The sequence below is a fragment of the Coprobacter fastidiosus genome (assembly GCF_982245605.1).
In genome coordinates this window covers 1-57,671 of record NZ_CEVCIF010000008.1, presented here as the reverse complement: position 1 = coordinate 57,671, position 57,671 = coordinate 1, and the positions used below count along the sequence as shown (strand labels likewise).

Genomic DNA, 57,671 nt, shown 5'->3' with positions numbered 1-57,671 from the left:
CTTTTGCTACTCGTTTTATTTGCACTTCTGCACTTTGCGGTGTTATGTGAGGATCAAGTCCCGAACCGCTGGCTGTTACCATTTCTGCAGGTACTTCATTCCGTTTTAAATAAGGGTGATGCACCAAAAAGGTATCAATACGTACTTCTACTTCTTCGAGATATTCGGGATTTGTAGGACCTTTATTACTTCCGGCAGACGCATCTGCGGTATAATCGGCAGCAGAAGGACGTCCCCAAAAGTAAATATCCTTAGTAAATTTTTGTCCGACATTCGCCGCTCCAACGACTTTTCCATCCAACGTCACAACTTCGGCATTTCCGTTTCCCGGTCCTGCTACTTTGGCAAAAGCCCATAAAACGAAAATGTAGCATAAAGAAAAGAATACACAGAATACCAGCGTTATCTTTATCGATTTCCAAACTATTGATTTCATCTCTATCATTATTATTTAAAAGAATAAACTTACAAACATATCTATCAATTTAATTCCTATAAAAGGCACGATAATACCTCCAAGTCCGTATATCAACAGATTTCTGCGAAGAAGAGCGGATGCCCCTATCGGCTTATATGCCACACCCTTCAAAGCCAGAGGAATTAACGCCGGAATAATCAATGCATTGAATATCACTGCCGAGAGGATAGCCGTTTCAGGACTATGCAGATTCATTATATTTAACGCTGCAAGTTGCGGAATGGCAATCATGAACAGAGCAGGAACAATTGCAAAATACTTTGCCACATCATTCGCAATAGAGAAAGTTGTCAAAGTTCCACGTGTCATCAACAACTGTTTTCCTATCTCCACGATTTCTATCAATTTTGTAGGGTCGTTGTCCAAATCTACCATATTACCGGCTTCTTTAGCAGCTTGTGTCCCACTATTCATAGCAACACCGACATTAGCCTGTGCCAGAGCAGGAGCGTCATTTGTTCCGTCTCCCATCATTGCAACCAACTTGCCGCTGTTTTGCTCTTTCTTGATATATTCCATCTTATCTTCCGGTTTAGCTTCTGCAATATAATCATCAACTCCGGCTTTTGCTGCAATATATTTAGCAGTAAGAGGATTATCTCCGGTCACCATAACGGTCTTCACTCCCATTTTACGCAGACGTTCAAAACGTTCTTGTATTCCCGGCTTAATAATATCTTGCAACTCAATAACTCCTACTACTTTGCGATCTACACTGACAACCAAAGGAGTTCCCCCGTTACTTGAAATCACATTGACCAATTCTTCGGCATCTTTCGGGAATGTATATCCGGCTTGAGTAGTAATCGTACGGATTGCATCAAAAGAACCCTTTCTGATCTGCATACCGTCTTTCATATCCACTCCTGAACACTTTGTTTCGGCAGTAAACCGGATCATCCGTTCTACCATCATACCTTGTCTTGAAGCATTTACATCAAGCCCTTTACCTAACTCAACGATAGATTTACCTTCCGGTGTTTCATCAGAAAGTGAAGAGAGCACACACCATGAAACAAATGTTTTAAAATCTACCGAAGCATCTGTACAATACATTTTCGTCGCTTTCCGGTTACCGATCGTTATCGTACCCGTTTTATCCAAAAGTAATGTGTCTATATCACCGGCAGTCTCAACAGCTTTACCCGATTTCGTAATCACATTAGCCCGCAAAGCACGATCCATACCGGCTATACCAATTGCAGAAAGCAATCCTCCGATCGTCGTAGGGATAAGACAGACAAACAGTGCGATAAGTGATCCGACTGCAATTGTAGCACCGCTATAATCTGCAAATGGTTTTAAGGTTACACAAACGATCACAAAAACGAGAGTAAATCCTGCCAACAATATGGTCAATGCTATTTCGTTCGGTGTTTTTTTCCGAGATGCGCCCTCAACGAGAGCAATCATCTTATCCAAGAAACTTTCACCGGGACGACTTGTCACCAAAACTTTTATAACATCGGAAAGGACTTTAGTACCACCTGTTACAGAGCTCTTATCCCCCCCAGCTTCACGAATGACTGGGGCACTTTCTCCGGTTATCGCACTTTCATCGATAGAAGCCAAACCTTCGATAATTTCTCCGTCTGCCGGAATAACATCTCCGGCTTCGCACAAAAAGATATCTCCTTTTTTCAATTCAGAACTCGGTACGACTTTAATTTTATCTCCAGACAACCTCTTTGCCGGAGTTTCCTCTCTTGTCTTTCTCAAACTATCGGCTTGAGCTTTTCCTCTTGCTTCGGCTATCGCTTCTGCAAAATTGGCAAACAGTAAAGTCACAAACAAAATAATGAATAAAGTCATGTTATATCCGAATGAACCCTGAGTAGGATCAACTAACGAATAGAACGTTATAGGCAACATCAATAGTGTAACGACTTCGACAGTGAACATGATCGGATTTTTAATCATCATGCGCGGATCGAGCTTTACGAACGATTGTTTTATACTTGCTAAAACCTGCTCTTTCTGAAAGAGCGAAGTTGAAATATTCTTTTTCATCTCAGACTCTTAATTAAATATATAAACTTAAATGTTCGGCAATAGTACTTAATGCGTGAACCGGGAAGAAAGACAGTGCTGCAACGATAAAGATAACGGCAAATGTCATAGCGCCGAATGTTGCAGTATCAGTTTTTAACGTTCCGGCACTTTCCGGAATATATTTCTTTTCAGCAAGCAATCCGGCAATTGCAACCTGTCCGACTATCGGAATAAAACGAGAAAGAATCAATACGATACCACAGGTATAGTTCCAGAACATCGTGTTATCTCCTAATCCTTCGAATCCCGAACCGTTATTGGCTGCACAAGAAGTATATTCATACAACATTTCGCTCAACCCATGGAAAGACGGATTATTCAACCAACCTCCTTCCGATTCTACAAAAGCCGGATTATGAACATATAAATAAGATGCTAAAGCTGTTCCTACCAGAATAACGAACGGATGAAGCAAAGCCACGATCGTTGCGATTTTCATTTCTTTGGCTTCGACTTTCTTTCCTAAAAATTCAGGAGTACGCCCTACCATAAGACCACTGATGAAGACTGCAATGATAATAAATACATAATAGTTCATAAAACCGACGCCGACTCCACCGAACCAAGTGTTGATCTGCATATTCAACATCTCGATCAATCCGCTCAACGGCATCGTACTGTCATGCATACCGTTTACCGAACCATTCGATGTTACAGTTGTGGTAACGCTCCAGAATGCTGTTCCGGCAGCACCCAAACGAACTTCCTTACCTTCCATAGCCCCATTCTCCTGAGCTATTCCCATGTTATCGATTGCAGGATTCCCATTCATTTCGTAATAGGTATTAATACCTACCCCGACAATATAAGCAAAGAACATTACGGCAAAAATACTTGCTCCGAACTTTTTCCGTTTCAGATAAAATCCTAAAGCCCATATCATAGCCATCGGAATAATCAATATCGAACAACATTCGAAAATATTGGTCAAGAATGTCGGATTTTCCAACGGATGAGACGAGTTCACTCCGAAATATCCACCTCCGTTAGTACCCAATTGCTTAATAGGAACAATTGCTGCGGCAGGTCCTTGCGAAACCATTTGTGTCCCGCCTTCTAATGTATTTACCTCCATTTTTCCGTCAAATCCCATCGGTGTTCCTTCAAGAATCAAAACAAAACCGACAAGTAAGGAAAGAGGTAATAAAATACGTGTACAACTACGTACCAAGAAATACCAGAAATTCCCGATTGTTTTTGTCGTTTTTGCTGCCATCGCTTTCATTATTCCTGCCATTGCCGCCATACCGGTTGCCGCAGTTATAAATTGGAAAAGCATAATGACAAACAATTGTGTGAAATAAGTCAAACCGCTCTCTCCACTATAATGCTGAAGATTACAATTTACCATGAAACTGATACATGTATTGAATGCCTGATCAGCCGTCTGGTTAGCATTCCCGTCCGGATTTAACGGCAGCCACTGCTGGGTACATAGCAATACCATTCCCCAGAAAAACCAAACTAAATTTAAAACCAATAATGCTTTCAGGAATTGTTTCCAGTTCATTTCTTCTTTCGGATCAACCCCTACCAGCTTATAAATAAAATTTTCTACAGGAGTAAAGAAATCCCAACGACTTTTTTCTCCTTTATATACTTTTGCAATATGTTTCCCCAGCGGATAACTAAATACCAGCAAAATCACAATTTGCAAAACAGATCCTAATATTTCCGTATTCATTTCTATTAACTGTTACGAATTTTAAAACTTTTCGGGATTGACAAGCACATACATCAAATACCCGAACAAAACCAAACTAATAATAAATAAAATTGTGTACATAAAAACTCCTTTCTTTTCAGATTTTCTCAAACCAATCTATACACTTTAAAAAGAGCCAAAAACATGCAGCTCCACTTAAACACATAATAATAAATGATAGCACTTCATTCATATTGTCATTCTTTTTAATTAAACATGCCAGCTTTATAGCGAATGATGTGCCAAAATGGGAAGCAAAATACTACTATACTAAAAATGAACACTTTATATAATTAGGCTATTATAATAAACGGGGTGCAGCCTTTTCAAAATGAAAAGGCTGCACCCCGTTTTGAAAAATGTAATTTCACTCTATAACCCGTACTCTTCTATCTTGCGATAAAGGGTAGTCAACCCGATTTTAAGTAATCGAGCCGCTTCGGTTTTATTTCCTTTAGTATATTCGAGAACACGAATAATATGTAGCTTTTCTATTGACGCCAACTCAAAATCAGAACATGAACTACTTCCGATACTCTTGTTTTCACTTATCTGTTGGATATCAATAGGAAGGTCTGTCGATGTCAGAATCTCCCCATTACAAACAATCATACTACGTTCTATTACATTCCTTAATTCCCGTACATTTCCTTTCCATGTGTACCGACACAACACCTCATAAAAAGAAGAGTCGATCTTCGGAATCGACATACGTAGTTTCTCAGCGAATGATCGTATAAAACTATCTGCCAATAAAGGAATATCTTCGGGATGTTCTCTTAATGCAGGTAACTGTATCCGAAAAACCGACAGCCTGTAAAAGAGATCTTCCCTAAAACTTCCGTTTTCGATTTCTTGTACCAAATCCCTGTTGGTTGCAGCGATGACCCGGACGTTTACTTTCGTCGGCTTCGTTTCCCCAATCTTTATATATTCTCCTGATTCTAAAATACGAAGTAATTTTGCCTGAAGATCATATGCCATCTCTCCGATCTCATCTAAAAAGATAGTACCATTATCAGCCTCTTCAAATAAACCTTTTTTATCCTTTAATGCACCGGTAAAGGCTCCGGCTTTATACCCGAACATTTCACTTTCCAATAATTCTTTACTAAAAGCGGAACAATTGACTGCAACAAAAGATTTTTTATTTCTCAAGCTATTTTTATGTATTGCTTGAGCAAATACTTCTTTCCCTGTTCCGGTCTCTCCGGTCAACAATACCGGAACATCGGTCATGCTTACTCTCTTGGCCAAAGATATCGCATCTGAAAGCAAACGGGAACTTCCGATAATAGAGTCAAACGAATATTGTCTTTCATCCATTCGCTCTTCTTTATTTACCGACTTATTTTTAGCAGCTTTTTCCGAAGCTTGACTCAATAAAGGTATAATACGGTTATTATCATCCCCTTTGGTTATATAATCGAATGCACCGTTTTTAATCGCCTGTACACCATCAGAAATATTACCATGTGCCGTCAACAATATCACCTCCGACATAGGAAACTCTTTTTTCAGACGGACAACGAAGTCCACCCCATTCCCATCAGGCAGAAAGACATCACACAATACGACGTCCGGGACAGCTCTTTTCATTTCGGATAAAGCTGTTTTGCAGTCGGCAGCCTGATAAATTTCATAACCTTCTAATTCGAGCATTCTTGCTAACAGTTTCCGTATCTGGTCTTCATCATCAACAATCAATATCTTACCCATCTTTTTTATAAAATTATCTTATAGACTGTTTAAAATTTTCCGATAAAACAGATTTAATCAAGTTATTTTTACATTTTCACTTGTCAGATAAGCCATTATCATCCTTAAAAGAAACACACAAACCTGCCCTGAGTAAAATTTAGACGACAGGTTCTTACCCGGCAAATATATCATATATTTATCTTACTCCCAAATAAACTATTCTATCCGGGAATATTGACAATCTTCCAAATTCGCCAAACAAGACACAAAAAAAACGCTCCGTTTTCGGAGCGTTTTTCTGTATATGCTGCATATATTATTCAGCACTTTCTGCAGGAGCAGCTTCAGCAGCAGGAGTCTCTTCGACCGGAGCTTCTTCTGTCGCAGCCGCAGCAGCCTCTGCCTCAGCAGCAGCCTTTTCAGCTTTTTTCTTAGCGACAACCTCAGCAATAGCCTTATTAACCTCTTTTTCTGCTTCAAGGCGTTTCTTTGCATCAGCCTGTTTAGCATCGGCAAGCTTAGCCTTTATAGCTTCAACAGCATTTTGTTTGTTTTTCAACCAGGCTTGGAAACGGGTTTCAGCTTCTTCTAAAGAGAATGCACCTTTTTTGACACCGCCTAACAAGTGTTTTTTCATCAACACGCCTTGTGCAGACAAGATATTACGAGTTGTATCGGTGGGTTGAGCACCGGTTTGAAGCCAATACAAAGCTCTTTCGAAATCCAAATTTATTGTAGCAGGATTAGTGTTCGGATTATAAGAACCTATCCTTTCAATAAACTTACCATCACGTGGTGCCCTGCTATCGGCGATTACAATGTGATAGAACGGATAACCTTTACGACCGTGTCTCTGTAATCTAATTTTAGTTGCCATTTGAAATTTTTTAAATTGTTATTACTTGCATTAGCGGCGCAAAGGTACGTTAAATGTTTTAATATACAAAATATTTACTTTAAGAAACTTCTCTAATCTACCCAAATTTACCTATTCCGGAAAACGGTACACCTTATTATATATAGACCTCGCAATTTTTTATTAGACCTTTCCAAATCCTATCAAGAACAGTCTCTAAAATTCCAAACAAAATTTAAAGTTCATCATTATACAGGAATACAAAAATGACATAAAATTGCAATGAAATTGTAGTAAAAAAGATAAAAATATATGCTATCTTTGTAAAATAAATGAACAGACTACGGGAAATAGTCTCTTGTCCAAATAAACCTTCGTTTAATTGGACAGTCTAAATAAAAGTTGTATATGGTAAATACAGAACTTTATCTTATTCATGCATAGATAATTGTTCTGAACAATTGAAGAATGTGTTTTAGATTTTAAAGGGATGATAAAAACGAACGATTGTTTGGATAGGATGAAAAAAATCAAAATACCTGTTCCTTTTGTTTCTCTTCCCCTTTTTTATTTAAACCCCAATTAAAATTTAAAAGTATTTTTATTTACTAACCAAAATAAAACGATTATGAAAAAAACTACTCTTTTTAAATCATTATTAGCAATGACCATTGCTTTTGCCGGGAGTAAATCTTTTGCTGATAATTATGTACAAATTACTTCAATAGACGAACTTACCACAGGATCTTACGTTGTTGTCGGAGGAACATCCTCGAATGCCATGTCCACTACCCAAAACACTAAAGGTACATTTTACATGAAAATCGAAGCGGTGACTGTGGATGGAGACAAAATCGTCGATCCCAGCACATCTGTTATCTGGACCATCACCAAAGATGATAGCAACGGAACTTTTTCATTTTCTGCAAACGGGAAATATGTAAGTTCCAATGGGGATGCTAACTCTTCCAAACTGATTGACGCTATTGCCAATACCGCCCAATATAATGCGACTTTCGAAGACGGAAAATTTAAGTTCGCTTGTGTAAGTCCAACCGGAAGATATTTACAATACAACGCCAATAAAAATCAAGAACGTTTTGCTTGTTACAAAGGAACTCAACAAGACTTTCAATTATTTAAATTGGAGGAATTAGCAGAAGGTACGACGGCAACCCCAAGCATTACCCCTCTTAGCGGCACATATTACACCGAACAAGAAGTTTCTATGACATGTGAAACTACCGATGCAAAAATCTATTATACGACAAACGGTGATGTACCAACCTCAGGATCAACTCCTTACACCACTCCGTTCAAGGTTTCTACTACAACGACCATCAAAGCAATCGCAATAGCCGACGGCTTAAAAGCAAGTAGTGTAAAAGAAGTTGTTTTAACTTTCCCGATTGCCACTGAAGTAGCTAATATTGCAGAATTCATGTCCACAGCAACTGACGGGGATGCTGTTTACAAAATTACCGGTCCTGTAAGTGTCGTTTATCAAGATGATTTGAACCTTTATATACAAGATGCCAGCGGAAGTTTATTGATTTATGGAAATATTTCTGAGAACTATAATGAAGGCGATGTAATAACCGGATTTATCGGGAAATATGGTACTTATCAAAAAATGACCCAAATGATTCCTTTATATGCTCCCACAGCTGTGAGCGGCACTCCGGTAGAACCTGTTACAATGGCTATTACCGACATCACCACAGCAGATGTATATAAATACGTTAAATTGTCAGAAGCTGTGTTCAAAGAAGATGCAACTTTCGAAACAGGCGAGACGACAAATGGAATTGTCGTAAGTGGTGAAACTGAAATGAACATTCGGAATAACTTCAGAGTTATTGAAGGTACTTTCGAAGCCTCAAAGAAATGGGACATCATCGGATTAGTATCTGTATATAACGGAACACCTCAAATATATCCGATCAGTATCACTGAAGCTACACTTGACGGCGTAAAAGCTGCTGCAACAGATGACAATGTAGCTATTTACAGCTCGAACGGCAAGATCTATATCAATGCTCTTGGTGGAGAAAAAATCGAATTGTTCAGCATCACTGGACAAAAAATAGCCGAGAAAATTGCTGCTTCAGGCATGAATGTTTTCGATGCTGTTTACGAAATTACACTGGTAAAAGTAGGTTCTAAAGTTGTTAAAGTCATCAAATAATGACACAATTTATATTTTCGAAAAAAGCGTGGTTTTTCCACGCTTTTTTCATTTTCAGTATAAACATCATAGCTCAGTCTCCTGTATGGACCGAAGATTTTGAATATCCTATGGGAGACGAAATAGGGAATCACGGTTGGATATTTGAAAATTATAATCCATATCTAAAGGTTTGCCCCGGACTGACATTCAAAGGATATGCGGGATCGGGTATCGGAAACGGATTACAGATAGAAGAAGAAAATAAAAATGCTGCCCGGCACAGATTTCCGCAAATCTCAGAAGGTTGTGTTTATGTATCTTTTCTCGTCCAATTTAACAGTAACCTCAAAAGCCAATATTTTTTTACGCTATGGGACGGGAATATGCCAAGTTGGGCCGGTGGGACAGATACTAAATTTGCCTTTAACGGACGGATATATGCAGAAAACAATGCCAATTTCGATTCAAAATTAAATATCGGCCTGTCTTTTCATGATAACGCCAAAGCAGTCTATACAACCGATAAACCTGTTACTATCGGAGAGACTTATCTCCTCGTCATCAAATACGAAATAATACCGGGAGACAATAACGACAAGGTTTCATTGTTCCTCTTGGATCACGTGCTGAATAAAGAGCCGAACGAACCTTTGTTAGGTCCTCTATCCGATAATGCTTCTAATGGTGATATTTTTCCGGCAGGATTGATGTTTCGCCCCAGCCATACCGGGCAGGATATTGTCGTTGACGGTATTCGTGTAGGCACGACATGGGAAAGTGTAATTTCGACTGCTTCATCAGGTATGTCAGAGACAATAACAGAGAATAACACACTACAAATCAATAAAGATGCACAGCATATCATTATAACTCTGCCTAAAAAAGAAGAAATTAATGTATATGCCATCAACGGCAGTCTCGTTTTATCGGTCAAAGGAAATCAAGGAAAAAACCGTATCCCGGTCTTTAATAAAGGAGTATATATTGTCACAGCCGGGCAGAGAAAAGGCGTGATAATTTTCTAACCTGCCCAATATAAAGCAGACTTTACAGGATAATAGTTTATATCATAAAAAAAGGCGCATGACATTGCGCCTTTTTTTATGATATAAACTATTTATTCATCAATTATTATTATACCAATCGATCATTCGACGAACACCTTCCTCGATATCGATTTTGTGATGCCATCCCAATGCATGCAGTTTAGATACATCGGTCAATTTTTTCATAGTCCCATCCGGCTTTTCAGCATTAAAATAGAGCTCTCCAGCAAATCCTGCCGTTTTCTTTATCAATCGGGCAACATCTCCGATGCTGATCTCCTTACCGGTCCCGATATTGATATGGCAATTACGTATTTCTTTCGTATTTTTCGGCTTAAGGTCCTCAAAATCGACATGTTCCATTACAAAGACACAAGCATCAGCCATCTCCTCACTCCATAAAAATTCGCGCATCGGAGTACCGGTACCCCATATCTCGACCTGGGCAATGCCCTTTTCCGACATTCGAACGCCATATTTATCTAATACAGCAAGTATTTTTTCTTCAGAGGCTTTTCCATCGACCGATTCAACCGGACGTTTATCCAAATCGGAACGTATAGCAGTCCAATTCCCTGTTTCGAGATAATGTCCTAAACAAATTTTACGGATCAGAGCCGGCAGCACATGTGAACGTTCCAAATCAAAATTATCGTTAGGCCCATACAGATTGGTAGGCATAACGGCAATATAATTGGTACCGTATTGCAAATTAAAACTTTCACACATCTTCAATCCGGCAATCTTGGCTATGGCATAAGGCTCGTTTGTGTATTCCAGAGGTGAAGTCAGCAATACATCTTCATCCATAGGTTGTTTTGCATCCCGAGGATAAATACAAGTACTGCCTAAAAAAAGTAGTTTTTTCACTCCCGTACGGTACGAATTATAGATTACATTGTTTTGTATCTGTAAATTACGATAGATAAAATCGGCCCGATAGAGACTATTGGCCACAATACCGCCCACAAAAGCAGCCGAAAGAAAGACATATTCCGGTTTTTCTTCGTCAAAGAAACGAGTTACGGCAGGTTGGTTGCAAAGGTCCAATTCACTATGTGTACGAAGGACAAAATTCGTATATCCTTTTTCCTGCAAATTTTTCAATATGGCAGATCCCACCAGTCCATGATGACCGGCAACGAATATTTTAGCATTCTTTTCCATTAATGTTTGTTTTTAATCATTCGGGCAACCTTCTCCATATCATGTTTTACCATAATTTTTACCAATTCACGAAATGGTGTTTGAGTAGGATTCCATCCCAATAAAGTTTTAGCTTTGGTCGGATCGCCCAATAATTGTTCTACTTCGGCCGGGCGGAAATATTTAGGATCGACTTCGATCAACACCCGTCCGGTTTCTTCGTCTATTCCTTTTTCATCAACACCTTTTCCTTCCCAACGGATTTTAATACCCACTTCAGCAAAAGCGAGGGTACAAAATTCTCGTACAGTGTGCATCTCTCCCGTTGCTATAACAAAATCTTCGGGAGTCTCATGCTGGAGAATCAACCACATACATTGTACATAATCTTTGGCATATCCCCAATCTCGGCGGGCATCAAGATTTCCCATGTAGAGTTTATCCTGTACGCCTTGTTTGATGCGGGCAACCGCCAAAGAAATTTTACGGGTAACAAAAGTTTCGCCTCGGCGTTCACTTTCGTGATTAAACAAAATACCATTTACAGCAAACATTCCATAACTTTCCCGATAATTCTTCGTAATCCAGAAACCATATTGTTTAGCTACTCCATAAGGCGAACGAGGATAGAACGGAGTTGTCTCTTTTTGTGGCACTTCTTGTACCAATCCGAACAATTCGGATGTAGATGCCTGATATATTTTTGTTTTCTTTTCAAGATGAAGAATACGGACAGCTTCCAATATACGAAGTGTACCGATCGCATCGGCTTCGGCAGTATACTCCGGCACATCAAAACTGACTTTCACATGGCTTTGTGCTGCCAAGTTATAAATTTCATCGGGTTGTACCTCTTGTATGATGCGAATTAATGAACTCGAATCGGTCAAGTCTCCATAGTGCAGATTTATGGTTCGCTGCTGTTTCATATCACGAACCCATTCATCGAAATAAAGATGTTCGATGCGCCCAGTATTGAAAGATGAAGAACGTCGCAATATCCCGTGGACTTCATATCCTTTTTGCAATAAGAATTCGGCAAGAAACGATCCGTCTTGTCCCGTAATACCCGTAATCAAAGCTACTTTAGTACTCATTTTCAACTAAATATTAATTGTTAATCCCTTTTGTTTTTATATTGACGGTTTGGAGTACAAACATAAAAACAAAAACACATCAAAAAAAATTTCAATCTCTTTTTATCTGCGAATACGTATCTGGAAAGAATGTTTCACAGGCTTTTCACTAATGAAAATTAAATATCCACCCCCTCCTGCTCCACTCAATTTCCAACCGGATACCGAATCTTTGTATTCTTCGATCTGCTTTAAAATATCTTCATTCACCATGTGAGGGAACATGGCTATCTGTGCTTCGAAACTGGCTCTTACTTGTGCTCCGAAACGTGGTAGGTCTTTATCGAGAATTGCCTGCCAACAACAACGGGCAGCATCACTCAATGCCTTTACCGATAACGTATCGATACGAGTTTCGGCAAGGACATCATAGGATTCACCTCTCGGATATAGAGGAACCAACCATATATATTTTTCGAGCCATCCTAAAATATCCGGATCAAGATTGTTTTCTATCGATTCGGGCCAATAATTGTCTTTATATTCATATTTGTTCAATCCCGGCATAACAATTCCCAAAGCATCCTGAGATCCGCTAATATAGGGAGTTCCGGGTGGATTTTCATAACAAAATAACGTTTTTGCCAATTTTTCTTTATCACCTTCGGGAATATCGGTCTGCCATAACTCTATCGCCTTTTTACGCGAACTTGTGGACATCCCGCTACGATCATTAAATTCATAATCCGGTTCTATACAAATGGTCAATACCGGACCCGGATAATATTTACTGACATAAGGCTGATCGAGCCATCCTCCGGCCAAATCGATCCGGTAGGGAATGCGGCATTCTTTTCGCAACATCGTTGTCGAACGTACAGGCAAAGTTCCATGAGGAATTCTTTTACTCACAATATATTCGATACCCAATTCTTTACAAAGTTGCGCTTTCAAAGGGGTATTGCCGTCGGTATTTACAAAAAATATATCAGGTTTGAGTTTTCTCAATTCTTTTTCAAAATCCAACAGTCCGCTTCCGCTATTGATCCACGCATCTTTAACTACACGAAGAGCTTTTACCATATAAAGGCGTTCTGCATCGGTATTGATCGTCTTTCTGGCTTTCAATTCAAAAATAGTTTTATCCGATCCTATGCCGACATACAAGTCTCCATACCGAGCCGCTTCCTCAAAAAAAGCGACATGTCCGCTATGCAGCATATCATAACATCCCGAGACAAATACTTTCTTATTTTTCATATCCGAAATTCACCTTGAGAATTCTTTAATTCGCTGTTCATCCCGGAGTTTGCAAATCAACAAGGTGCCGTTATTTTCGGCAATGATATATCCGTCGAGACCTTGAACGACAACTCTCTTGTCTTTAGGAACATGTACTATACAGTTTTCTGATTCTATCAACTTCACATTTTCTCCCACACATGCATTATGATGAGTATCGTGGGGCAAACGGGCATGAAGAGATCCCCATGTGCCTAAGTCTGACCAACCGAATGATGCCGGGAAGACATAAATTTCGGACGCTTTTTCCATGACGGCATAGTCGATAGAGATGCTTTCACAAGTCGGGAAAAGCTCATCAACTCTCTCTTGCTCATCATCTCTGTAAAAACAAGGTGTCAACAGATCGAAAACAGAAGCCATAGCCGGGCAATAGGCCCGAAAAGCTTGCTCAAGAGTATGTGCATTCCATATAAAAATTCCGGCATTCCAAAAATAATTACCGGCCGATAGATATTCCTTTGCAACAGAAAGAGTCGGTTTTTCCTTAAATGCCTTTACCGGCTTTATTTCACTGCTATCCTCTATTCCTGCCGCAATATATCCATATCCGGTTTCAGGACGAGTAGGTTTCATTCCCAATGTAAGTATAGATTCCGATTTTGACGTAAAATCAAGCGATTTTACAATAACTCTGCGAAATTCTTCAACATCGGTTACCACATGGTCTGAAGATGTTACTACTATATTAGCATCGGGATAACGTCGTTTTATTTTCCAACCGGCATAAGCAATACAGGGTGCGGTATTGCGCATACATGGTTCTAACAATATGTTGGAACGAGGAATATCCGGAAGTTGTTCTTCTACTAACGATTTGTATCGGGCAGAGGTAACTACCCAAAAATTGGATATGGGAACAAGCCCGCTGAAACGGTCAACAGTAAGCTGTAACAATGTGCGCCCGCATCCTAACACATCGATAAACTGCTTGGGACGGTCGGGCGTACTCATTGGCCAGAAACGACTACCTATCCCTCCGGCCATTATTACCACATGATTATTTTGCATTATATATTTATCTCAAAATATTCAAAGATATAAATAAAAGTTTAAGAGCCTGTCTAAATTTTTCAACAAAAAATATTATCAGATCATTTTTATGTTTTCTTCCGGTTTGCTTTCCCGTTTTCTCTCGTCAAATAGCCCAACTATCATCCCCGTAAATTCTTAAAAATTTTCTTACCGGACTTCACGCTTTACCAATTTACGCTCTTTATCGACTATAAAACGCTGCAAGCCATATACCAAGCATAATCCCAAAAATATATCGAACAGAAACATTACGGTTTCCCCGAGAATCTTAACTAAAAACCAATTGAGAATTATAAACATAGAGGATGCTATCACCAGCGTTAACATCGCCTGCCGATGGGACATACCTAATGCCAATAATTTATGATGGATATGATTTTTATCCGGAAGGAAAGGTGATTTACCGTGTTTTATCCGGACAATAAACACTCTGAAAACATCGAAAATAGGAATAAACAGTGTCGAAAATGCAACAATCGGAGCACCTACTACTCCGAATTCGGGTGTAGCGTTAAGCTGACAGAATCGAATGGCAAGAAATGCAAGACAGTAACCTAAAATCAAAGATCCGGTATCTCCCATAAATAACTTCATCCTTTTGCCAAAAACGTTATACAAGAAAAATATCATAACCGATCCTAACAGTGAAAATGCCAACATAGCATAGGCATACAATTCTGAAGAAAGAAACCAAAATCCATATACCGCAAGAGCTACACTACTCAATCCGGACGCTAAGCCATCTATACCGTCGATCAAATTGACCGCATTTATAATTAAAACCGTTATAAATATCGTCAACACATAAGATACTGCCACCGGCAACTCATATATCCCGAATATTCCATGTAAATTGTCTATATGAATATCTCCGAAAAGGAAAAAGATCGCAGCAAGAATCTGCGCCACAAATTTTTTACGAAAAGAGACACCTCGAAGGTCGTCTAAAACACCGATACCGTAAATAATTGTCAGACCACATATCAAAAACAGCATTTCGAGCAATAACGACTCCCTCAACTCCGTTGCGACACCGACTCCATTCAGCTCACGAAGCCCTAATACAAAAGCATACGAAAACATCATACAAGGTAAAAATATTATTCCACCTAAACGGGGAACTGCCCTCGTATGCGAGCTCCGGCTATTCGGCACATCAAATAACCTTCTCTTTACCGAAACAAACACAAGTCTCGGTATTACCAAAAATGAAAGGTAAGCAGACAACACCAAAGCCAACAATGAAAAAAGTTGTAACATACGATCAAAATTTTTTCACACACCTATTAATAACATCTAAGAGTTCATCCCTATTTTTTGTAAACAATTTTCACAAAAAATAGTTTTGAGCATACTTCTCAAGAAATTATCCTTTCACATTATGAACTCAGAAAAAATACATCCCCATGTTTTTCCCTAAGTACCTGTGTTCTCCTTAATTTCCTACAAAAAATCGGATAAACTCAAAAAAATGCTCCCAAATCACATATCACCTCACACCGTCGACAAATATAAGAAAATATTTAATTTGTATTTCACAAATCTTAAAAAAATATTTTTTTCAAAATATTCTTACGAGCTGTTTTAAATTTTGTCCGGATCAACTCTGAAAATTTCTTTTACGAATGTTCTATTGCTTTTATAAAGCTAAAACTAACCCGAATAAAATTTAAACGACTTCTAAATATGTGCAATTTATGAATGTCAGTAAGATATTATCCGATTACGAATACTATCCCCAAATCGACAAGATACTTAGAGCCTGTTTAAATTTTCCAATAAAAAAATACGATCAGGTCATTTTTGCGTTTTCTTCCGGTCTTTTTCCCCGTTTTCACTCGTCAGATGATAGCCCGCTATCATCCTCGTAAAAACAGAAAGACATGCTCGGAAGAAATTCCCAAAACCTGACCCGAGCAAAATTTAAACAGGCTCTTACAATATTTATAGATCAAACTATTTGCCGGATAATCTGAAAAACAATTTAGAGATCAACAGTTCTGCAATTTTGTACCAATAGCGCAGACTTAATATAAATATATTAGTATATATATTATTTTCACGGCAAGCTCTTAACTGCTCTTTCATGATCAATTTGCGACTTCCCATCGACTCGGTACTTGCCCCTCCCGTACGCATCGTTACAAAATCGATAGGAAGATAATGAATGCGGATATGGTTCAAAAAAATGAATCGTAACAAAAGCTCAAAATCTGCAGCGATTTTATAATCGATCTTATAAATTCCCAATTTATCGTAACAAACTTTGCGAACATAGAAAGACGGGTGTGCCGGCATAAATCCCAAACGCATCAATCCCCGACGAAAGATCCGCGAAGAATAATATCTCACAGGTTTCGAAAGATTATCCGGGTTTACAAAATGAATGTCCCCATACACGGCATCGATTCCGGGACGTAATAAAAACGCTTTCACCACCATCTCTACGACATAATCATCGGTAAAGAAATCGTCGGAATTGAGTACTCCCACTATATCTCCGGTAGCAGCCAATATTCCTTTGTTGAAAGCATCGTATATTCCCTTATCTTTTCCCTCTATAATTCGTTGTCTGTCTCCGGCGTTGGCTTTTACAATGGCTATGGTATCGTCTTTGGATAATCCGTCTACAATAATATGTTCGATATTATCATAGGTCTGCCGATTGACCGAACGGACAGTATCGGCTACTGTCGCCGCACTGTTGTATGTGCATGTTATGATAGAAACTTTCATTATGAACTATTATTTTAGCTTATGTGTTTTAATCCGACATAATTTAAACGATTAGTTTTCAAAATTTTATAGAATAATTATCCCTCAAATATTTCTTTATTTTTTCCACATCTCTACCGCAGGCTTTTTTTATTTCAAATATTTTTGCATCGACAAGAGTGCGATACCACCAACCTTGTAAAAAATCCCAAAGAAATCCTTCTTTACCATCTAAAAAACCGAGTTTAACTATGTAACGGTAACAGAAATAAGCAAACGAACGCCAAAATAGAGGCATCTTTGCATATTTCATTTTCTGTGCACGTTTTTTCTGTACATCTTCGCAATATGACGCATCATCTGTATCCAAATTGAACAGGTGATATTCCGCATCAAGTAACAGAGCCGCTTCTCGAGAAGAATAGTGATTGTGTTTGTCTACAAATTGCTTTATGGAAAGAAGACTATCATCTATAAACTGATTTTTAAAAATAACTGTCCGACCCGATTTCACAACAATATGCTCATCCATTAAACGCTGTTCATAACAAGCTTTCCCATATCTGAAAAGGCGTATCATTTTCACACTATTTACAATTCCATGTTTCAGAACACGCCCCATAAAGGCCCGTCCTAAAGGGAAAACCACAGCCGTCACATCATCGGATAGTTTCGGTAATTGTTCATCCATCTCGGTTATCAATCCAGAAGTCAAATACTCATCAGCATCCAACCGCAATACCCATTCGGTTGTTATCGGCAAATTCTCTAAAGCCCAATTGAATTGTGCAGCCTGATTCCCAGGCCACTCATGCTGATGCACTTCTGCCCCCAATTCTTTTGCAATATCGGCTGTCCGATCTGTAGAAAAACAATCCACAACAAATATCTGTTTCGCTATAGATCTTACATTTTCTATGCAACGACGGATATGAAGCTCCTCATTTAAAGTCAATATGATTACCGATATATCTAACATATTCTTCTATTTATTTCTTTATTTCTCTTCTCTTTATAAACTTGGCAGGATTTCCGCCGACTACTGTCCACGGTTCTACATCTTTAAACACACAAGCCCGAGCACCGATTACAGCCCCCTGTCCAACCGTCACTCCCATACCGACAAATGCATCAGTAGCAATCCATGCTTGATCTTTGACAATAATAGGTGCTGTCACCAGAGGATTTAAAGAATCCGATATATCATGACTTGCCGTACAAAGATATGCACCCTGGGACACTGTCGTATTAGCCCCGATTTTAACAAGAGCTACATTATAACAATCCACCCCCGAAGCAAGACAACTATATTCATCCATTATCAAATTTGCAGGGTAATAGATTTTAGCAGAAGAATATACAATTGCCGTCGAAGCTAATTTCGCACCGAACAACCGCAACAAAAAACGTTTCCAGCCACTTCCTATACTACGTGGCAACGGCCGGGCAAAAATCGTCCAGACAACAGACCAAAGCATCCTGATCATCTGATGTTTTCTTGTCAGAGCATTTTTATATCTTGATAAATCCACTACTTTTTCCATAATATGATCAAGTTATTATATATGCACAAATTCCGGTATTTTAATGTCCTTCTCTAACCATTCATACAATTGCTTCATTCTCAATGAAACCGACTTTATAGAATAATGTCTCAATACTAATGTCCGACCTCGTTCTCCCATTCCTAAACGATCCTGCTCCGACAAATTAATCGCAATCAACAAGGTACTAATTAACGTATCGATGTCATTATCAACCCACCAGCCGCAATCGAATGTTTCCAAGTCACTCCACGGAGTACCTTTAGAGGCTATTACCGGGACTCCTTGAATTAGGGCTTCAGGAACTACCATTCCAAAATTTTCGGATTTGCTCGGTAATATCTGGAAATCGATAGAATGAATCAGTTTTTGCAAATCTTTCCCCATAATAAACCCCAAGAAGCGAACATTATTCAGTTTATTTGCAGTTGCAAACTCTTCCAATTCTTTTTTATACGCAGTATCTCCATCACCAATAATCAACAATTCGCAATTATGTGTTTTATTTCCTAATTTACTCCATGCGGACAATAGGAGATCTACATTCTTGATTCGATTCAACCGCCCGACGAAAGCAAAACGACGGACCGAATTCGAAGTTTTACGTATTTCTAACGAATCATCTATCGCCAAACCATTAGGTATGACCGCAACAGGATTATTCAACCCGAATGCCCGAATATGCTCCAACTCTGCCATACAAGTAGCCTGCAAGCATGATGCCGTTTCCAGATCTTTACGCTGAAATACCGTCGATACGATCTTCTTTTTCCATGCAGAAACTTGCAAAGCCTGCGGATACAGCATTCCATGGGGAGCTATCACACAGGGTTTATTCTGTTTTTTTGCTATTTCTGCCGTAAAATGCGTCGGACATGTCCATAATCCGTTTGCATGATATAAATCGTACCCGATATGGGAATTCAAATAACGTCTGAAATTGGACGAATAAACCAACGGTGTGCGGGCATCATTCGGCAAAGCCTTAATAAATGAATCATCTGCAATGATCTTATCCGAATCGTCCCGAGGCATCAATGTAAGAATATCTGCATCTATTCCCTCATCCCGAAGACCTTTAATAAGATTATAAGTACAAGACGTAGGCCCACCGCTACTGATATTCAATCCCGATATCGTATGCAATATTTTCATATCTATTTTATTAATTTTAGATAGGCATTAACCTGACATTCATCCCGTTTATCAAAGTCGAACCTATCCGCATTTTTTTTATAAAACGAATAATTATTTTCGATTTCTTTCAATGCGTTGTTAAAAGAATCCCGATTATCCAACTCGAACACCAATCCGGTCTTTGGTTTTTCGACCATATCCCGATAAGCCCCTACTCGATCGCTTACAACGACAGGCAATCCCCAATAAATAGCCTCTTCTACCACCAATCCCCAAACTTCCGAACGAGAAGGAAGGATAAAGACATCATGATCTTGATAAACCGTGCTTAATTTTTCGTTTTCTACAAATCCGACGAAATGGATATTTTCTTTTGCTTTCGCTTTCAATTGTTGTTCCAACTCTCCTTTTCCGACAATAGTCAACCATCTCCCGTTTTTATTAAACTCATCTATTAAAAAATTCAGATTTTTACACGGAATAAGCCTACCGACATACAGATACTTTTTATTCTTTCTATCCTCCCCTTGTAATTCAGACTTCTCTATTTTATTAAAAATACCGACTCCTCCGGTCATAACAATTTTCCCTGTATAACCGATTTCTTCAAAAATCATTTTTTGCAACTCACCCGAAGGTAAGGCCACTGCCATACGACCAATAATCTGTTTTTTCAACCAGCCTTTTCCTCCCGAAAAATCAGATTCTAAAACAGACGATTCGCAAATGAGGCAATTCTTTTTTTTAGGTGTAAAAAACGAAAGTAAATTATACTCCGGAGCCAACCAACCCGAATACAATATCTTCTTACACCTTATATGCGACATCAGCCGACATAATCGACCGAATACTTTCAATCGATTACGTTTCGAAGCATCTCCCTCAAAGAGAAATACATAATCGAACTTATAAGAATCTTCCGATTTCAGCATTTTGTTGACGGCTTCACTTCCATAACCGTAAAAAACCAACAATACAGATGCGCTCTCTGCAATCTCATTACACAGGTTGATTTTGTAAAACGACGGTGTATTCGTCAAATATATTATATCATATTCTTTTTTCATAATCAACAATATTTACTTAAAAACAGATTTCAACTCCGAAAATGAACGTGGCAACAATATTTTCCTTATGCGATCCACTCTATATAGTCCGACCGATAAATAGTAACTTCCCCAAAACATCACAATTTGGACAACAATGGCCCAAAGCAAGGAGATATGGGTATATTTAACGACAAAGGCATATAACATATAACCGATAAAAGGATGAATAATATACATCGGGAAAGTCTTATCTCCGGCCTTTTCCATAAAAAACAAATGTTGTATATGCCGACCATTATACCATAAAATAAGCATGAAAATTACCGGCATGACAATCAACAAGGCAACATGAATCATCTGTTCATGAGATGAAAGCTCGTTTATAAAATATAAAAATGAACATCCGATAAAAATAATTATCAAATAGGGACAACATTTTATCTCGCGTTCTTTCAATTTTCCGACAATCCAACGGACAAACACTCCAAATACTAAATAAGAAATTCCCAAATACAAACCGAAAGGAATAACAGACCTAATATCGGTAGATATTTCATAATAATACCCGTAATCAGAAGCCAAAAACAAAAAGACATTGGCAATACATGAAAACAGGAGTAAAACAGCCCGAACAACTTTATTCGAATTATAAAACCAATCTTTCAAAACCGACAATGAAAACATGGCCGGCATAAACCAGAATATCTGGATTCCACAATATTGTTTTATTAAATCAACATCTCCCGTAATAAACATTCTTAAAATTCCCCAAAAGTCGAACTCCTTTTGTAAATAGAAATTAGAATAGATAACCGACAAAATTGTCGTCAGCAATAAATATGGCCAATATAATCGGATAAAATAATTTGCCAAACGTTCTTTAGTCAACGGCTTCGCGCTATATAAAAATGGCAATATAAAAAATGCCTGTATATGGAAACAATACAGATACCCCATACCTTGAATCGGCTCTGTATAATGTGTAAAAATCATATTATGCCCCAATATAATTAAAAAGATAAGAAAGCCTTTAATTGCTGTCGATTCACTTGTCTTTATATAACTTATCGTCGAATCCATTCCTTTCAAATAATATTATTGCCAGCCACCATTAAACTCTTATTTCTCCCCAACGCATCTATACAACCCAACAATAGCCAAACATTAAAAAATAAAAAACCTCCGGCTCCGAATATATACCCTTCAGCCATCATGTGGAAACACCAGAATATAAGAAGTGCTGAGAGATATGAGGCATGACACAAATCATTTCGCCCTACTTTTTTCAACTGCCCGAAAGCCCTGACAAAAAGACCCATAAAAGCACTGAAACCGAAAATCCCGGTCATAGAAAGTACACTTAACCAAGAACTGCCGGTCTCTACCTGACCGCTATTTTGATCGAAAGTCGCTCCATCTCTCGATTGTATAGATACCGATGCAAAACCGATACCGATGCAAGGACTCGATTTAAACTCCGATAAACGGGTATCCCAATGCTCTTCCCGCGAACTGGTTATTCCTCCTGCAGCCATGGATCCCTCGTTTTTTCTGATCACATTCTCTAAATAAGGACTCCAAAACGAATATGTAGCAGATAGAAAAATCACCAAAAGAAATATATATTTAAAGAACTTGATAAAATTGGCCCTATTGACCACATAAAAATAAAATAATAATGACACAACAACCGCAATAATTGCCGTACGGGAAGCAGCCAACAGTAAAGTTATAAATGACGCAATAGCCAACACTACAAAATAAATTCGATAATTTCTTTTTAGTTTTTTCCCTCTTGTCAAAAAATAGATACCGGTAATCATCACATTTGCAGATACAGGGGCTATCAACATCGACTGGGTCGTAATACCGGCAAAATCGCGACGACCGAACGAAATTCCTAAAAAATAGACCAACAATGACCCCCAAACGACCGGCTGCAACAGCCATTGGACCACCTTAAATGTAACTACCCGAAAACGGTATAAAAATTCTGATTTTATAAATGGGGAAATCAACATGGTCATCATTATAAAACTGACAAGACGTCCCCACGGCTGAAAAAATGCCGGTACAGGATTTCCAATAATACTCAAAGCACAAGCCAGATAAAGCAATAACATAGGTACATCGAAAGAAAGTACTTTCGACTGCAACAAGGCAAACAACAACGATCCACCCATAATAACATAATAGGGTGCTCCCAAATTGAATGAAAAAGCTATAATATTATTTACGGCAATAAATGCTATAAATGCACCTAATATATTTACTTTTCGGGACATATAACTAAATTTTCTTTATTTCTGACGCCGGAATACCGCCTATCAATACACGAGAAAACGGGAATGGTTTGGTAACAACCGCTCCGGCTGTGACAACAGAATTCTTACCGATAACAACTCCCGGCAATAAGGTAGAACGGGCACATAACCATGCCCCATCCTCAATTTTTATATTTTCGGATATGCCCTCTCCTGCCGCATGCAAGCCTTTGGCATCGATTCGATGTGTTCCGGTACCTATATAAACCATCGGAGCGATATCTACATAATTGCCGATCTCAATACGGGATGTTGTCGATATAAAAACCTCATGACCGATCCACACATCATCTCCGACAATCAATTCGCCACAGCCCAATACATGTACAGAAGAACAGATGCGGACATTCCTTCCTATTTTTGCACCGGCAAGACGTAAAAGAGCCCGTTTTAAAGCAAAACAAGATGTCTCAGGCAATAACCTGAAAATTATCATATTAAAATAGTTGACCCAAGATTTCATAAAAAAACGATTATTATTCTCCGACGATGACTTTATAAAACTCAGACAAAGAATAGAATTTTTTCGATTCTTCTTTATATTGTCTATAATTCAATATGGCATGAGCCATTTGATAAATATCTCCCCACGACACTAATATTCCATTATTTCCCAATACATCTTTCAATATCGGACTGCAATCGGTAGCCACAATCCGCTTGCCCAAATAAAGATTCTCGAACACAACATTCGGAGAAGCCTCCCAACGAGAACTCAACACATACAAATCGGCCGCTTTGAAATATTTATACGGATTTCCCTGAAATCCTTCAAAATGAATATTTCCCGAACAGCCCAATTTTATTGCATCACTTTCCAAAGTTGCCTGATTATCTCCGATATTCTTACCTACAATATAAAGATGAAATCTCGAATCATGTTTTACCACCTCGCCAAATGCTTTCACCAAAAAATCGAAACCTTTTTCCCGGTTTATGCGACCGGCAGCTACGACATTTATCTGACCTTCGGGCAACGAAAAATCGGCCGCTTCTTCTAATTGTTTTTTGATCAGAGGCTCATCCAAAGGGTTCAACACCGAAGCCAATTTGGCATCCGGTAAGCGGTAAATTTCCTTCAGTTCTTCTTCCATATACCGATGTTCGGCAACAACGCAATCGACATGATGAAGAAAGAATGAGTCAATTCTATGTCTTAAAGAGGTCGGCTTCATAAACCCTTCTCTAATCATCTGTTTGGGCATCAGGCAATAACGCACCGATATCTTAAAATGTAGCCGAAAAATAAACCGGGCAAGCCATGCCGCCTGCATCGAATTAAGAGAGACAGAAAACACGGCATCGGGCTTTATTTTTTTCAGCATTTTACCCAAATGCCAAAAGGCATAACGACTTCTTCGGATATTCAACACTGTACATTTCACGTCTTGGGGCAACAATGCTAACATATCTCCCGGACGCCCCGTTATTATAACCTCAACATCGTACTTTTCTCGGTCTATATTTCGTATCAACGTACACAATATCCGTTCCGCCCCACCCGGATTCAGATTACCGTCAATAAAAACTATTTTCTTTTTCATATAACTAATGCAGCTTTTCTTTTAAAACTTTTATTAGAGAATTCATCCTACTATTTTTTGAATCAGAAATAAAAGACAATTCGATCAAACAACAGAACCGCAATAAAATATAATAATACATTGAAGGATGTCCACAAATACATTTCATAGTATGTCTTTTTAAAATAAATCTAATGTAACAAGGTAAATAAGAGTATCCCCATAAAAGAGATTTCTCTATATAATCAAAAAAGAAAGAAGAAGAATCTTTTGATACATTCTCACCAATATATACCAATATGTTTTTATTTAAAATTCCCAAAAATAAAATCTTGTAGTACAACAACAACCCCACTTTCTTAAACCCATCTTGGTAGAAGCTTTTACTAATTTCAGACAAATGTGAAAGAGCACAAAATATTCCTCTACATTTTTGAAAAGACATAGAACTTCTTGAAGCCGAATTTGTCCGAAATCTCGCATTATAAAAAACATTTCCTACAAAAATGACTTTTTTACATAATAAAAATACTTGCCAGTTAAAAAGATAATCTTCATAATTGGAGATATCAACATTAAAACGAATATCCCGGACTAAATCTGTCCTAAATAACTTATCCCAAGAACCCAGCCCTCCATTATTAAATAAATACAATAAATCATTTTCGGTACAAATATTTAGGGACAGTGGAGAATTAGATGTTTCAATAAAATCATCTTTATCATTTATATAACATCTAGTATTACATATTACAAAGTCTGCCTTTTCTGACTCCGCCCTCAAATACATCTGCTCATACATATTATTCTCAACTGTATCATCAGCATCAACAAATCCGACATATTGACCCGACGCTTTTTGTAATCCCTCATTTCGAGCATTCGAAACTCCCTTATTCTGAGATAAATCAATAAACACAACACGAGGATCTTCCTTTTGCAACGCCAACAAATATGATTTATTCTGGGTATTTGGAGAATTATCATTTATGAATATAAACTCCATATCTTCCAACGTCTGATTTAATAAAGATTGAGCACAATCTTTTAACATCTCACTTGGAATATCATAAACTGGAATTATAACTGAAACCTTAACATTTTTCATTTTGGCATAAAAATTTAAATAAACCCATCCATTTTTCACCAATTTTCTCTACATCAAATTCCAAGGCTTTCTCTTGTGCATTTTCGGCCAATTGAGCACAAAGCCGGAAATCTTTCATCAATAACGATAAGCGAGAAGCATAAGCAGATAGATCAAATGGAGGTATTACAAAACCATTTTTCTTATCTTCTACAATATCATGCAATGCTTTATAACTATCAAAAGCCATAGGAACAACTTTATGTTGCATGGCCTCGGTCAATACCATACCAAAACCTTCATAAGTCGAAGACAGACAAAAAATACGGGCTTTTTGATAATAAACTTCGGGATCTTGATAACCTAAAAAAGAGATACGCTTCAATTTATATTTCAAGACTAGAGCCTCCAATCGCGTCCTTTCCGGGCCATCACCAATAATTAAAAATTTCCATTCAGGGAATTGATACTCGATATTTTTCCATATTGTTATCAATCGGTCAACTCTTTTCGGAGAATAAGATAATCGACCGACATATAATACTATGTTGTCTTTATTTTTTAAAGATTGTTCATGAATTTTCTCGTATGTATTCGGATTAGGAATCACAAAAAGTTTCTCTTTTTTCGCATTGTCTACAAATTGTAAAAAATCGTCTTTAGAACCTTCTGATAACAATACGATTGCGTCTGAATTACGATATAGAAATGATAATTGATTTTTGCGATTTTTTACAGCCTTTCTTTTCAATAAGGGCATACGTAAATATCGCAATAATGATTTAATAAATATAAAAGGCTTATTCCAGATAAACTGAAACCGTAAGAACTCTTTAAAATAATAGAGATCTTCCAATATCCCATAATGAATTACCGATACGATTTTTACACGGTCTTGCAATACTTTTTTATTACATAACTTTACCTCATCACTTAAACCTCCTTGATTGACCAAAATATCGATTTCCTCATCTTGTATAAGATTTTGTAAATATCGAATATTTTCAAGGGTATCATAACCTACCGAATCGGGAAGGAAGCGATGATAAGATAGTAATGAAGGGTCAAAATCATTTCGTTTCTGATGAGCAATAAAAACGACTTTCATCCCTTTGGAAATAAGATATTTGGCAACAGACCATGTGACACGCTCCGTACCACCTTTTATCGGATTTATATCTGATTCGAAGAAGAATGCAATATTCATAAATTTTCTAATTTATCTAATCCCTTACTCTACAATCTAATTTGTTTAATGCAACAATATAATAATGGCCATAAAATCTTATAATGCATTAATCGTATTAACATTATATTGATCCTTGCCCTAAGAGGATATTCTCTTTTATTCTGTTGTACACAATAACATAAACTTTTCTCTTGTAATAACAATTCTAAATTCAAACGAAATTCAGAAAAATTCGATACCGATCGATTAAAATCACATATTACCAAATAGGCAGCATGCCACTTCAATTTAAATGATAATGCTATTTCTTCTACATTATGTTTTTCAACAAAACATAATAAATTTTTATATTTAGCAAGACTCTGAATAAATAACGATGGAACGTTAGTAATAGCCGATCGCATCAATGACCCAGAACGAATCCTATAATTCACAAATTTATCCCTACTATGAACAACAGTATCAATACATAAAGCTATCATATATATAAATAGAGTATCTTCTCCTCTATTTATATGATTATCAAATCTTATATTATTATTAAGTATGATACTCTTTTTATAAATCTTACCCCATACCGTATTATAAAATTCAAAAGGGAGTTGCACTAAATACTCTTTAGTATAGATAGTCAGAGGTTGTTTTGATTTTTCAGAATGAGTGACATTTTCATTTTCAGATATGAATATAGTATCGCTATAAACAACATCAGCATTTGTATCACAAGCATAATTATACATAGATTCAAGATAATCTTCCGAACAAATATCATCAGAATCCCAAAACACAATATAATCCCCTACAGCATGTTCAATACCTACATTTCTAGCAGAACTAACACCTCCATTTTTTTTATGTATTACATAGATTCTGTTATCTGTATCAGAATATTCATCACAAATAACCGAAGAATAGTCCGTACTTCCATCATCAACAAGTATTAACTCCCAATCCTTGAATGTTTGATTGATAACAGACTCTATTGTCTGTGAAAGAAACGATTCGACATTATATACAGGTATAATAATGCTTATTATAGCAGATCGATTATTCATAATACTTTTCCTTAATTCGACCTAGAAAATGTTGTAATTTTGCAATATATATATTCCACTTATGTTCAATTCTGAAAGCATAGAAAAAGAATAAAAATAGATTAAACTTTCTATCATTAATGAATCGATTCGGTACAATTAAAAATGAAACATAGTCATTCGTTTTTACTTTCATTTTTCTATGCAAAAAATGAACATATAATAGTTCTTGCTCAATAAGTTTACCATTATAACCTTTCCCGATTCTAAATAAATGTTTACCTTTTTTGCGGTAAATAACAGCATTTAAATCTGGATTAGAAGGTTTTTCTCTCTTCCATAAAGGGAAGATTTTAGATAACAGCAAATATCCGGAATCACAATATTTGCTGTATGTATTGTAAATATCACTAAAATAACAGTATCTACTATCGACATCATCAAAACATCTATTATTTTCATTATGTCCACTCCAAAAAAGATTGGGATACAATTCATAATATTTTGCAGCAACTCCATACGGCAATTCATCAAATACCTGATTTTTTTCCGTAGTAAAAACAGATTTCCAATCTAAGCCTGTATCTAAAACAAAGCCTTCTATACTGAATTTGTTTAACCAATATGGATTTTTACCCATTCCATGGGATTGTTTTATAACATCAAAATATTTTGTATCAGACGTTCTTTGAAGTTGAAAATGTCCCAAGCCAAGAATATGATCATAATTATTCAAAATATCATCAGTCAGAAATGTACGAATATTACCAAAAATCAAATCAGAATCACAAAATCCCCAGAAATCGTAATTCTTTGTATATTCTTGAAAAATAAGGCCATACAGACCTTTATAATCACATAATTTCCGAGGAGAAGATAGACAAACCTTAAATTTAATCAACTCTTCTATTCTTTTTTTTATTTCAAGAAGATTCGTCGTAAAAACTTTAATATTAGCGGCATTCGAATCAACTTTTTGATCAGTACAAATCAAAAAATCAATTGTGCTATTCATTTCACAACTTCTCAGCCACAATTCAAAAAAGGAAGGAAGTCTTCCAAAATAAAGATGAATTACGATTATCGATTTCACAATATTATAAGTTTTTATTTATTAAAATATAATTATCTTAACCTTTAATACTCTTATCATTAATGTACACAGTATTTAATGTCAATGGTAATAAATTCTCAACATTATAAACCGGAATAATTATAGAAATCAAATGATCCATAACTTTATCTATTTGTTATTATACGACAGATTTTTCCACCCCAAATAAGAATATTACTATATGTTTTCATCCAGAAAGAAGGCATTAAATCATATTTTACAAACAATTTTTTTAATTTCATCCTATTAAAATCTGTCCAAAAGTTATCTCGTTTTTCGGGCTCTTTTGCAGATTCTATAACCATAGGATTTTTCTTTATTGCAAAATCTTTGTCAAATTCTTTAATCAATAAATTATCCCGGATTTGTTGTAATAAAGACTCTCCTTTATCTGTATTGACAATAACCAATGAAACACCTTTTTGATGGTCGAATTCCGGACAACGAGATTCTATTCCCCAGAAATCGCCCAACGTAATATCTGCATGTCGAGGAAAACCTTTGAAGCGACAAGCATAACAACTTGGCCTTAAAGATAGTTTACGGTAAAAAGCTTTCATATAAGGATCTCTTCCATGATCATAACACAAAGATTTTGTATCTCCAATCTGTTTTAAAACTTGCCTATCACTTTTATATTTCTTATATCGAAATTTAAAATCAATGGTTCGAACATGGACTTTCTGTTCCCGCCACTCTAAATACCTCCGAAAGAACAGAGAAGACGGAACGCCAAAACATATCACTTCTATAAATACAATTTGAGATACCCATTTTTGACATATACTTTTTGCTGCAGCAATTTGGCAAGGCGTACCGGAAAACAAAAGATATTTTCCCTGCTTCAAATAAGATATCATAGCCGGCCACACATCAAACAGACTACTCTCTACATATTTCGATCCTCTTATCCGAGCAAGTTCTACTTCTGTAGACATGCACACATGATGCACTCCAACTTCCCTGTCAAATACTGCACCAACAATAATTCCGTTATTTTGTAGCACCGATTTTGCCAAAGCAGAAAACATTCCGCCAGAAGAACTATTCTCACGAATATTTTCATCTTTATTGAAACCTCCCCAGAAAGAGGCTTGCTTTATATTTTCTATATTATCGGAATGTATAACAGGACATTTTTTTTCGCACAATCCGCAATCGATACAAATATCATCATCAAATGTCGGATAATAAAATCCTGTTTTATCGACATTTAAAGTTATTGCATTTACCGGACAGACTTCACGACAAACGCCACAACCACAACAGTCTTTTTCTGAAGTAAGATTAATATGCTTCATTACAATAAATTTCTAAAAAAGATTGTCCTTCCATTTTCCATTCGGCAACTTTTTCATCGACTTTTTTCCAATCAATTTCTGTTTTAATGATCCGGCCAATATCTTCTCTATTATAAGAAGCGACAAAACGATCATTTAGTCCGACTCTTTCCAATAAAGATTTTATCCGCTCACTCCAATCTGTGCCCCATGCATTTAATGCTAACGATATAAATGGTCGGTGAGTTAAAATGCAAAAAACGGTACAATGGAATGAGTCTGTTACTACAAACCGGGCATTTTTAATAATAGATACCCATTTTTCAGGAGAAGGATGCCATATTCCCTTTATACCTCTTATTCTGTCCTTAAGAGTAACCAACCTAAGGACTTCGGTATTAGTATAATATTGGCCTAATTGTCGGATACAATCTGAAGATTCAGGTGTAACCTGAAATAAAAGCCCGAATATATAATTTTTTCCATTCGATTTCGGAATATCAATATTATCATACGCATCCAACAACAATGTAGGATCGGGAGTCCATTTTCCCACAAGGCCTAACTGCTTTAATACTGTGAGACCGGATTTTTCACGAATTCCAATCGCAGTAAAATCTTGCAACTTATCCTTATATATATTGTCATACTCGTCTGCCAAAAAAGAGTTACCAAAACTTGCCGCATATGCAAATTTTTTCCCTTTTTGCATTGTAAAATTCAATAAAAAAGCAGTATCCAACTTTCCTTCTGATGCTATAATATCAGGATTAAAGACTTGATCACTACCCGTTATAATAATATCATAACACCCATCTAACAAAGAAAGATCAGAAATATTTACATATTCTTTTTCGGAAACAGGTAAATATCTTTTTCTAAATTTATCAAACACTTTTCGTTTATATAATTCATCAAGATAAGTAATGCAAGATTTTATATGAAATGAAAAAGGTATAGGTTTTACATCTTTTGCCCACCGTGGTCTGTAATTGATAATCTCTACTGCACACCCTTTTGATTTCAGATATGACGACAAAGCATAAGCTTGAAGCACAGCGCCATAATTTGCAGCCCAATGAAATGTTATGATACCTATTTTCATCAAATTTCTTTTTAATGATTCCGTAATCTATTTTTATTTACTTTTGCTTTAAATTTCGTATATAGACTTAAGATTTTTGCAACAACATCTATCTCAAAACTTTTTTTCAAAACAGAAACAGCAATTCCCAAAACCGAAACACAACAAACAGATGACAAAACATAAGAATACGGATCAGGAAGAAAAAACAACAATAAGAGTATTATCCCTTCGGAAATAACCGAAAACAAAAATATCTTTATCAATAATGGAGATGGACGCAGCCCTTTTTTATAAGACAAACTGTAACCAAAAAATAAATAAACAGCATAAGCAACGATATAATCAATACCTATAAATTTCATACCGAATAATGAAATTCCTGTCGTTATTGCTAAATAATAACTTATCCAAAAAGACAATTGAAGGGCAAAATAAGCCCAATTTCGTCTTTGGGCCATCAATAAAAAACCTAACGGATAACCTAAAACCCTTAAACCAACACCAACACATTGCCATCTTAACATTGTTGTAGCCTCTAAAAAATCAGAGCTATAAAAACCTATCAGAATTGCAGGTGCAATAATCAAACAAATGTCAACTCCGATCGTAGCAAATAATAGGCCTATTTCCATTTGTTCATTCACTAATCGAAACATTTGTTTTTTATCGGATACTACTTTACACAAACGAGGGAAAAAATCTGTACCCATACTTTGCAAGATCAAGCCAATATAGACATTCGAAAAAGCGACACTCACATCATAATAGCCTACAACTTTCAATCCCAAATGATCTAATAAAAAGACTTTTGCAAAAACAATACACATGGTAGCAGAAAATCCCGCAAGCGTAACCAAACCTCCTGTAAACAGCAAATCTTTAATTATAATAAAAGATTCTTTTACTGTCATTTTCACTTTCGGAATCTTTAATTTAGAGAAGAAATACCATGCAACAGGAAGTCCCAACATTGCCCCAATCAAAAGACTCCAAACAATACCATCTACTCGAAAAAAATAAATTACGACTAAAGAAAAAATACTTCCTAAAACTGTTGCATAAATTTGCGCCATTACCAAACTTGCAATTTTTCCTTTAGCCTGTAAAACAGAATTAAAAAAATTCACCAACACAGAAAAAGCTACAACAAAAGCCAATACATATATAGTCCATGTCCCCAATGATTCTACCAGCATTTTTCTTTTTAAATATCCGGCCAAAAGGATCATCGCAGAGATTGTCAAAAAATTTGACAACAAATAAAACATTTTCACGGCTGATACTTGACGTGCAGTTTCCTGATCATTTTCAGATGAAGCAATATTTCTTACAGAGGATGTAGAAACCCCCATATCCGCAATAGTAGTAGCCGGAGAAATAATCGCATTAAACATACCCATAACACCCATACCATCAGCTCCCAACCACAAAGCTGTAAATTTGTTACGGATTATACTTAATGCTAAAGATATAACCTTAGCCCCTCCTAATAGACTAACATTTTTAAGGACACTTTTATATGAGGACATATTTACGTCGATATTAAAAGATGCGCCCCCTATTTGCTAACGCAAACTCAAATACACACCCCTATCTAAATTACACATCTAATATTCAGATACAAAGGTATTCAAATTTTTCTAAAAAACCGATATTCGAGATATTTTTTGGTAAATCAATAATAATCACTCTTTTTCAAAAATTATTTGTAGATATCCTGAAAATATTGTACAGACATTCTATCTATCAATCAGTTGCACTCCCTACAATATAACAAATTTTCCTATGAAAACAGACTTAAATCCTGTTTAATTTTACTCAGGTCAGGTCTGATAATTTCTTTATCGGAGAACTCAGACAGGCTCTAAGACAAATTTTTGTACATTTGTACCTGATAATTTTTAAATATGGATTTTTTGAATGGCTAAAAAAAAACGGAAAAAGAAAAAATCTATAAACTGGTCGGTCAGGTTTCTCTGGATATTTTTCTGGATTACGATTTTACTCCTGTTTGCTTATTATTTCCGCTTAGAAATAAAGTCTGCATTATCAACTTTTTCTACTAAAATTGAGCGATTAGGTGAAGCGAACCGGAAACCGGATATTAGGTATAAAAATTTGGAACTGCCACTTCCGTTAGAAGATCGGGCAGAACAAATTATTAAACATGAAGGTTATACTGTATCGTACAATAAAAATTGGCGTCTGCCTAATTGGGTAGCTTATGAATTGATTCGTGATGAATTACGGGGAACGGTATCAAGAACAGATAAATTTGTAGTAGACCCCTATGTAAACGGTGTCAGCGCGACAAATGCCGACTATCGTAGAAGTGGTTTTGATCGAGGACACATGGCTCCCGCTGCAGACATGACATGGAGTGAAACAGCAATGAAGGAATCTTTTTATTTCTCGAATATGTGTCCGCAAAATCCCGGACTAAATCGAGGGGCATGGAAAGACTTGGAGGAGAGTATCCGAAAATGGGTGAAAGAAGACAGTGCTATAGCAATAGTGTGCGGACCATTGGTCGATAAACGGGATACAACGATCGGACGAAATGAAGTAAAAATACCTCATGCCTTTTTTAAAGTTATCGTATCTCCTTATGTAACTACTCCGAGAGGAATCGGATTTGTATTTAAAAATGAAAAAGAAGACGCGCCATTGTCTGCATATGTCGTATCGATAGATAGTGTGGAAGCGCTTACCGGAATGGATTTTTTTTCGGAACTTCCTGATGAACTTGAGAACCGTTTGGAATCGCAGAACAATATCTTCGATTGGGAATTATAAAATAAGATAACGAATGATAACGAATGATACTATATGTGCAGTATCGACTGCACCCGGAATAGGCGGAATCGCAGTAATCCGTATAAGCGGAAAAGATGCGGTTTTGATAACTGAACGTATATATAAGCCCGTAAGAAAGGAGCGCCTGTTGACAGATCAAAAGCCTTATACATTGAGTTATGGTAACATTATAGATGAAAAAGGCATGATTATAGATGAGGTTATGGTAGCTCGATTTGTTGCTCCGCATTCTTTTACTGGAGAAGATACGATCGAAATATCTTGCCATGGCTCACTCTATATTCAACAACAAATTATTGCATTATTGATTCGAAACGGATGTCGTTCTGCGCTTCCAGGAGAGTTTACACAACGGGCATTTGCCAACGGAAAAATGGATCTTTCTCAGGCCGAAGCGGTAGCAGACCTTATCGCTTCAACGTCAGCATCTGCACATCGCCTGGCATTGAATCAGATGCGGGGAGATTTTAGTAATGAATTGGCAAAACTTCGCACTCAATTACTCGATTTTGCTTCATTAATAGAATTGGAGCTTGATTTCAGCGAGGAGGAAGTCGAATTTGCCGACCGCTCAAAACTGATAGATCTTGCATTACACATAAAAATGGTAATCTGTAAATTAGCAGACTCTTTTAAGGTAGGTAATGCCATAAAGAACGGAATACCTACAGCTATCATCGGAGAAACGAATGCCGGAAAATCTACCCTGCTTAATTGTTTGTTGCATGAAGACCGGGCATTAGTGTCGGACATACATGGAACGACTCGGGATGTCATTGAAGACACAACTGTTTTACAGGGTATCACATTCCGCTTTATCGATACGGCGGGTATAAGGGATACCCAGGACAAAATAGAAAGTATGGGAATAGAGCGTACTTTTAGAAAACTTGATCAGGCTGTTATAATATTGTGGATGATTGATGCTACCGGAATGAATGAAAATATTATACGCTCTGCCGGGCGCATTATACAGCATTGTGAAGGAAAAACTCTATTTGTTTTGCTAAATAAAACGGATAAACTAACCGAACAAGAGTGTGAAGAAAAAAGAGAATTAGTGGAATCTTTAATTCCTCTTAAACATTCAATCCTATTCATTTCAGCCAAAACAAATCAAGGAATAGACTATTTAGAAAACCAATTAGTAACAGCAGCTTCATTACCGGAAACGGGAACAGATGATGTAATAGTTACCAATGCCCGCCATTATGAAGCTTTACTTCATGCTCAAGAAGCTATATCTCGTGTATTAGATGGACTACATTCGGGTATTTCCGGAGATTTCTTGGCTCAAGACATACGAGAGTGCATGCATTATCTTGGAGAAATAACCGGACAAATTTCTACCGATGAAATACTTGGAAATATTTTTAGTAAATTTTGCATCGGCAAATGATACAAAGAAAAGAAAAGCATAAAAAGAGAAAATATAAATCCGTAAAGTGCGAAAAATCAATGATTTTATGAGAATTTATATTTTCTCTTTCTCTCCGTATTTTCTGCCTGTTTTCATATTTTTTTTGTATTTTTGTCCCCAGATTGTCCCCCGAAAGGGATGCGAGGGACAAAAATCTGTCCCCCGAAGACAATGAATCACATCTCTCATTAAAATAGGAACAGGCTATGACTAAGAAAACAACAATCCAGAAAGAACCCGTAAAACTACGGGAAAAGAAGTTGGCAAACGGTAACGTGAGCTTGTATCTCGACATCTACAGAAATGGGAAACGTCAGAAAGAGTATTTGAAACTTTATCTGATCGATGCCACTACTCCACTGGAGCGTGAGCAGAACAGACAGACATTGGCAACCGCTCAGGCTATAAAATCCAAACGCCTCATTGAAATGCAGAACGGAGAGTATTCTTTCACTCGCCAATTCAAAGAAGATACTCCTTTTTTGGAATACTATCGGAAGATGGTTGAAGAAAGACACAAGAATCCTGAATCTGACGGAAACTGGGGTAACTGGAGAAGCTGCTTGCGTTATCTCGAAATCTATTGTGATGAGAAAACCACATTCAAAGATATTACTCCAGAGTTTATAAACGGCTTCAAGGATTTCTTGAACAATGTGGAAAAAGACACTCACAAGCGTACCGGTCCACGTAGGGAAAGGGATGTGTTTCAAGGATTGTCCCAAAACTCAAAAGTCTCTTATTTCAATAAGCTCCGCGCCTGTATCAACCAGGCTTACGATGAAAGAATCATACCTGTAAATCCTTTGCGTGGAATCGAGGGATTCAAAGCCGCAGAAGTAAAGCGTGACTATCTGACCTTGGAAGAGGTAAAACAGTTGGCTGCTACTCCTTGCCGCTATCCTATTCTAAAAAGAGCTTTCCTCTTTTCATGCCTGACCGGACTTCGTAAAAGCGATATTCAGAAACTCACATGGAGCGAAGTTCAAAAATTTGGAGATTACACGAGAATCGTCTTCAAACAAAAGAAGACTGGCGGACAAGAGTATCTTGACATTTCCTCACAGGCAGAAAAATACCTCGGTGAAAGAGGCAACCCGGAAGATCCCGTATTTACAGGATTTACATACGGAGCTTGGACTTCATTGGAATTACAGCGTTGGAGCATGGCTGCCAATATCAATAAGAATCTGACCTTCCACTGCGGACGTCATACCTTCGCTGTGCTTATGCTTGACTTGGGAGCGGACATCTACACTGTATCAAAACTATTAGGGCATAAAGAACTGGCGACCACACAAATTTATGCAAAGGTGCTTGACAAAAATAAGCAGAATGCCGTATCATTGATTCCAGACATTGATTAAATCCCGTGTTTATGACAAGGCAAGAAACCGTTATAAAGATAACGAAGATTACCCGAATCGTCGGTGAAATGAAAGGTCAATTGGATTTGGATGATGAAATCGAATTTGAAGCACTTGACTCTTCGTGGATGAATATCGGGAAATGGGCGAAAGAGATTTGTCTATATATGGAACAAGCCCCCTCTCCTCTTTTGGCAAACCTTATAACAAATAACGAATTTACCGTCCCGGTCGTAAACTATGTACAAAGTCACAGACAGGAAATTGATTCTGCATACGTCAAGGTTATTGACTGTTATGCGAACAATATGCAAGCGTTGCTGTCACTTTGCGAAAGGCAAGAAGAAGAGGTGAAAGGCGAATATAAAGATTTGATTGAGCCTTTAGCCAATGAACAGGTGGCTACATTATTACAAAGAGCCATACGCGCAGGTCTTTTGGATGAACACTATCAGCCGATGCCGCAAACGAAGCCGCTGCAACTGAAAGTGATAGCCTATGCTGTATCTACCATCTGCAAACTTCCCAGCACCTACATTCTTTTTGAAAAGCAATGGAAAAGGGAATATGGAAAGCGATTCAGCACCTGGCGTGTTCCGAGATACAATACGGGACTTTACGAAACGACCAAAGCCCTCTACCCGGAAGTTGACTTTACTGAATTTGAGCCAACACATCAGACAGAGACATTCTACACGCCACAGAGTGAAGAAGATATAGCAGTGTTGTATCGAGATTTAGTGAAATACGGATACATCGCACCTGACACTGGCTTGAAAACATTTGTCGGCATTTTCAATAAAAAGACATTCAGCAAGCCGGTAGAATGGATTAAAACGCAACGGCAGTTGTCCTTTTTCGTATATCAGGCATTTTACAAATTCAACAAGAAGGACTTGTGGATAAAAGGAGAATGTTGTTTCAGCATAAACGGACACACTCCGCACAAAGCTTGTTTTGTATCAGGTTACAGTTGGATTAAGCGAGCCGGATGGTTGGATAGGTATGATGTTAAATTAAAGACTATCTGTGATAAGTTCAACCACATTGAAAATACGTTCAATGAAGAAACTTCTGATGAACGGCTCATTCATACGAGCAAAGTTGTATTTTACAGTCCGAATAGCGAAGATGAGATACATTTAATGTTCTCCGCCCTACTTGACGGTGGATATATCTCCTCCGACACCACATTTACCGCATTCAAAGGTATTTTCGATGAAACGGTATTTGAACATCCTATAGTATGGATGAAAACACAGACTTCACTTATGTATTTTGTACATTTGGCCTTTAAGCAACACAATCCCTATGATGTATGGGTAAAATGCGTAAACTGCTTCCGCTTGCAAAATGATAAAGTACCTAACAGAGAAAGTATGGATAGTAATTTTCGTTTTATAGTAAAAAAAGGATTGATGGACACATACGACATTCAACTTAAAACCATTGCAGATAACTATCTTAGCACTCAAAACAAAAATGCCATCAACGCAAAGGTGGCAAACAACAATACTTAAAATAATGTTTTATGTCAAAGAAATTATCTTTGCACCTCTCTCTTTTTGAAAAGAGCGATGCGAGGTTTCCAATGGACTCCTGCGCAGACCGGTAAAGAAGGGCTATTCCGGTTGGTTGAGCAAGCCCATAAGTCTTACAAAGACGAAGTCACCACACGGCAAAAAAGTTACAGGCGATACGTGCTTGACTTTATCCATTCAAAGCGATTTCATGATGCAACGGACGCATGGAGCAAAAATGAACATCAAAAGAACTATCACACGGTAGTTGATCTTTTGAAAAACCACGAAAAGCTTGTCCGCAGGTATTTTGACCAAGAAACATTTGATGGCATCGGTGTCTCGATGCTTCTTGAGGATTTTTATACCGCTGACCTGCAGAATGCCATTACACCTATTGAACCCAACCAAACCAGTTCGGGTATTTCGGTATTGAGTGATTCCAATTTTTCTATAGAGCCATTGCTTGACAAACATACCCTTGACCTCATTGTGCAACTCGCCAATGAGGTCTGTTTGTTTAAGGAGGTCCTGAATGCTGACGATGTTGCCGGCCGTTATTCGAAAGACACCTTGCCGACCGTAACCTCTAAGAACAATACCAGGTTGGTATTGCTGTTGGACAAACTGGCTTCACATGATGTTATAAGCTATAATTGGCAGTCCGTAATTGCCAGGAAACGGCTTATCATCAGTTCTTCAGGAAAGAAACACCTGACCCAGCACGATATGTCGTCCACCCTCAATCGCATAAAAGACACGACCCCCAATGTCGCTGACAAGCAGTTTTTGGCAACTATAGACAAGTACATCGTTCTAATTAAAAGCAAAGAAGTGTAACAAAGGAATGACGGTTTGTTGAGAACAGTATTTAGAGTTGTGTTGACACTCAATATTCTCAACATAGTCAAGCAAATACACTTATCTACCTTTGCCCTCCGTAATCGATTACCCACGGAGGGCATACCTCCTATTGTCAAATTCAACAACATCAATCAATGAGACATCGAAGAACGGCAAATGAAAACAATATGCTCTCCAAGATGGAGAACATGATTTCCATGATGGCATCGGAGAAACCCTTTGAACGGCTCCAGACGTTGGAACAAAAGATTAACGAAGTGGATAAAATCCAAACCATCGAAAATTACATCATACAGTTGAAAGAACGTATTTGGGCTGTCAAAGAGGTGCTGACTACTGCTGAAGCTTCCGCTTATCTCGGTTTATCCGAAAGCTATATCTACAAGCTCACTTCACTCAAACAAATACCGCATTACAAACCCAACGGCAAATTGGTGTATTTCAATCGAAAAGAACTTTGCGAATGGGCAATGAGAAATCAAGTACAAACAGTCGGACAACCAGCCACTATAACAGGAGAAAAAATATGAACAGAAAAGAAATAGATTTATTACTCTCTCGCATGGAGGGACTGAAATCGCTCCTTGAAGACAATTCCTTGGAAAACTTCCAGCAAGAAATATTGAGAGTTGAAAATTTCCTGAAACGATTCGGATCTTTGGACGAACTGCTAACCCATCTTGGGAATGTGGAGAAAATCGCTTATACGGCAAAAGATTTTCTCAATATAGACGAAGTGGCAGCGTATCTACAAGTGTCCAAAGGGTACGTTTATAAGCTGACCATGCTAAAAGAGCTTACCGTATATAAACCTAATGGGAAAAATATCTTCATTCTCAGAGACGACCTGAATCAATGGATAAAACGCAACCCTTCCTTCTCCAATAGCGAGATTGAAAGGCAAGCAAATATCATTGCTTATGCCTTGAATCAGAAGAATAAGAACAAAACAACAAGAGGAGGCCGAAAATAATGCAAGCAGATATGATGCAACCCAACAATTACCGGATTGACGAAGCAAAATACAAATCTTTACTGAAATATATCAGGCTGAGTGTTACCGAAAAGTATGAGTTTCCACAGGAAATCGTACAAATAGACGGCGTTACCATTGCCACGATAGGAAATTTCAGTGCTTCCACCGGTAAACCCAAAAGCAAAAAGACATTCAATGTCAGTGCCATTGTCGCATCGGCTCTCTCCGGAAAGGAAATTCTAAAGTACAAAGCAGAACTGCCATCTTGCAAGAATAGAATCCTATACATCGACACAGAACAAAGCAAGTGTCATTGCCACAAAGTACTTCATCGAATCCTTAAACTGGCAGGACTCCCTACCGACCAAGAAAACGACAATATCCAGTTTTTGGTTCTGCGAGAATACACTCCCGACCAAAGAAGAGACATTATACGATGGGCACTCCACGAAGAACAAAACATCGGACTCGTAATCATTGACGGCATCCGTGATTTGATCCATGACATAAACAGTCCCAGTGAATCTCTTGACATAATCAACGAACTGATGAGATGGTCAAGTTATTACGAGCTGCACATCCACACCGTGTTACATCTAAACAAAGGGGATGACAATACCAGAGGGCATATCGGAACTGAACTGAACAATAAGGCCGAGACTATCCTGCAAATATCAAAAAACAATGAAAATGGGAAAATCAGTGAGGTAAGGGCCATGCACATAAGAGACCGGGAATTTACACCTTTTGCTTTTGAAATCGGAGAAGACTCCCTCCCGCACTTGGTAAAAGAACACCAATTCAAAAAGAACAAAATGGACAGACTGACTTCCTATACGGATATGACCGAGCAGCAACACCGAACCGCCCTGGAATCAACCTTCGCAGAAAGTGCGGAATATGGCTATCAGTCTCTGCTTGATGCTCTAAAAAAAGGATACGAGAGCATTGGGTATTCACGAGGAAGAAACACACTGGTAAACTTGTGTAAATTTCTATTGGAACATCATGCCATTACAAAAAACGGCCGTACCTATTCCTATAACCCTTCATTCCACCTCTAACCGGTATGGTTTAGTTTGTGGGTATATATAAGTAAACCATACTAAAATGAATATCAACGAAGCAAAACAGATACGGCTTGTGGAATATCTGCGGATAACCGGCCACCACCCTGTCAATGTCAGGGGTTATCAGTATTGGTATCTCTCGCCGCTAAGGGAGGAACGCACCCCGTCTTTCAAAGTCAATGACAATCTCAACGAATGGTACGACTTTGGACTTTCTGCCGGTGGGGACATCATAGAACTTGGGAAATACCTCTATAAAACAAGCAATGTAAGTACGGTACTGCTGCGTATCAGCGAGAATGCCATTGGTGTGCCGGGACAACAGTTACAGAGCCGAACCGTCCGACCCTGCCCTGTAGAGGATGAGATGGAGAATGTGGAAGTGGTGGATTTGAACCACTACGCCCTACTCTCTTATCTGCGTTCAAGGGGCATAAGTGAAGAAGTCGGCAGAACCTATTGTAAGGAGATACACTATGAACTGCGCAAACGGCACTATTTTGCCATAGCCTTTGAGAACATCAAGGGCGGTTACGAAGTCCGCAATCCTTATTATAAAGGATGTATCAAAGGCAAGGACATATCCGTCATCAGGTACAACAGGGATGTCATCCAAAGACACGTCTGCGTTTTTGAGGGGTTTGTGGATTTCCTCTCTTATCTAATGTTGCATAAAAAGAGAGATTACCACGTATGTGTTGACATCCCGACCGATTTTCTTGTGATGAACTCCGTAAGCAACTTGAAAAAGTGTCTTCTGGAACTGGAGCAATATATTTTCATCCATTGTTATCTGGATAACGACCTCGCCGGGCAAAAGACAGTCGAGACCATTGCCGGACTTTACGGGATAAAGGTAATCGACCACTCCAAAAACTATTACAACTACAAAGACCTGAATGACTATCTGAGGGGAAAAAGGCGTTAGTCTTTGTCTTCCCTCTGATAGCATATCACAACCCATAGAAGGCTCTCCCTAACAAGGAGGGCTTTTCGTGTTTATATACACTCGTAAAACGTCTGAAAATTCATTCAAAGTATGATATTTGAGTATGATTTTAGATTTTTGCCCAAAAATGTTTAAGATTCTGCCTGTTTTCTCAGATATTTTTCAGAGTATGAAAATATTGTATTTCCTTTGCAATCATATTTTAATCATATTCTAATTTCAGACTATAAAAAATATGAAAGCATACTTCATTTTCGTCCTTGTGCTGACCGTAGCATACATCGTATATTATGCGGTAATGATAACCAAAGACCTTCACGGAAACGGTGAAAAGAAGAAATCCGAGGAAGAAGAGTTCGACGTGAGCGAATTTGATGCGGAAGAAAGCGTCAGCGTGGTGGAGAACGACAAGGGGTTCAATGTCGGGGACAACGAGTATGAGACACACTACATTGATGAAACGCAGTCTGTGTCAGACGATAAAGAACCGGAGAGCGAAAAGCACAAGCAGGATGTGGTTGAAGCAATCAACCACAGGATTGAGGAAAGAATGGAAGATACCCATGCCACTTTCTCCAACCCTTACAATTCCGCAGAGCTATACAAATTGATGATGGGAAAAGGTCTTGGCAACTCCCCATCCAACGGAGGTGTAACCATAAAACCGGCAATAGACGAACTATGACAGGATGGAACATCAAAAAAGCAATAACTCCAATCTTCATGCTGCTGCCTTGTGCGGTCTTCGCAAAGAGCGGCAGCGTGAATTACTCCTGGGGCGCAGACGCATTGGCTTCGATGCACGACTTTGTCGTAACGATGATGATGTACGTCCAGTATATCATTTATGCGGTTGCAGGAGGTTTTGCGGTCATAGCCGCATTCCAGATATACATCAAGATGAACACGGGCGAAGACGGAATCACCAAGCATATCCTCACGCTGGTAGGAGCCTGCCTCTTCATTATCGGGGCATCCATCGTATTCCCGGCATTCTTCGGCTACCGAATTTAGAAAATCACGAGTGTAAAACAATAATTAAAGTCCAATTAAAACGAAACAAGCATGTTTGAAAAAGCAAAACGATTCGCAAAGAAGATTGCGACCTCCAAGAAAGCGCAGATGACCTGCCTGATGATGGTGTGTGGTGTAACCGCAATGATGGCACAGACCACCGCAGGAGACTATTCGGCCGGTACAGCGGCATTGACCCAAGTGAGCGAGGAAATCGCCAAGTATGTTCCCATTGTGGTAAAACTGTGCTACGCCATTGCCGGTGTGGTTGCCGTAGTGGGTGCAATCTCGGTTTACATCGCGATGAACAACGAGGAGCAGGATGTCAAGAAGAAGATCATGATGGTGGTCGGAGCCTGTATCTTCCTCATCGCGGCAGCCCAGGCACTTCCTCTGTTCTTCGGTCTCTCTTAAAGCACAGGCGGTATGGACGGCAGAGAGGAACACTATCCCGATTATCCATTGTTCAAGGGGCTTCAACGTCCCCTTGAATTTATGGGTATTCAGGGACGATACATCTATTGGGCGGCAGCTACGATAGGCATTGCCATAGTCGGCTTTATCATAGCCTACTGTCTGGCAGGATTCGTTCTCGCACTGATTGTACTGGCAGTTACCGTAACAAGCGGTGCCGGACTGATTCTGTTCAAGCAGCGCAAGGGGCTGCACAGCAAACGACAGGAACGAGGAGTGTTCATCTATGCCTATTCCAAGAAAATGTAACAGAAAACCATTTGACCATGAATGGATATATTGAATGTTGAACGTGGGTAGGCTTGTCCTTTGATTAGGTCAGCCTGCCCTTAATTGTAAATAACCGAATGATTACATACATCTTCCTGATTTTTATTGCCATTTGCGCAGGCATGGCCATTTCGGTCTATGCCTTTGGCACGGGAGGCAAACGGAAGCGGATATTCCAGGACATCTATTTCTCCGTGGAAAATGCAGACGGTATCGGTGTGATATATACCAAGACAGGCGAATATTCCGCTGTGCTGAAAGTGGAGAATCCGGTGCAGAAGTATTGTGCCAACATCGATGCCTATTACGAGTTCACCCAACTCTTTACCGCCATAGCACAGACATTGGGAGAAGGATACGCCCTACACAAGCAGGACATTTTTGTAAAAAAGAGCTTTGAGGGAATGAACGGTGAGGAACGTGAATTTCTCTCTTCATCCTATTTCCGTTACTTCAACGGCAGACCATACACCGACAGCGAATGTTATCTGACCATCACTCAGGAATCCAAGAAGAGCAGCCTGTTTTCATACGACAGCAAGAAATGGCGTGATTTCCTCGTGAAGATACGCAAGGTGCATGACCAGTTGCGTGATGCAGGTGTTCAGATAAAGTTTCTGGGCAAACAGGAAGTCAGCGACTATGCAGACCGCTACTTCGCCATGAATTTCAGAGACAAGGTAGTCTCCATGACCAATTTCAAAGTGGATGACGAATGTATCTCCATGGGCGACAGGCGTTGCAAGGTATATAGCCTTGTGGATGTGGATAGCGTAAGCCTGCCTTCCGTCATCCGTCCTTACATGAATGTGGAAGTCAACAACAGCAGTATGCCAATGGATTTGGTATCTGCGGTATCATCCATACCCAACGCCGAAGCCGTGGTGTATAACCAGATGATATTCATTCCCAACCAAAAGAGAGAGTTGGCCTTGCTTGACAAAAAGAAAAACCGCCATGCGAGTATGCCCAATCCCGGCAACCAGATGGCAGTCGAGGACATCAAGCGTGTGCAGGAAGTGGTGGCACGAGAGAGCAAGCAATTGGTATATACCCACTACAACCTTGTGGTAGCCATATCCGCAAAGACCGACATCCACAAATGCACGAACCATCTGGAGAACAGTTTTTCGAGGATGGGTATCCACATATCCAAGAGAGCCTATAACCAGTTGGAGCTGTTCGTCAATTCCTTTCCCGGCAACTGTTACGGCATGAATCCGGAGTATGACCGTTTCCTCACTTTAGGAGATGCGGCCACCTGTCTGATGTACAAGGAGCGCATCCTGCATAGCGAGAAGACACCTTTGAAAATCTATTATACGGACAGGCAGGGTGTACCTGTGGCTATCGACATCACAGGAAAAGAGGGCGCGGAAAAACTGACCGACAACAGCAATTTTTTCTGTTTGGGGCCTTCGGGAAGCGGCAAGAGTTTCCACATGCAACAGCGTGGTGCGCCAGCTTCACGAGCAAGGGACTGATGTGGTCATGGTAGATACCGGTAACTCATACGAGGGATTGTGTGAATACGTGGGAGGCAAATACATCTCCTACACGGAGGAACGCCCCATTACCATGAATCCGTTCCGCATCAACCGACAGGAACTAAACGTGGAGAAGACCGGTTTTCTGAAAAACCTTGTCCTGCTGATTTGGAAAGGAAGCCAAGGGACTGTCACCAAGACAGAAGACAGACTGATAGAACAGGTCATCACAGAGTATTATGACACCTACTTCAACAAGTTTAACGGCTTTACACCGCCCCAAAGGGAGGATTTGCGCAAAAGTCTCCTGATTGACGAGCGCAACAAAGGCGGCAACCGTTCCGAAAACGAAGCGGAACTGAACGCACGGATAGAAAAGGTTATCGACGAGATAGAGCGAAGAAGAAAGGAACTGAAAGTGGAATCATTGTCATTCAACACATTCTATGAGTTCTCCGTACAACGCATCCCCGACATCTGCAACGAGAACAGCATTTTGGGGATAGACTTCTCTACCTACCGCTATATGATGAAAGACTTCTACCGGGGCGGCAATCACGAAAAGACCCTGAACGAGAATATGGACAGTTCGCTGTTTGACGAGACCTTCATCGTCTTCGAAATCGATTCCATAAAAGATGACCCGCTCCTGTTCCCCTTGGTGACGCTCATCATCATGGACGTGTTCTTGCAGAAGATGCGCATCAAGAAGAACCGCAAGGTCTTGGTCATTGAAGAGGCATGGAAAGCCATCGCTTCCCCACTTATGGCGGAATACATCAAGTTTATGTACAAGACCGCCCGAAAGTTCTGGGCAAGCGTGGGTGTGGTGACACAGGAAATCCAGGACATCATCGGCTCTGAAATCGTAAAGGAAGCCATCATCAACAACTCCGATGTGGTGATGCTGCTTGACCAAAGCAAATTCCGTGAACGCTTCGACACCATCAAGGCGATACTCGGACTGACCGATGTGGACTGCAAGAAAATATTCACCATCAACCGATTAGAAAATAAAGAAGGACGTTCATTCTTCCGTGAGGTCTTCATCCGCCGTGGCACGACCAGCGGAGTCTATGGCGTGGAAGAACCGCATGAATGCTATATGACCTACACCACGGAACGAGCGGAGAAAGAAGCGTTGAAACTCTACAAGACAGAGCTGCAATGCAGCCACAAGGAAGCTATCGAGCGGTATTGTGCCGATTGGGAGGCTTCCGGGATAGGCAAATCCCTGCCGTTCGCCCAAAAAGTAAACGCTGCCGGAAAAGTATTGAATCTTCATCAACCAAAGACAAAACAACAATGAAACGATACGCTCTCATAATAATGACAATAGCCACGATTTTCGTCCAACAAGCCCACGCCCAGTATTACAGCGTGAACTTCGATGCGAAAACCGTGGCCGCCATGGTTGCAGCCTACGGTACAGGAACTGTTGCCGAGGCATATTATGACGAGCAGGTACAAGCCATCCTGAAACATTATAAGGCTTCGGAAGTGGCAACAGCCGGTATATTCGCAAGCAAATTTCTGGAGCGCAAAGCACTCACTGATTTGGGCATCTGGAGCAGCGCCACGGAAAATTACTACTATCGGAGAATCTATCATTTAGTGGCACACAAGATTATCCCCAAGACATGGATTGTCGCCAAGCTGATGCTCCGTTCTCCTCAGGCCGCCCTTCATTGGGGCAGCTATCTGATGAAGGTGTGTGATGATACCAAAGCCCTCTGTATGCAGTTCGAGAGCATTGTCACCAACAGCACCTTGTCCTTTTCGGACATCGCCTTTTTGGAGTTCAACGAAGAGATAGCCGCTATCTTGAAACTCTCGGAAATCGGCAATGTGGATTGGGAACGCCTCTTTGACGACCTATCCAAAGTTCCAGGCAATTTCACGAAAGAGAACCTGAAAGCCGATTTGGACAAACTCTACCAAATGGGAGCCGGCCTTGCCACTTCGGGTATCACCAACATCGGTAACGCCCTTTTGCTGCAAAACTCTTTCCATGAGCTGATGAACGGCAAGGTCAGCAAGGTCATAGACATCTATGAGCATTACAGCGGTCTCTTCGAGCAGTTGGAAAACAATGCAGGACAGACCATACTCGGTATCGTGGGCGGTCCGGACAATGTGGCAGGATTGTTCAAGTTCAGTGATTACAACCTCACTTCGTGGATTACCGATTATTTAGATGAGACTTCGGGCAGCTATTATACCCAGCGGTGGTATATCGCCAGACGTGACCGTGGCAGCGTGCCGCTTTGTGACTATGTGCCTCCGACCGATGACAAGAGCATTCTTGAAGGTGGCGAATGGACCCGCTTCAAGACAAGCGATCCGAATTTCTATCCCAATGCCTCGCAACGGGAACAGGCCCTTTCCAATTCGGAGCGTTATGCAGGATGGTCAAGAAACAGGGTGCAACAGCTCAACAATGCCAATGACGGATTCAATTACGCCATCAATTATTATCAGCACAGTTACGTCATCAAAAAAGGAAAGAAGCAGACCAAGAAAGCATACGCCTACGAAATCCACGTCACGAAAAGTTGGGACAACGAGGAAGTCGTTTACGAGGATCTGTTTGACTCCTACTCCATGGACTTGAACACTTTCAAGGCACAACTAAATGCACTTTTGTCAGAGTTCAACGAGAACGAAGACGGGTATGTCTATTATATCGCATCCGACAGCCGGAAATATTATCAGGCAACCAACGAAGAGAAGCTGAAAGGCTGTGAGACGGTAACAATCAGTGTGACCTGTTCGGATGGAGCGACACTTGGGCAGGGAACGACCCAGTACAAGTGCCGTAAATGCGGAAAGTCGCTTAACGCCCATTCTAAAGAGTGTGCGATGAAGACCACAGCCGAGAGCGAAGAACTTGACTTGTCGGAACTGGACGCTCTACAACGAGAAGCGGACAACAAAGTCTATTCGCTCCAATCTCAAATATCGGCATTGGAGAAAGAAAATGAATCCCTTATCAAACAGATAGCAAATGCCAGTGTGGAGGATGCTGTCTCACTCCGTCAGAAATACAATGAGAACAAGGCGGAAATAGAGAGGCTGAAGCCGGAGCTTGCCACCTGGCAGCAAAAACAGGCTGAAATCGCACAGGCGAAAGAAGAATCAAAAAACGACAATGATGTGGCGACCGATGACTACTACCGCATCCCGGCAATCATGCAGGACTGCAAGACGGCTTACAACATCACTTGGCAGGATAACGGCTCTTGGAACGGCTACACTTTTATCAGAAAAGGGACGATACCCAATATCAACGGTATCATCACGTTCAGGGCAACACTGAAAATCGCACGCAAACCGAAATATTTTCTAGGTATCAAGATACACAGAGCCATCCTGCAAATCTCGTGGGACTTGACCACGGAATATTCCGATACCCACGTGGTGGAAGTAATGACACTCGATCCCGGCATGAACGAAAAGGAGAAGGCGAAGTTAGTCAACGACCGTATAGCCGAGATTGCGAAAGAATATCCGAAATGCAAGATAACTACGGAATATGCACGGACAGCCCCACAGGATGACACGAAAACCAACGACATGTACCATCTACTTTGGTCGAGCGACCGTCTTGAGATTGCCCGTGAAGTGGATTCCCGGCTTACGAAGATTTATGCGGACTTGGTATCGTTGGAAAAGATGATGCACTACAAGCGCAGTATCATCGACGTGCTGAAGGATGTGCTGCCACCAATCAATGACGAAGAGGGGCGCAGGCTGTCCCTTGTGGAAGAGTGCCACGACCGATGGATGGAGAACGCAAGAAACAAAAAGAACAAGGAGGGCAAGCGATGAACACAGGCAAGACATACATATTAGGACTGATACTCATGCAGCTTGTCCCTTTGTCCGCAAAGGCACAATGGAGCTTTGACATAGGTACGGTGGAAGCCTACATCAACGACCATAAGCAACAGCGCAGCCTTTTGCTGGCCCGCTCCACATTGGAACACAGCAACAAACTCCTGCACGAATACAGCCGTAAGGAGACTGTCGGTTACAAGGAGTTGAACGTGGATTTGGATAAATACACCAGAGCCTTCGATGTGATTGACGTGATGTACCAGTCGCTACGCACGGCGTTGAATGTCCATTCCACCTATCAGGGAGTCAGTGACAGAATCTCGGACTACAAGGCAATGCTTGAAGATTTCAACGAAAAAGTCATCAAACGAAAGCACATCGAGCTGGCAGATACGCTGATACTCTCCATCAATGCCAGAGCCATACGGATGATAGCCCAGGAAGGCGAATACCTCTACAAGTCCGTGAGCGATTTGGTATTGTACGCCACAGGAGCGGCAGTCTGTTCCACTTCGGACTTGCTGATGGTGCTGAACAGCATCAACCATTCTTTAGACACTATCGAAAGACATCTGAACAGGGCCTACTTCGAGACGTGGCGGTACATACAAGTCCGTATCGGCTATTGGAAAGAGAAAGTCTATCGCACCAAAAGCAAACGGGAACTTATAGACGATGCTTTCGGCAGGTGGAGGCAATCAGGAAAACTGGATTATTGACAACGAAAAAACAGAGAAATATATGAAATGGATATTGACAACAGTAATGATGATGGCTGTGACAATCGGAGCGAAAGCCCAATATGTCACTTACAACCACGATTCTCCCAAGATGAATCAGATTACAGTGGGAGAAACCGGAGTCGGTGCTCTCAAACCTGAACTTTATTACACGTTGCTGCACAACAAATACAAGAAAACGGCAGCAGTAAAGAACAAGCTCGCATTCCGCACGACGGCAGGTGTGGCGTCCTATCAACAGGTGGACGAGGCAGAAGCCATTGACTCCGCACTGACCAGCCGGGCCAAGATTGAAGCCTTGAATGTGGCAGACCGACAAGTGGATTTGGCCTGGCTTGCGGAAAAGGACAAGGTGGAATCACAGATGCGGCAGTTTCAGAAGAACATTGACCGCATAATGATGACAGGCGGCTCGCCAAAAGAAAAAGAACGGTGGAACGACTATTACCGTGTCTATCAATGCGCAATCAAGGCAACAAGGGATGCCTATATGCCCAACGCGCAGCGTAAGAAAGAGTATCTGCAAATCTATGCCGATGTCTCCCGGCAAAACGATGTACTGGTGAAATATCTCGTCCAGTTGAGCAACCGCAATGCCACGAAGAATCTCCTTTCGGCAACGGAGAACCGCCCGATAGACAAAAGAAGCATTATCAGCAATGCCATGAGTCGCTGGAATGAATCCCGGTCAGCAGTGCGAGGGTCGCAGAATGATGACGGAAACGAAGACGGTAATGAGAGTGTGAACAGATAAAATTAAATGGAAAAATAGATGGCAAGCGGAGATATACTTTCAGATTTCGGCATCAATCTGCTTGAAGAAGAGATTGATGATGTGATTTTTCAGACCAACGAGTTCCTGACGGATGCCACCTTCACAGGTTCACAAGGCCCGTTTTGGTGGTTACTGGTGGTTAGCGCATTTTTCTCGCTTCTGTCATTTGCAAATCATTGATATTCAGCAATATTACGAAACCATGTATCGTGATACAAATCCCTGACGGGACAAAAACGGGACAAAACCACAGGAAAATAAAATCAAGAACGCTCTTTGCCGGACATCCCTTGCCGTGAATACCCTTTCACGACACAAAGGTACGCTTTTGTCCCGTGAATACCAAGCATAAACCCATAAATTTACTACAAATATGCTGTCAGACAATACTTTCTGCGGAATTGGGCATTTTGAGATAGATACATCAAATATCGGGACTCTGCATCTTCGATTTGGTGTAAAATTCCTGTTAAAATCTGTTTAACGGCATTTGTACACTATGATTACTTTGCCGTTGGACAATGCGTATCGAAAGTGTACAAGCTCTTTGCCGCTTTTGTGGCATCTGAATGTATGCCTAATCAGGATGTTACCTAAGTAATGTGACACGGAACAGTAGCCGGACAATGCGACAAGCGTCATATTGTACAATGTATGAAATTCGCTGATTTTCAAATCATTAAAGAGCTATAATGCAGGCAATTATATCGTCCTTTTTTAGCTGAATTACAAATCAAACCATATACATTTGCGACCGAAATTGATTAACAAGGCAATAAAATACAACGATTATGACGGAAAACAAAAACTCAAAAATGAACCTCGAACAGGAGCGCAGGATTGCGGAACTCCAAGAACGGGTGAACAGACTGGAGAACCTTTGCTATGCGGCCAAGGAAATATTGAATTTAGAGGAAGCGGCAACCTTTCTCGGTATTGCCAAAAGCACCCTTTACAAGATGACCCACTTGAACCAACTGCCGTACTTCAAGCCGTCCGGAAAACTCATCTTTTTTGAGAAGAAGAAACTCATTGAGTGGGTACGCGGCGCAAAGTCCATGTCCGTTGAAGAAATCAAGGAGGAAGCAGCCGCCAAGATTATGGAAATGAACGAAAGGCAGTAAAGCATTATTATTCACACTAAAATCAAAATAAAATGGAACAGACTAAGAACATGGAACAGACCGGAGCAGCTTCGGCCATCCACATCGAGAAAAAGAACGAGAACAGAAAACGTGAGGCAAGCGGAAAGGATGTACAAGCTATCCGCTCGTTTTTAGAAAGTCTGAGTGTTTACGAGGCGGACGCATTGCGTGTGGGCATTGCCATTGCAGACGGTAAAACCACCGCGGAAAACATTTCATCGGATGACCGCCTTGCGCTCAACCGTTATCTCAACAGCGGAAAGGACAACGAACGGATGACTGCGGACAATGCGCAGGCACATCGGTTGAACCGTGCGTTTCAACTATTGGAGCGTGTAGCGGAGTTTTGCGACAAGCGGCAATTAGTAACGGTGAATAGGTCGTTGCTATCCATCGCCGTGGATGCGGCAGACATCAGCCGAGCCGTTTCCTCACTTGACAAGCGTCCAGCACCGGGGCAACCGTTCCCCAATAGCACAGGCATCAGTGGCGCAGGAAAGTAACCGTATGCGGTTGGAAAATTCAAATGACCGATGAAAATCCACTATGGATATGGCTGCATCCCGTTCCTTTTTTTCCCTTATTTCGGATTGGAACACATTTAGTAACGGGTGTTGCTTATCAGCGAAACAGTTTTACGCTTGCGCATTACACAAAAGGATGAAGCCGTGCAGGGAACAACGAAAAACTAACAGTCAATTCCGTACATACTTTTGTACGGCTTCATTCCATTCTTACAACAGAAGCATCACATTTATATCACACTTATAGAAACAAAATTTTATGGACAAGGAAAAATACAGTTTCTTGAACCCGAAAGGGATTGAAACTTTTGCGTTCATCTTTTCGGGCAATGCACTACAATGGTTGCACGGAACAACAACCGATGACAACGGCAGGAAAATCGGCAACTTCACATTGTTTGGCGACCTCTTGGCAAGGATGGCTCTTGCGGACGGTACGGCCAAAGGTTTCTACAGACCGCTCACGCTGTCAGTCGGTCAGGCGCAGTATTCCGAAGAACAGCTTTCAACACAATGGAGCATGGGCAGGAAGCGCATCCGCCGCCTGTTGGACGAACTGGCAAGACTGGAACTCATAGACACCTCCCGTTCAAGGGTTGCGTCCGTGATGACTTTTCCATGCCTCCTGCAATGGATGACAAAGGATGGCAGCGTAGTTTCTAATCCGTTCATCCACAAACAAAGGGAAAGAATAGAACCGCTCTAAATGGTGGCAAACGGGCAGACTGGCTGATTTCCCGCTTTCCCGTTGTTCTCCAATCCGGCAAATCATCCGGCACACATAAGGCTTTCCGATGGCTAACGTAAGGGATGAATGGCGTGGAGCGTCAGCGTTGAGTTGCGAGATATGCCGAGGTATTACCGCCTTCGGACGGTATTACCACGACACTCTCGCAACGGTCTGGCAGCCCGTTGTCCTTGCCGCTCGCAGGCTCGCACCATCCCTTTTGTAGATACCGTATTATTCCATTTTAAGAACTTTTGTTTATGGCATATGAAGAAGATACTTCCAAGCAGCAATCCGAACAGGAAAAGCCTGTTGTAAGGCGTGACAAGGTGGTGGTCACCAAAGTCACGGAACAGGAGCTTACACAAATCAAAAGCACCGCCAACCAATGCGGCATGACCCGCAGCGACTTCATCCGTGCAAGGGCACTCGGCTATAAGCCAAGATTGAGGCTTTCCGATGCGGAATTGGATGGTTTGCGCCAGCTTGCGGCTTGCAGGACGGACATGGTGAACTTCGCCAACGCCCTGCATGGTTTGAGCGACAATGAGAAGGTAAAACTTTTCCGGCACCAGCCGACCATGCTTGACTGGTACGAGAAAGTGGCATATGTCACGAACCGTGTCACCGACTTCTTGCAGTCCGCACAGACGGCCAACAGCTATCCGGCAGGAACAACAAACGAAAATGCAAAGGAGGACTAAGCATGATAGCCAAGGCAAAGGCCGTAGCCCACGGCATTAGGGCAATGCTGTATGTGTCTGGTGAATCGAGGAACAAGAAGCATCCCGAAAGGATAATCCGTATCTGCGACAACTTCATGCCGCAGGGAATGGACGCGACAGGCATTTTTACGGAAATGAAGTTTGCCACGATGAACCATCCGAACATCAAGAACAATATCATTCGCATGGAGATAAGCCCGGCGATGGAGCATACCGAAAACTTCACTTTGGATGATTGGCGGGAACTGTGGCATGACTTCGCCGCCGCTTTCGACATGCAGGAAATCCGAGACAAGGACGGCAAGGTGGTTTCCGAGCAGACAAACATATCGGGCAGCAAGTCATCCGTCTGGCTGCATGAGGAATCCGACAGCAGAATACCCCATCTTCATGCCATCGTCAGCCGGATGGACGAAAACGGGAACATCAACAACGACCACGCCATACACCTCCGCGCACAACGGGCGGCGGAAATGATAGCCCGGCAAAGGGGATGGACTACGGCACAACACATACACGAAACCAACATCCCGAAAGTCAGTGCCGACTGCATGGAAGTCTTGCGCGAACTTGACAACTGGTCATGGGACGGCTACCAAGAAAGGCTTGCCGCCAAAGGTTACGAGTTATATTTGCGGAAAGATAAGAAAGATGTCATTCGTGGCTATGTGCTTCTTAAAGGCAACACGAAATTCAAGGCATCGGAACTTGGAAAGGGACGCAACCTGACCGCATCACGCATCAGGCAGACATGGGAAAAGCTACATTCCGGCAATGAGCAACAAGTCCGTCCGGCAACCAAACAGCCAGTTGTACCGACACCGAAACCATCCGTTCTTAATGGTACGGAACATAGGTCACAGCCATTTGTACAACATCGTAATCCTATATTCGAGGATTATACCACTTATAAATCCAATCACCAGCCCACAGAGTTTGAATATGACGGCGAGACCTATAAGCGTTATCTTCCAGACAAGGTGCTTGACTTCTTCAACTATGAGTTCGACTATCTGGAACTGGCCAACTGGCAAGCCCTGCAAAACCTTGCGATGGCTTACTTCACTTTGATAGCATCACCCTACGAGGTGACATCGGGCGGCGGTGGCGGCGGTTCGCAGTCTGACTTGAAATGGGGGCGTGACCCGAAAGAGGATGAGATAGAGTTTGCCCGTAGATGTGCGCAGGCCGCTTCAAAGAGAATCGGCAGACATTCCAAAGGCGGAATAAAACGTAAATAAAAAACTAAAAAACAGAAATGCAATGAAACAACCCGATACGGCAGCACTCCGTGAGAGGCTTGCCAATTATACACCCGAAGATGAGTTGGAACAGGATAAGCAGGAACTTGACGGACTGACTCAGGAAGTCAACTGCCAGCTAATCGAGTTTCGCAATCTGCTGAAAGAAATCAATGCGCTCAAGGAAGAACTGCACGGCATACACGGTAGTTTGAAGCATACCGTCCAACGTGAACGAACTGCCTTCAATGCCTTGGTTGCGGCAAAAGACAGTGCGGACAATATCATGGACGGCATCAACCGTGCCATTGTCAAAGCAGAACAGCACACCGTCATCCGTGCCAAAATCGGTACCGATGAACTGGCGAAAGTGCATCAATGTACAGCCGACCATATCAAGACCGAAGAAGAACTGTTGGAGAAGCACTGTAAGAAAATGGCCAAACGCCTCCAAAGCAATGAAGGCATTTGGCTTTCTACACCGTGGCTCATATTCGTGGTGATAGTTTTGTCTGTAAGTTATCTTGCCGTAATTTTATGGGCTATATACAAAAGATGAGTTACACACTTTTACTTTCCCAATGATTTGAACATTTTGGTAATGCACCGCTTCTTTTGTTCCATATTGGGATGGACGTAAAGGTTGAGCGTAGTTGAAATGTTTGAATGACCCAACAATACGCTGACAGTTTTATAGTCACATCCGGCTTCAATACAACGGGTGGCGAAGCTGTGCCGCAGACCGTGATATTTCAGTTTGGGGATGTCGAGCTTCGCCATCAAACCATTGTAATAGTTACGATACGTGCGTGGTTCTGTTGGACGCTCATCATTAGTAAGCACATAAAAATCTTCATTGACCACCTTTTTCAACGGTTTAATCATAGACAACAACTCCTTGCTCATAGGAATTTCGCGGCAGGAGTTTTTTGTTTTGGGTGTGTTGATGACCAACTCCGTATGCTTTTTCTCACCCTCAATGATATAGATGCGTTCAATCGTGCGACTGACCGTTATTGTTCCATCTGCCACATTGATGTCGCTCCACTTCAAAGCGCATATTTCTCCAATGCGCAGCCCTGTACTAAGGCTGATATAAATTCCCAACCCAGTAAAGGTAAAGTGGCTCTGAATGTAGTTCAGAATCTTTCGGTGATTGGCGACAGACAGCACTTCCAGTTCCTTGCTGGTGGAGGTCGTGGGGTATTTTATATCCCATTCGTAGTAAGTCATCCATTCATTTTTAACTCCGAACTTCATCACCATTTTAAGGACTATCAGAATGTCCTTTACTGTTTTGACACTTAGGCCGTTTCCTAACTTTTGCAAGACGAATGCCTGCACTGCCTGTTCGTGGAGTGAATCACCGTCCCCGAAATATGGGAGGACGTGGTTCTCCAAGATTAACACATAAGCCGCCATCGTGGACTGCTTTACATAAGGCCGCTTGTACTCTTTCCAAGCTGCCGCAATTTCTCTAACTGTTTTATGAATCATGATTTCTAAATAATTGGTTCTTATAATTAGAGAAATATAGTGTGGTTAGTTCCGGCTTTGAGATTTCCGGAGTTCAGTAGAGAGTGGAAAAGGCACAAACTATCAGAGATTTGTTCATTCTATTCAGGAGGTACTCCTTCTTCTTCAAAAAAGGAATTCTACAATGGAAATATTCCATTTATACGTTCTGGAGAATTACATAAGGACAAAACAGAATTGTTCATAACAGAAGATGGCTTAAATAGTTCCGCTGCAAAATTGGTGGAAATAGGCGACTTGTTATTAGCTTTATATGGAGCTACAAGTGGGGATATTGCTATAAGTAAAATCAAAGGAGCTATAAATCAAGCAATACTTTGTATTAGGACTAAACAAAACAAGAAATTTATAGAATCTGTTTGGAATAAGCATGTTGAAAGATTACTCCAAACATATTTGCAAGGAGGTCAAGGTAACTTATCCGCTGACATCGTCAAGAACATTCCATTCTATTTTGCGGACTTGGAAGAACAGGATAAATTAGCAAACTTCATTTCTTTGCTGGACGAGCGCATTTCTACTCAGAACAAAATCATTGAG

General features: G+C 40.0%; 54 protein-coding genes and 1 pseudogene (1 of these 55 running past the window's edge). 27 read left to right on the top strand and 28 right to left on the bottom strand.

Annotated features, from left to right (window positions below; translation table 11 throughout):
• The 6 genes from AC0UMU_RS03665 to AC0UMU_RS03640 all read right to left on the bottom strand — a co-directional run.
• A protein-coding gene (locus tag AC0UMU_RS03665; RefSeq protein WP_009319443.1) for a K(+)-transporting ATPase subunit C crosses the window boundary here: on the bottom strand, nt 1–436 show its 5' portion. Its footprint begins 134 nt before the window's first position; the window shows 436 of its 570 coding nt (coding positions 1–436); its start codon is at nt 434–436; its stop codon lies off the left edge, out of view.
• Nucleotides 437–451: 15 nt separating this feature from the next.
• A complete protein-coding gene (kdpB, locus tag AC0UMU_RS03660; protein ID WP_278714722.1) occupies nt 452–2,488 on the bottom strand; it encodes a potassium-transporting ATPase subunit KdpB in 2,037 nt (678 codons plus the stop codon).
• Between the two features lie 13 nt (nt 2,489–2,501).
• Nucleotides 2,502–4,214 carry a potassium-transporting ATPase subunit KdpA gene (kdpA, locus tag AC0UMU_RS03655; protein ID WP_278714721.1) on the bottom strand — a complete coding sequence of 571 codons (1,713 nt, stop codon included), beginning with the start codon at nt 4,212–4,214 and terminating at the stop codon, nt 2,502–2,504.
• A gap of 21 nt (nt 4,215–4,235) precedes the next feature.
• Complete coding sequence (gene kdpF, locus AC0UMU_RS03650) at nt 4,236–4,316, bottom strand: K(+)-transporting ATPase subunit F (protein ID WP_081705664.1); 81 nt, start codon at nt 4,314–4,316, stop codon at nt 4,236–4,238.
• Nucleotides 4,317–4,607: 291 nt separating this feature from the next.
• The gene (locus AC0UMU_RS03645) at nt 4,608–5,954 is read right to left on the bottom strand and encodes a sigma-54-dependent transcriptional regulator (RefSeq protein ID WP_278714720.1); all 1,347 of its coding nucleotides are present in this window, start codon (nt 5,952–5,954) and stop codon (nt 4,608–4,610) included.
• A gap of 298 nt (nt 5,955–6,252) precedes the next feature.
• Nucleotides 6,253–6,813 (bottom strand): 30S ribosomal protein S16, encoded by a 561-nt coding sequence (locus tag AC0UMU_RS03640; RefSeq protein ID WP_009319448.1) that lies wholly within the window; start codon nt 6,811–6,813, stop codon nt 6,253–6,255.
• A 607-nt stretch (nt 6,814–7,420) separates the two neighbouring features.
• Between AC0UMU_RS03640 and AC0UMU_RS03635 the strand changes: the two genes are divergently transcribed.
• Together AC0UMU_RS03635 and AC0UMU_RS03630 are read left to right on the top strand one after the other, a co-directional pair.
• Nucleotides 7,421–8,980 carry a chitobiase/beta-hexosaminidase C-terminal domain-containing protein gene (locus AC0UMU_RS03635; protein ID WP_278714719.1) on the top strand — a complete coding sequence of 520 codons (1,560 nt, stop codon included), beginning with the start codon at nt 7,421–7,423 and terminating at the stop codon, nt 8,978–8,980.
• The gene (locus AC0UMU_RS03630; protein ID WP_278714718.1) at nt 8,980–9,987 is read left to right on the top strand and encodes a hypothetical protein; all 1,008 of its coding nucleotides are present in this window, start codon (nt 8,980–8,982) and stop codon (nt 9,985–9,987) included. The genes AC0UMU_RS03635 and AC0UMU_RS03630 overlap by 1 nt, the downstream gene beginning before the upstream one ends.
• A 99-nt stretch (nt 9,988–10,086) precedes the next feature.
• On the opposite strand, the gene AC0UMU_RS03625 is transcribed toward AC0UMU_RS03630, so the two are convergent.
• From AC0UMU_RS03625 to AC0UMU_RS03525, 21 genes are all read right to left on the bottom strand, one after another.
• On the bottom strand, nt 10,087–11,175 hold the full coding sequence (locus AC0UMU_RS03625; RefSeq protein WP_278714717.1) for a GDP-L-fucose synthase family protein: 1,089 nt from the start codon (nt 11,173–11,175) through the stop codon (nt 10,087–10,089).
• On the bottom strand, nt 11,175–12,251 hold the full coding sequence (gene gmd, locus AC0UMU_RS03620; protein ID WP_278714715.1) for a GDP-mannose 4,6-dehydratase: 1,077 nt from the start codon (nt 12,249–12,251) through the stop codon (nt 11,175–11,177). Before gmd ends, AC0UMU_RS03625 begins: the two co-directional genes overlap by 1 nt.
• Nucleotides 12,252–12,353: 102 nt before the next feature.
• On the bottom strand, nt 12,354–13,490 hold the full coding sequence (locus AC0UMU_RS03615) for an adenylyltransferase/cytidyltransferase family protein (RefSeq protein ID WP_278714714.1): 1,137 nt from the start codon (nt 13,488–13,490) through the stop codon (nt 12,354–12,356).
• Nucleotides 13,491–13,499: 9 nt separating this feature from the next.
• Nucleotides 13,500–14,543 (bottom strand): mannose-1-phosphate guanylyltransferase, encoded by a 1,044-nt coding sequence (locus AC0UMU_RS03610; protein ID WP_278714713.1) that lies wholly within the window; start codon nt 14,541–14,543, stop codon nt 13,500–13,502.
• A gap of 171 nt (nt 14,544–14,714) precedes the next feature.
• Nucleotides 14,715–15,827 (bottom strand): MraY family glycosyltransferase, encoded by a 1,113-nt coding sequence (locus tag AC0UMU_RS03605; protein WP_278714712.1) that lies wholly within the window; start codon nt 15,825–15,827, stop codon nt 14,715–14,717.
• A 696-nt stretch (nt 15,828–16,523) separates the two neighbouring features.
• Nucleotides 16,524–17,303 carry a glycosyltransferase family 2 protein gene (locus tag AC0UMU_RS03600; protein WP_278714711.1) on the bottom strand — a complete coding sequence of 260 codons (780 nt, stop codon included), beginning with the start codon at nt 17,301–17,303 and terminating at the stop codon, nt 16,524–16,526.
• A 58-nt stretch (nt 17,304–17,361) separates the two neighbouring features.
• The gene (locus tag AC0UMU_RS03595; RefSeq protein ID WP_278714710.1) at nt 17,362–18,261 is read right to left on the bottom strand and encodes a glycosyltransferase family 2 protein; all 900 of its coding nucleotides are present in this window, start codon (nt 18,259–18,261) and stop codon (nt 17,362–17,364) included.
• A 10-nt stretch (nt 18,262–18,271) separates the two neighbouring features.
• Nucleotides 18,272–18,826, bottom strand: coding sequence for an LbetaH domain-containing protein (locus AC0UMU_RS03590; protein ID WP_009319462.1), 555 nt, complete (start codon nt 18,824–18,826; stop codon nt 18,272–18,274).
• 15 nt (nt 18,827–18,841) lie between these two features.
• Nucleotides 18,842–19,981 carry a glycosyltransferase gene (locus AC0UMU_RS03585; protein ID WP_278714709.1) on the bottom strand — a complete coding sequence of 380 codons (1,140 nt, stop codon included), beginning with the start codon at nt 19,979–19,981 and terminating at the stop codon, nt 18,842–18,844.
• Nucleotides 19,982–19,983: 2 nt separating this feature from the next.
• The gene (locus AC0UMU_RS03580; protein WP_278714708.1) at nt 19,984–21,030 is read right to left on the bottom strand and encodes a glycosyltransferase; all 1,047 of its coding nucleotides are present in this window, start codon (nt 21,028–21,030) and stop codon (nt 19,984–19,986) included.
• 12 nt (nt 21,031–21,042) lie between these two features.
• Nucleotides 21,043–22,092 (bottom strand): acyltransferase family protein, encoded by a 1,050-nt coding sequence (locus AC0UMU_RS03575; protein WP_278714707.1) that lies wholly within the window; start codon nt 22,090–22,092, stop codon nt 21,043–21,045.
• 5 nt (nt 22,093–22,097) lie between these two features.
• Nucleotides 22,098–23,297 carry an O-antigen ligase family protein gene (locus AC0UMU_RS03570; RefSeq protein WP_278714705.1) on the bottom strand — a complete coding sequence of 400 codons (1,200 nt, stop codon included), beginning with the start codon at nt 23,295–23,297 and terminating at the stop codon, nt 22,098–22,100.
• A 4-nt stretch (nt 23,298–23,301) separates the two neighbouring features.
• On the bottom strand, nt 23,302–23,799 hold the full coding sequence (locus AC0UMU_RS03565; protein ID WP_288641228.1) for an acyltransferase: 498 nt from the start codon (nt 23,797–23,799) through the stop codon (nt 23,302–23,304).
• A gap of 13 nt (nt 23,800–23,812) precedes the next feature.
• Complete coding sequence (locus AC0UMU_RS03560; protein ID WP_278714702.1) at nt 23,813–24,880, bottom strand: glycosyltransferase; 1,068 nt, start codon at nt 24,878–24,880, stop codon at nt 23,813–23,815.
• 4 nt (nt 24,881–24,884) lie between these two features.
• A complete protein-coding gene (locus AC0UMU_RS03555; RefSeq protein WP_278714701.1) occupies nt 24,885–25,967 on the bottom strand; it encodes a glycosyltransferase family 2 protein in 1,083 nt (360 codons plus the stop codon).
• Nucleotides 25,954–27,153, bottom strand: coding sequence for a glycosyltransferase (locus AC0UMU_RS03550; RefSeq protein WP_278714700.1), 1,200 nt, complete (start codon nt 27,151–27,153; stop codon nt 25,954–25,956). The genes AC0UMU_RS03555 and AC0UMU_RS03550 overlap by 14 nt, the downstream gene beginning before the upstream one ends.
• 29 nt (nt 27,154–27,182) lie before the next feature.
• On the bottom strand, nt 27,183–28,190 hold the full coding sequence (locus tag AC0UMU_RS03545; protein ID WP_278714699.1) for a glycosyltransferase family 2 protein: 1,008 nt from the start codon (nt 28,188–28,190) through the stop codon (nt 27,183–27,185).
• Nucleotides 28,183–29,262, bottom strand: a complete 1,080-nt coding sequence (locus tag AC0UMU_RS03540) for a DUF6625 family protein (protein ID WP_302548717.1) — start codon at nt 29,260–29,262, stop codon at nt 28,183–28,185. The genes AC0UMU_RS03545 and AC0UMU_RS03540 overlap by 8 nt, the downstream gene beginning before the upstream one ends.
• Before the next feature lie 146 nt (nt 29,263–29,408).
• Nucleotides 29,409–30,584 carry a Coenzyme F420 hydrogenase/dehydrogenase, beta subunit C-terminal domain gene (locus tag AC0UMU_RS03535; RefSeq protein WP_473979869.1) on the bottom strand — a complete coding sequence of 392 codons (1,176 nt, stop codon included), beginning with the start codon at nt 30,582–30,584 and terminating at the stop codon, nt 29,409–29,411.
• On the bottom strand, nt 30,571–31,668 hold the full coding sequence (locus AC0UMU_RS03530; protein WP_278714696.1) for a polysaccharide pyruvyl transferase family protein: 1,098 nt from the start codon (nt 31,666–31,668) through the stop codon (nt 30,571–30,573). The genes AC0UMU_RS03535 and AC0UMU_RS03530 overlap by 14 nt, the downstream gene beginning before the upstream one ends.
• 11 nt (nt 31,669–31,679) lie before the next feature.
• Complete coding sequence (locus AC0UMU_RS03525) at nt 31,680–33,179, bottom strand: oligosaccharide flippase family protein (RefSeq protein ID WP_278714695.1); 1,500 nt, start codon at nt 33,177–33,179, stop codon at nt 31,680–31,682.
• Nucleotides 33,180–33,570: 391 nt separating this feature from the next.
• On the opposite strand from AC0UMU_RS03525, the gene AC0UMU_RS03520 reads away from it, so the two are divergent.
• The 24 genes and pseudogenes from AC0UMU_RS03520 (at nt 33,571) to AC0UMU_RS03405 (ending at nt 56,154) form a co-directional block, all read left to right on the top strand.
• Nucleotides 33,571–34,446, top strand: a complete 876-nt coding sequence (locus tag AC0UMU_RS03520; protein WP_278714694.1) for a DNA/RNA non-specific endonuclease — start codon at nt 33,571–33,573, stop codon at nt 34,444–34,446.
• Between the two features lie 16 nt (nt 34,447–34,462).
• On the top strand, nt 34,463–35,866 hold the full coding sequence (gene mnmE / locus AC0UMU_RS03515; protein ID WP_278714725.1) for a tRNA uridine-5-carboxymethylaminomethyl(34) synthesis GTPase MnmE: 1,404 nt from the start codon (nt 34,463–34,465) through the stop codon (nt 35,864–35,866).
• A 227-nt stretch (nt 35,867–36,093) separates the two neighbouring features.
• Nucleotides 36,094–37,254, top strand: a complete 1,161-nt coding sequence (locus AC0UMU_RS03510) for a site-specific integrase (protein WP_008770795.1) — start codon at nt 36,094–36,096, stop codon at nt 37,252–37,254.
• Nucleotides 37,255–37,265: 11 nt separating this feature from the next.
• Entirely contained in the window at nt 37,266–38,774 is a 1,509-nt protein-coding gene (locus AC0UMU_RS03505) for a hypothetical protein (RefSeq protein ID WP_250698933.1), read from the top strand.
• 57 nt (nt 38,775–38,831) lie between these two features.
• Entirely contained in the window at nt 38,832–39,614 is a 783-nt protein-coding gene (locus tag AC0UMU_RS03500) for a hypothetical protein (RefSeq protein WP_250698934.1), read from the top strand.
• Nucleotides 39,615–39,772: 158 nt separating this feature from the next.
• Nucleotides 39,773–40,168 (top strand): helix-turn-helix domain-containing protein, encoded by a 396-nt coding sequence (locus tag AC0UMU_RS03495; protein ID WP_217730934.1) that lies wholly within the window; start codon nt 39,773–39,775, stop codon nt 40,166–40,168.
• Complete coding sequence (locus AC0UMU_RS03490) at nt 40,165–40,611, top strand: helix-turn-helix domain-containing protein (protein WP_217730933.1); 447 nt, start codon at nt 40,165–40,167, stop codon at nt 40,609–40,611. Before AC0UMU_RS03495 ends, AC0UMU_RS03490 begins: the two co-directional genes overlap by 4 nt.
• The gene (locus AC0UMU_RS03485) at nt 40,611–41,678 is read left to right on the top strand and encodes an AAA family ATPase (RefSeq protein WP_032943295.1); all 1,068 of its coding nucleotides are present in this window, start codon (nt 40,611–40,613) and stop codon (nt 41,676–41,678) included. Before AC0UMU_RS03490 ends, AC0UMU_RS03485 begins: the two co-directional genes overlap by 1 nt.
• 46 nt (nt 41,679–41,724) lie before the next feature.
• A complete protein-coding gene (locus tag AC0UMU_RS03480) occupies nt 41,725–42,612 on the top strand; it encodes a DUF8464 domain-containing protein (protein WP_217730932.1) in 888 nt (295 codons plus the stop codon).
• A gap of 256 nt (nt 42,613–42,868) precedes the next feature.
• Complete coding sequence (locus tag AC0UMU_RS03475) at nt 42,869–43,318, top strand: hypothetical protein (protein ID WP_149877112.1); 450 nt, start codon at nt 42,869–42,871, stop codon at nt 43,316–43,318.
• On the top strand, nt 43,315–43,647 hold the full coding sequence (locus tag AC0UMU_RS03470) for a DUF4134 domain-containing protein (protein WP_050553478.1): 333 nt from the start codon (nt 43,315–43,317) through the stop codon (nt 43,645–43,647). The genes AC0UMU_RS03475 and AC0UMU_RS03470 overlap by 4 nt, the downstream gene beginning before the upstream one ends.
• Nucleotides 43,648–43,698: 51 nt before the next feature.
• On the top strand, nt 43,699–44,061 hold the full coding sequence (locus AC0UMU_RS03465) for a DUF4134 domain-containing protein (RefSeq protein WP_057097650.1): 363 nt from the start codon (nt 43,699–43,701) through the stop codon (nt 44,059–44,061).
• Nucleotides 44,062–44,073: 12 nt separating this feature from the next.
• A complete protein-coding gene (locus AC0UMU_RS03460) occupies nt 44,074–44,370 on the top strand; it encodes a DUF4133 domain-containing protein (RefSeq protein WP_007850397.1) in 297 nt (98 codons plus the stop codon).
• Between the two features lie 98 nt (nt 44,371–44,468).
• Nucleotides 44,469–47,187, top strand: a pseudogene (locus AC0UMU_RS03455) (TraG/VirB4 family ATPase).
• The gene (locus tag AC0UMU_RS03450; protein ID WP_217730930.1) at nt 47,184–49,709 is read left to right on the top strand and encodes a FlxA-like family protein; all 2,526 of its coding nucleotides are present in this window, start codon (nt 47,184–47,186) and stop codon (nt 49,707–49,709) included. The pseudogene AC0UMU_RS03455 and the gene AC0UMU_RS03450 overlap by 4 nt, the downstream one beginning before the upstream one ends.
• Nucleotides 49,706–50,437: a hypothetical protein gene (locus AC0UMU_RS03445; RefSeq protein WP_217730938.1), complete on the top strand. Its 732-nt coding sequence runs from the start codon at nt 49,706–49,708 to the stop codon at nt 50,435–50,437. Before AC0UMU_RS03450 ends, AC0UMU_RS03445 begins: the two co-directional genes overlap by 4 nt.
• Before the next feature lie 22 nt (nt 50,438–50,459).
• The gene (locus AC0UMU_RS03440; RefSeq protein ID WP_250698918.1) at nt 50,460–51,212 is read left to right on the top strand and encodes a DUF5045 domain-containing protein; all 753 of its coding nucleotides are present in this window, start codon (nt 50,460–50,462) and stop codon (nt 51,210–51,212) included.
• Nucleotides 51,213–51,230: 18 nt separating this feature from the next.
• Nucleotides 51,231–51,413, top strand: a complete 183-nt coding sequence (locus AC0UMU_RS03435) for a hypothetical protein (RefSeq protein WP_227035152.1) — start codon at nt 51,231–51,233, stop codon at nt 51,411–51,413.
• Between the two features lie 611 nt (nt 51,414–52,024).
• Nucleotides 52,025–52,357, top strand: coding sequence for a helix-turn-helix transcriptional regulator (locus AC0UMU_RS03430; RefSeq protein WP_007487647.1), 333 nt, complete (start codon nt 52,025–52,027; stop codon nt 52,355–52,357).
• A gap of 32 nt (nt 52,358–52,389) precedes the next feature.
• Nucleotides 52,390–52,881, top strand: coding sequence for a hypothetical protein (locus tag AC0UMU_RS03425; RefSeq protein ID WP_008665471.1), 492 nt, complete (start codon nt 52,390–52,392; stop codon nt 52,879–52,881).
• Nucleotides 52,882–53,161: 280 nt separating this feature from the next.
• Entirely contained in the window at nt 53,162–53,608 is a 447-nt protein-coding gene (locus tag AC0UMU_RS03420) for a hypothetical protein (protein ID WP_007487650.1), read from the top strand.
• A 281-nt stretch (nt 53,609–53,889) separates the two neighbouring features.
• Entirely contained in the window at nt 53,890–54,333 is a 444-nt protein-coding gene (locus AC0UMU_RS03415; protein WP_008665473.1) for a plasmid mobilization protein, read from the top strand.
• Between the two features lie 2 nt (nt 54,334–54,335).
• A complete protein-coding gene (locus AC0UMU_RS03410; protein WP_007487654.1) occupies nt 54,336–55,595 on the top strand; it encodes a hypothetical protein in 1,260 nt (419 codons plus the stop codon).
• Between the two features lie 22 nt (nt 55,596–55,617).
• Nucleotides 55,618–56,154: a hypothetical protein gene (locus tag AC0UMU_RS03405; protein ID WP_008665475.1), complete on the top strand. Its 537-nt coding sequence runs from the start codon at nt 55,618–55,620 to the stop codon at nt 56,152–56,154.
• 11 nt (nt 56,155–56,165) lie between these two features.
• Here the strand turns inward: AC0UMU_RS03405 and AC0UMU_RS03400 are convergent, their stop codons facing one another.
• On the bottom strand, nt 56,166–57,092 hold the full coding sequence (locus AC0UMU_RS03400; protein WP_007487658.1) for a tyrosine-type recombinase/integrase: 927 nt from the start codon (nt 57,090–57,092) through the stop codon (nt 56,166–56,168).
• Between the two features lie 39 nt (nt 57,093–57,131).
• Here AC0UMU_RS03400 and AC0UMU_RS03395 point away from each other — a divergent pair.
• A partial coding sequence (locus AC0UMU_RS03395) for a restriction endonuclease subunit S (RefSeq protein ID WP_473979868.1) occupies nt 57,132–57,671 on the top strand: 540 nt, incomplete at its 3' end.

Coding starts and splice junctions, on each gene's coding strand:
- AC0UMU_RS03450 (WP_217730930.1), top strand. CDS start 47,184: ATGAAACGATACGCTCTCATAATAATGACAATAGCCACGATTTTCGTC.
- AC0UMU_RS03545 (WP_278714699.1), bottom strand. CDS start 28,190: ATGAATAATCGATCTGCTATAATAAGCATTATTATACCTGTATATAAT.
- AC0UMU_RS03430 (WP_007487647.1), top strand. CDS start 52,025: ATGACGGAAAACAAAAACTCAAAAATGAACCTCGAACAGGAGCGCAGG.
- AC0UMU_RS03525 (WP_278714695.1), bottom strand. CDS start 33,179: ATGTCCTCATATAAAAGTGTCCTTAAAAATGTTAGTCTATTAGGAGGG.
- AC0UMU_RS03485 (WP_032943295.1), top strand. CDS start 40,611: ATGCAAGCAGATATGATGCAACCCAACAATTACCGGATTGACGAAGCA.
- AC0UMU_RS03490 (WP_217730933.1), top strand. CDS start 40,165: ATGAACAGAAAAGAAATAGATTTATTACTCTCTCGCATGGAGGGACTG.
- AC0UMU_RS03630 (WP_278714718.1), top strand. CDS start 8,980: ATGACACAATTTATATTTTCGAAAAAAGCGTGGTTTTTCCACGCTTTT.
- AC0UMU_RS03470 (WP_050553478.1), top strand. CDS start 43,315: ATGACAGGATGGAACATCAAAAAAGCAATAACTCCAATCTTCATGCTG.
- AC0UMU_RS03465 (WP_057097650.1), top strand. CDS start 43,699: ATGTTTGAAAAAGCAAAACGATTCGCAAAGAAGATTGCGACCTCCAAG.
- kdpA (WP_278714721.1), bottom strand. CDS start 4,214: ATGAATACGGAAATATTAGGATCTGTTTTGCAAATTGTGATTTTGCTG.
- AC0UMU_RS03415 (WP_008665473.1), top strand. CDS start 53,890: ATGGCATATGAAGAAGATACTTCCAAGCAGCAATCCGAACAGGAAAAG.
- AC0UMU_RS03610 (WP_278714713.1), bottom strand. CDS start 14,543: ATGCAAAATAATCATGTGGTAATAATGGCCGGAGGGATAGGTAGTCGT.
- AC0UMU_RS03410 (WP_007487654.1), top strand. CDS start 54,336: ATGATAGCCAAGGCAAAGGCCGTAGCCCACGGCATTAGGGCAATGCTG.
- AC0UMU_RS03590 (WP_009319462.1), bottom strand. CDS start 18,826: ATGGAAAAAGTAGTGGATTTATCAAGATATAAAAATGCTCTGACAAGA.
- AC0UMU_RS03575 (WP_278714707.1), bottom strand. CDS start 22,092: ATGGATTCGACGATAAGTTATATAAAGACAAGTGAATCGACAGCAATT.
- AC0UMU_RS03475 (WP_149877112.1), top strand. CDS start 42,869: ATGAAAGCATACTTCATTTTCGTCCTTGTGCTGACCGTAGCATACATC.
- AC0UMU_RS03600 (WP_278714711.1), bottom strand. CDS start 17,303: ATGAAAGTTTCTATCATAACATGCACATACAACAGTGCGGCGACAGTA.
- gmd (WP_278714715.1), bottom strand. CDS start 12,251: ATGAGTACTAAAGTAGCTTTGATTACGGGTATTACGGGACAAGACGGA.
- AC0UMU_RS03640 (WP_009319448.1), bottom strand. CDS start 6,813: ATGGCAACTAAAATTAGATTACAGAGACACGGTCGTAAAGGTTATCCG.
- AC0UMU_RS03435 (WP_227035152.1), top strand. CDS start 51,231: ATGGCAAGCGGAGATATACTTTCAGATTTCGGCATCAATCTGCTTGAA.
- AC0UMU_RS03505 (WP_250698933.1), top strand. CDS start 37,266: ATGACAAGGCAAGAAACCGTTATAAAGATAACGAAGATTACCCGAATC.
- AC0UMU_RS03535 (WP_473979869.1), bottom strand. CDS start 30,584: ATGAAGCATATTAATCTTACTTCAGAAAAAGACTGTTGTGGTTGTGGC.
- AC0UMU_RS03530 (WP_278714696.1), bottom strand. CDS start 31,668: ATGAAAATAGGTATCATAACATTTCATTGGGCTGCAAATTATGGCGCT.
- AC0UMU_RS03495 (WP_217730934.1), top strand. CDS start 39,773: ATGAGACATCGAAGAACGGCAAATGAAAACAATATGCTCTCCAAGATG.
- AC0UMU_RS03645 (WP_278714720.1), bottom strand. CDS start 5,954: ATGGGTAAGATATTGATTGTTGATGATGAAGACCAGATACGGAAACTG.
- AC0UMU_RS03580 (WP_278714708.1), bottom strand. CDS start 21,030: ATGAAAAAAGAATATGATATAATATATTTGACGAATACACCGTCGTTT.
- AC0UMU_RS03445 (WP_217730938.1), top strand. CDS start 49,706: ATGAACACAGGCAAGACATACATATTAGGACTGATACTCATGCAGCTT.
- AC0UMU_RS03635 (WP_278714719.1), top strand. CDS start 7,421: ATGAAAAAAACTACTCTTTTTAAATCATTATTAGCAATGACCATTGCT.
- AC0UMU_RS03565 (WP_288641228.1), bottom strand. CDS start 23,799: ATGAAATCTTGGGTCAACTATTTTAATATGATAATTTTCAGGTTATTG.
- AC0UMU_RS03425 (WP_008665471.1), top strand. CDS start 52,390: ATGGAACAGACTAAGAACATGGAACAGACCGGAGCAGCTTCGGCCATC.
- AC0UMU_RS03400 (WP_007487658.1), bottom strand. CDS start 57,092: ATGATTCATAAAACAGTTAGAGAAATTGCGGCAGCTTGGAAAGAGTAC.
- AC0UMU_RS03440 (WP_250698918.1), top strand. CDS start 50,460: ATGAAATGGATATTGACAACAGTAATGATGATGGCTGTGACAATCGGA.
- kdpF (WP_081705664.1), bottom strand. CDS start 4,316: ATGTACACAATTTTATTTATTATTAGTTTGGTTTTGTTCGGGTATTTG.
- AC0UMU_RS03595 (WP_278714710.1), bottom strand. CDS start 18,261: ATGTTAGATATATCGGTAATCATATTGACTTTAAATGAGGAGCTTCAT.
- AC0UMU_RS03605 (WP_278714712.1), bottom strand. CDS start 15,827: ATGTTACAACTTTTTTCATTGTTGGCTTTGGTGTTGTCTGCTTACCTT.
- AC0UMU_RS03520 (WP_278714694.1), top strand. CDS start 33,571: ATGGCTAAAAAAAAACGGAAAAAGAAAAAATCTATAAACTGGTCGGTC.
- AC0UMU_RS03560 (WP_278714702.1), bottom strand. CDS start 24,880: ATGAAAAAGAAAATAGTTTTTATTGACGGTAATCTGAATCCGGGTGGG.
- kdpB (WP_278714722.1), bottom strand. CDS start 2,488: ATGAAAAAGAATATTTCAACTTCGCTCTTTCAGAAAGAGCAGGTTTTA.
- AC0UMU_RS03510 (WP_008770795.1), top strand. CDS start 36,094: ATGACTAAGAAAACAACAATCCAGAAAGAACCCGTAAAACTACGGGAA.
- AC0UMU_RS03555 (WP_278714701.1), bottom strand. CDS start 25,967: ATGAAAAATGTTAAGGTTTCAGTTATAATTCCAGTTTATGATATTCCA.
- AC0UMU_RS03625 (WP_278714717.1), bottom strand. CDS start 11,175: ATGGAAAAGAATGCTAAAATATTCGTTGCCGGTCATCATGGACTGGTG.
- AC0UMU_RS03585 (WP_278714709.1), bottom strand. CDS start 19,981: ATGAAAATATTGCATACGATATCGGGATTGAATATCAGTAGCGGTGGG.
- AC0UMU_RS03460 (WP_007850397.1), top strand. CDS start 44,074: ATGGACGGCAGAGAGGAACACTATCCCGATTATCCATTGTTCAAGGGG.
- AC0UMU_RS03615 (WP_278714714.1), bottom strand. CDS start 13,490: ATGAAAAATAAGAAAGTATTTGTCTCGGGATGTTATGATATGCTGCAT.
- AC0UMU_RS03420 (WP_007487650.1), top strand. CDS start 53,162: ATGGACAAGGAAAAATACAGTTTCTTGAACCCGAAAGGGATTGAAACT.
- AC0UMU_RS03500 (WP_250698934.1), top strand. CDS start 38,832: ATGCGAGGTTTCCAATGGACTCCTGCGCAGACCGGTAAAGAAGGGCTA.
- AC0UMU_RS03405 (WP_008665475.1), top strand. CDS start 55,618: ATGAAACAACCCGATACGGCAGCACTCCGTGAGAGGCTTGCCAATTAT.
- AC0UMU_RS03550 (WP_278714700.1), bottom strand. CDS start 27,153: ATGAATATTGCATTCTTCTTCGAATCAGATATAAATCCGATAAAAGGT.
- AC0UMU_RS03570 (WP_278714705.1), bottom strand. CDS start 23,297: ATGTCCCGAAAAGTAAATATATTAGGTGCATTTATAGCATTTATTGCC.
- AC0UMU_RS03480 (WP_217730932.1), top strand. CDS start 41,725: ATGAATATCAACGAAGCAAAACAGATACGGCTTGTGGAATATCTGCGG.